General features: G+C 61.7%; 49 protein-coding genes, 1 tRNA gene and 1 pseudogene. 49 read left to right on the top strand and 2 right to left on the bottom strand.

All coding sequences use genetic code 11. From position 1 onward, the window contains the following. The 46 genes from tuf (DIE04_RS28715) to dsbD all read left to right on the top strand — a co-directional run. Nucleotides 1–1,182, top strand: a 1,182-nt coding sequence (tuf, locus tag DIE04_RS28715; RefSeq protein WP_034191706.1) for an elongation factor Tu, incomplete at its 5' end; no start/stop codon positions are given. Between the two features lie 59 nt (nt 1,183–1,241). Then, nucleotides 1,242–1,317 (top strand) — tRNA-Trp (locus DIE04_RS28710). A 42-nt stretch (nt 1,318–1,359) separates the two neighbouring features. After that, nucleotides 1,360–1,740 carry a preprotein translocase subunit SecE gene (secE, locus tag DIE04_RS28705; protein ID WP_006482892.1) on the top strand — a complete coding sequence of 127 codons (381 nt, stop codon included), beginning with the start codon at nt 1,360–1,362 and terminating at the stop codon, nt 1,738–1,740. Between the two features lies 1 nt (nt 1,741). Next, a complete protein-coding gene (gene nusG / locus DIE04_RS28700) occupies nt 1,742–2,299 on the top strand; it encodes a transcription termination/antitermination protein NusG (protein ID WP_006400672.1) in 558 nt (185 codons plus the stop codon). Nucleotides 2,300–2,439: 140 nt separating this feature from the next. Next, nucleotides 2,440–2,871 (top strand): 50S ribosomal protein L11, encoded by a 432-nt coding sequence (rplK, locus tag DIE04_RS28695; RefSeq protein ID WP_006400671.1) that lies wholly within the window; start codon nt 2,440–2,442, stop codon nt 2,869–2,871. Beyond that, on the top strand, nt 2,872–3,567 hold the full coding sequence (gene rplA / locus DIE04_RS28690; protein ID WP_044849038.1) for a 50S ribosomal protein L1: 696 nt from the start codon (nt 2,872–2,874) through the stop codon (nt 3,565–3,567). 308 nt (nt 3,568–3,875) lie between these two features. Then, nucleotides 3,876–4,373, top strand: coding sequence for a 50S ribosomal protein L10 (gene rplJ / locus DIE04_RS28685; RefSeq protein WP_021161756.1), 498 nt, complete (start codon nt 3,876–3,878; stop codon nt 4,371–4,373). 63 nt (nt 4,374–4,436) lie between these two features. Continuing rightward, the gene (gene rplL / locus DIE04_RS28680; protein WP_021161757.1) at nt 4,437–4,811 is read left to right on the top strand and encodes a 50S ribosomal protein L7/L12; all 375 of its coding nucleotides are present in this window, start codon (nt 4,437–4,439) and stop codon (nt 4,809–4,811) included. Between the two features lie 376 nt (nt 4,812–5,187). After that, nucleotides 5,188–9,294, top strand: a complete 4,107-nt coding sequence (rpoB, locus tag DIE04_RS28675; RefSeq protein ID WP_044849037.1) for a DNA-directed RNA polymerase subunit beta — start codon at nt 5,188–5,190, stop codon at nt 9,292–9,294. Nucleotides 9,295–9,315: 21 nt separating this feature from the next. Next, on the top strand, nt 9,316–13,557 hold the full coding sequence (gene rpoC / locus DIE04_RS28670; protein WP_044849036.1) for a DNA-directed RNA polymerase subunit beta': 4,242 nt from the start codon (nt 9,316–9,318) through the stop codon (nt 13,555–13,557). Between the two features lie 241 nt (nt 13,558–13,798). Next, complete coding sequence (recQ, locus tag DIE04_RS28665; RefSeq protein WP_044849035.1) at nt 13,799–15,646, top strand: DNA helicase RecQ; 1,848 nt, start codon at nt 13,799–13,801, stop codon at nt 15,644–15,646. Nucleotides 15,647–15,873: 227 nt separating this feature from the next. Next, on the top strand, nt 15,874–16,254 hold the full coding sequence (gene rpsL, locus DIE04_RS28655) for a 30S ribosomal protein S12 (RefSeq protein ID WP_006400662.1): 381 nt from the start codon (nt 15,874–15,876) through the stop codon (nt 16,252–16,254). 172 nt (nt 16,255–16,426) lie between these two features. Beyond that, on the top strand, nt 16,427–16,897 hold the full coding sequence (gene rpsG / locus DIE04_RS28650; protein WP_006477195.1) for a 30S ribosomal protein S7: 471 nt from the start codon (nt 16,427–16,429) through the stop codon (nt 16,895–16,897). A 123-nt stretch (nt 16,898–17,020) separates the two neighbouring features. Beyond that, complete coding sequence (gene fusA / locus DIE04_RS28645; RefSeq protein WP_044849034.1) at nt 17,021–19,123, top strand: elongation factor G; 2,103 nt, start codon at nt 17,021–17,023, stop codon at nt 19,121–19,123. Between the two features lie 41 nt (nt 19,124–19,164). Next, nucleotides 19,165–20,355 carry an elongation factor Tu gene (tuf, locus tag DIE04_RS28640; RefSeq protein WP_006482910.1) on the top strand — a complete coding sequence of 397 codons (1,191 nt, stop codon included), beginning with the start codon at nt 19,165–19,167 and terminating at the stop codon, nt 20,353–20,355. 285 nt (nt 20,356–20,640) lie between these two features. Beyond that, nucleotides 20,641–20,952, top strand: a complete 312-nt coding sequence (gene rpsJ, locus DIE04_RS28635) for a 30S ribosomal protein S10 (RefSeq protein ID WP_004199280.1) — start codon at nt 20,641–20,643, stop codon at nt 20,950–20,952. 178 nt (nt 20,953–21,130) lie between these two features. Further along, nucleotides 21,131–21,781, top strand: a complete 651-nt coding sequence (rplC, locus tag DIE04_RS28630; RefSeq protein ID WP_006752926.1) for a 50S ribosomal protein L3 — start codon at nt 21,131–21,133, stop codon at nt 21,779–21,781. Next, entirely contained in the window at nt 21,781–22,401 is a 621-nt protein-coding gene (rplD, locus tag DIE04_RS28625; RefSeq protein ID WP_006477192.1) for a 50S ribosomal protein L4, read from the top strand. Before rplC ends, rplD begins: the two co-directional genes overlap by 1 nt. After that, on the top strand, nt 22,398–22,712 hold the full coding sequence (rplW, locus tag DIE04_RS28620) for a 50S ribosomal protein L23 (protein WP_004199275.1): 315 nt from the start codon (nt 22,398–22,400) through the stop codon (nt 22,710–22,712). Before rplD ends, rplW begins: the two co-directional genes overlap by 4 nt. Before the next feature lie 2 nt (nt 22,713–22,714). Continuing rightward, a complete protein-coding gene (rplB, locus tag DIE04_RS28615) occupies nt 22,715–23,542 on the top strand; it encodes a 50S ribosomal protein L2 (RefSeq protein ID WP_006482900.1) in 828 nt (275 codons plus the stop codon). A gap of 10 nt (nt 23,543–23,552) precedes the next feature. Further along, a complete protein-coding gene (gene rpsS / locus DIE04_RS28610; RefSeq protein ID WP_004199273.1) occupies nt 23,553–23,828 on the top strand; it encodes a 30S ribosomal protein S19 in 276 nt (91 codons plus the stop codon). Between the two features lie 12 nt (nt 23,829–23,840). Next, nucleotides 23,841–24,170 carry a 50S ribosomal protein L22 gene (gene rplV / locus DIE04_RS28605; RefSeq protein ID WP_004199272.1) on the top strand — a complete coding sequence of 110 codons (330 nt, stop codon included), beginning with the start codon at nt 23,841–23,843 and terminating at the stop codon, nt 24,168–24,170. 11 nt (nt 24,171–24,181) lie between these two features. Continuing rightward, nucleotides 24,182–24,982, top strand: a complete 801-nt coding sequence (gene rpsC, locus DIE04_RS28600) for a 30S ribosomal protein S3 (RefSeq protein WP_006482899.1) — start codon at nt 24,182–24,184, stop codon at nt 24,980–24,982. A gap of 2 nt (nt 24,983–24,984) precedes the next feature. Then, nucleotides 24,985–25,401 (top strand): 50S ribosomal protein L16, encoded by a 417-nt coding sequence (rplP, locus tag DIE04_RS28595; protein ID WP_006482873.1) that lies wholly within the window; start codon nt 24,985–24,987, stop codon nt 25,399–25,401. Nucleotides 25,402–25,410: 9 nt separating this feature from the next. Continuing rightward, a complete protein-coding gene (rpmC, locus tag DIE04_RS28590; protein WP_006400652.1) occupies nt 25,411–25,605 on the top strand; it encodes a 50S ribosomal protein L29 in 195 nt (64 codons plus the stop codon). Beyond that, the gene (gene rpsQ, locus DIE04_RS28585) at nt 25,602–25,874 is read left to right on the top strand and encodes a 30S ribosomal protein S17 (protein WP_006752928.1); all 273 of its coding nucleotides are present in this window, start codon (nt 25,602–25,604) and stop codon (nt 25,872–25,874) included. The genes rpmC and rpsQ overlap by 4 nt, the downstream gene beginning before the upstream one ends. A 309-nt stretch (nt 25,875–26,183) precedes the next feature. Further along, nucleotides 26,184–26,552: a 50S ribosomal protein L14 gene (gene rplN, locus DIE04_RS28580; RefSeq protein ID WP_006752929.1), complete on the top strand. Its 369-nt coding sequence runs from the start codon at nt 26,184–26,186 to the stop codon at nt 26,550–26,552. A 9-nt stretch (nt 26,553–26,561) separates the two neighbouring features. Next, a complete protein-coding gene (gene rplX, locus DIE04_RS28575; protein WP_006477187.1) occupies nt 26,562–26,870 on the top strand; it encodes a 50S ribosomal protein L24 in 309 nt (102 codons plus the stop codon). Nucleotides 26,871–26,886: 16 nt separating this feature from the next. Beyond that, entirely contained in the window at nt 26,887–27,426 is a 540-nt protein-coding gene (rplE, locus tag DIE04_RS28570) for a 50S ribosomal protein L5 (RefSeq protein ID WP_006477186.1), read from the top strand. 7 nt (nt 27,427–27,433) lie between these two features. Next, nucleotides 27,434–27,739: a 30S ribosomal protein S14 gene (rpsN, locus tag DIE04_RS28565; protein ID WP_006482884.1), complete on the top strand. Its 306-nt coding sequence runs from the start codon at nt 27,434–27,436 to the stop codon at nt 27,737–27,739. Between the two features lie 14 nt (nt 27,740–27,753). Further along, entirely contained in the window at nt 27,754–28,149 is a 396-nt protein-coding gene (gene rpsH / locus DIE04_RS28560) for a 30S ribosomal protein S8 (protein WP_006477185.1), read from the top strand. An 18-nt stretch (nt 28,150–28,167) separates the two neighbouring features. After that, complete coding sequence (rplF, locus tag DIE04_RS28555; protein WP_006758786.1) at nt 28,168–28,698, top strand: 50S ribosomal protein L6; 531 nt, start codon at nt 28,168–28,170, stop codon at nt 28,696–28,698. Nucleotides 28,699–28,710: 12 nt separating this feature from the next. Further along, nucleotides 28,711–29,076: a 50S ribosomal protein L18 gene (rplR, locus tag DIE04_RS28550; RefSeq protein ID WP_006477183.1), complete on the top strand. Its 366-nt coding sequence runs from the start codon at nt 28,711–28,713 to the stop codon at nt 29,074–29,076. Nucleotides 29,077–29,090: 14 nt separating this feature from the next. Further along, nucleotides 29,091–29,609, top strand: coding sequence for a 30S ribosomal protein S5 (gene rpsE / locus DIE04_RS28545; RefSeq protein ID WP_006752931.1), 519 nt, complete (start codon nt 29,091–29,093; stop codon nt 29,607–29,609). A 15-nt stretch (nt 29,610–29,624) separates the two neighbouring features. After that, on the top strand, nt 29,625–29,807 hold the full coding sequence (gene rpmD / locus DIE04_RS28540; RefSeq protein WP_006400644.1) for a 50S ribosomal protein L30: 183 nt from the start codon (nt 29,625–29,627) through the stop codon (nt 29,805–29,807). Between the two features lie 26 nt (nt 29,808–29,833). After that, nucleotides 29,834–30,268 carry a 50S ribosomal protein L15 gene (gene rplO, locus DIE04_RS28535; protein ID WP_006482880.1) on the top strand — a complete coding sequence of 145 codons (435 nt, stop codon included), beginning with the start codon at nt 29,834–29,836 and terminating at the stop codon, nt 30,266–30,268. A 42-nt stretch (nt 30,269–30,310) separates the two neighbouring features. Continuing rightward, complete coding sequence (secY, locus tag DIE04_RS28530) at nt 30,311–31,660, top strand: preprotein translocase subunit SecY (RefSeq protein ID WP_006400642.1); 1,350 nt, start codon at nt 30,311–30,313, stop codon at nt 31,658–31,660. Between the two features lie 9 nt (nt 31,661–31,669). Further along, nucleotides 31,670–31,888 (top strand): translation initiation factor IF-1, encoded by a 219-nt coding sequence (gene infA / locus DIE04_RS28525; RefSeq protein WP_004521905.1) that lies wholly within the window; start codon nt 31,670–31,672, stop codon nt 31,886–31,888. 20 nt (nt 31,889–31,908) lie between these two features. After that, complete coding sequence (gene rpmJ / locus DIE04_RS28520; RefSeq protein ID WP_004199844.1) at nt 31,909–32,025, top strand: 50S ribosomal protein L36; 117 nt, start codon at nt 31,909–31,911, stop codon at nt 32,023–32,025. 38 nt (nt 32,026–32,063) lie between these two features. After that, nucleotides 32,064–32,429, top strand: coding sequence for a 30S ribosomal protein S13 (gene rpsM, locus DIE04_RS28515; protein WP_039323572.1), 366 nt, complete (start codon nt 32,064–32,066; stop codon nt 32,427–32,429). A gap of 28 nt (nt 32,430–32,457) precedes the next feature. Beyond that, nucleotides 32,458–32,859: a 30S ribosomal protein S11 gene (rpsK, locus tag DIE04_RS28510; RefSeq protein ID WP_004197937.1), complete on the top strand. Its 402-nt coding sequence runs from the start codon at nt 32,458–32,460 to the stop codon at nt 32,857–32,859. A 156-nt stretch (nt 32,860–33,015) separates the two neighbouring features. Beyond that, complete coding sequence (gene rpsD, locus DIE04_RS28505) at nt 33,016–33,639, top strand: 30S ribosomal protein S4 (protein ID WP_006477177.1); 624 nt, start codon at nt 33,016–33,018, stop codon at nt 33,637–33,639. A 124-nt stretch (nt 33,640–33,763) separates the two neighbouring features. Next, nucleotides 33,764–34,741 carry a DNA-directed RNA polymerase subunit alpha gene (locus DIE04_RS28500; protein WP_006477176.1) on the top strand — a complete coding sequence of 326 codons (978 nt, stop codon included), beginning with the start codon at nt 33,764–33,766 and terminating at the stop codon, nt 34,739–34,741. Between the two features lie 147 nt (nt 34,742–34,888). Continuing rightward, nucleotides 34,889–35,284: a 50S ribosomal protein L17 gene (gene rplQ / locus DIE04_RS28495; protein ID WP_006477175.1), complete on the top strand. Its 396-nt coding sequence runs from the start codon at nt 34,889–34,891 to the stop codon at nt 35,282–35,284. Between the two features lie 208 nt (nt 35,285–35,492). Further along, nucleotides 35,493–35,819 (top strand): divalent-cation tolerance protein CutA, encoded by a 327-nt coding sequence (gene cutA, locus DIE04_RS28490; protein ID WP_124489450.1) that lies wholly within the window; start codon nt 35,493–35,495, stop codon nt 35,817–35,819. After that, the gene (gene dsbD / locus DIE04_RS28485) at nt 35,812–37,659 is read left to right on the top strand and encodes a protein-disulfide reductase DsbD (RefSeq protein ID WP_124523861.1); all 1,848 of its coding nucleotides are present in this window, start codon (nt 35,812–35,814) and stop codon (nt 37,657–37,659) included. The genes cutA and dsbD overlap by 8 nt, the downstream gene beginning before the upstream one ends. 111 nt (nt 37,660–37,770) lie before the next feature. On the opposite strand, the gene hemB is transcribed toward dsbD, so the two are convergent. Both hemB and yihA read right to left on the bottom strand, forming a co-directional pair. Further along, nucleotides 37,771–38,769, bottom strand: a complete 999-nt coding sequence (gene hemB / locus DIE04_RS28480; RefSeq protein ID WP_121860787.1) for a porphobilinogen synthase — start codon at nt 38,767–38,769, stop codon at nt 37,771–37,773. 253 nt (nt 38,770–39,022) lie between these two features. Continuing rightward, entirely contained in the window at nt 39,023–39,682 is a 660-nt protein-coding gene (gene yihA, locus DIE04_RS28475; RefSeq protein ID WP_044848923.1) for a ribosome biogenesis GTP-binding protein YihA/YsxC, read from the bottom strand. A 218-nt stretch (nt 39,683–39,900) separates the two neighbouring features. Here yihA and DIE04_RS28470 point away from each other — a divergent pair, with 218 nt between their 5' ends. The 3 genes and pseudogenes from DIE04_RS28470 to DIE04_RS28460 form a co-directional block, all read left to right on the top strand. Beyond that, a complete protein-coding gene (locus DIE04_RS28470; protein ID WP_044848922.1) occupies nt 39,901–40,554 on the top strand; it encodes a cytochrome c in 654 nt (217 codons plus the stop codon). 201 nt (nt 40,555–40,755) lie between these two features. After that, complete coding sequence (locus DIE04_RS28465; protein WP_044848921.1) at nt 40,756–42,966, top strand: cytochrome c biogenesis protein ResB; 2,211 nt, start codon at nt 40,756–40,758, stop codon at nt 42,964–42,966. A gap of 4 nt (nt 42,967–42,970) precedes the next feature. Beyond that, nucleotides 42,971–43,225: pseudogene (locus tag DIE04_RS28460) on the top strand (c-type cytochrome biogenesis protein CcsB); the annotation flags it as partial.

Here is a 43,225-nt window from a genome sequence, read left to right as displayed (position 1 = left end):
GAAAAGTTTGAGCGGACCAAGCCGCACGTCAACGTTGGTACGATTGGTCACGTTGACCACGGCAAGACGACGCTGACGGCAGCGATCACGACGGTGCTGACGAAGAAGTTCGGCGGCGAAGCGAAGGCTTACGACCAGATCGACGCGGCACCGGAAGAAAAGGCGCGCGGTATCACGATCAACACGGCACACGTCGAGTACGAAACGGCTAACCGCCACTACGCACACGTCGACTGCCCGGGCCACGCTGACTATGTGAAGAACATGATCACGGGCGCGGCACAGATGGACGGCGCGATCCTGGTTTGCTCGGCAGCAGACGGCCCGATGCCGCAGACGCGTGAGCACATCCTGCTGGCACGTCAGGTTGGCGTTCCGTACATCATCGTGTTCCTGAACAAGTGCGACATGGTGGACGACGCTGAACTGCTCGAGCTGGTCGAGATGGAAGTTCGCGAACTCCTGTCGAAGTACGACTTCCCGGGCGACGACACGCCGATCGTGAAGGGTTCGGCCAAGCTGGCGCTGGAAGGCGACACGGGCGAGCTGGGCGAAGTGGCGATCATGAGCCTGGCCGACGCGCTGGACACGTACATCCCGACGCCGGAGCGTGCAGTTGACGGCGCGTTCCTGATGCCGGTGGAAGACGTGTTCTCGATCTCGGGCCGTGGTACGGTGGTGACGGGTCGTGTCGAGCGCGGCATCGTGAAGGTCGGCGAAGAAATCGAAATCGTCGGTATCAAGCCGACGGTGAAGACGACCTGCACGGGCGTTGAAATGTTCCGCAAGCTGCTGGACCAAGGTCAGGCAGGCGACAACGTCGGTATCCTGCTGCGCGGCACGAAGCGTGAAGACGTGGAGCGTGGCCAGGTTCTGGCGAAGCCGGGTTCGATCACGCCGCACACGCACTTCACGGCTGAAGTGTACGTGCTGAGCAAGGACGAAGGCGGCCGCCACACGCCGTTCTTCAACAACTACCGTCCGCAGTTCTACTTCCGTACGACGGACGTGACGGGCTCGATCGAGCTGCCGAAGGACAAGGAAATGGTGATGCCGGGCGACAACGTGTCGATCACGGTGAAGCTGATCGCTCCGATCGCGATGGAAGAAGGTCTGCGCTTCGCAATCCGCGAAGGCGGCCGTACCGTCGGCGCCGGCGTCGTCGCCAAGATCATCGAGTAAGCCAGTTATTCGTTGATCGACAGTTTTGGGGCTGGCAACAGCCAGCCCCAGCATGGTTTAGGGGTATAGCTCAACTGGCAGAGCGTCGGTCTCCAAAACCGAAGGTTGGGGGTTCGATTCCCTCTGCCCCTGCCAAAAATCGCCACGTGTCCCACGTGGCATTTGTTTTAAGGTGTTATGGCGAATCCATCCGTCGAAACTGTAAATACCTCCGGCGATAAGCTGATGCTGGCCCTGGGCGTATTGCTGGTCTTGGCCGGATTCGTGGGCTTCTTCTGGCTGGCCAACCAGCAGTGGTATGTCCGCGGTGCCGCATTGGCGGTAGGTATCATCGCCGGCGTGGCCGTCGGCCTGATGTCCGCACCTGGCAAGAGCCTCATCGCGTTTGCCAAGGATTCGTACAAGGAAGTCCGCAAGGTCGTTTGGCCCACCCGCAAGGAAGCAACGCAAACCACACTCGTCGTGTTCGGTTTCGTGCTCGTGATGGCGATTTTCCTCTGGTTGAGTGACAAATCGATCGAATGGGTGATTTTCTCGGCGATTCTGGGTTGGAAATGATATGAGCGATACTCCGGCATCCCCGAGCGGAAAGCGTTGGTACGTCGTGCACGCCTACTCCGGTATGGAGAAGAGCGTGCAGCGTGCGCTTCAAGAGCGCATCGAACGTGCTGGCATGCAGGATAAATTCGGTCAGATCCTGGTTCCGACCGAAGAAGTGGTCGAAGTCAAAGGTGGCCACAAGGCAGTAACCGAGCGTCGTTTCTTCCCCGGCTACGTGCTGGTGGAAATGGAAATGACGGACGAAACGTGGCACCTCGTGAAGAACACGGCGAAGGTCACGGGTTTCGTCGGCGGTGCGCGTAACCGCCCGACTCCGATTTCCCCGAAGGAAGTCGAAAAGATCATGTCGCAGATGCAGGAAGGCGTCGAGAAGCCGCGCCCGAAGACCCTGTTCGAAGTTGGCGAGATGGTGCGTGTCAAGGAAGGCCCGTTCACGGACTTCAACGGCACGGTCGAAGAAGTCAACTACGAAAAATCGCGCGTGCGTGTGTCGGTCACGATCTTTGGCCGATCCACTCCAGTCGAACTCGAGTTCGGCCAGGTCGAAAAAGTTTGATCCCGATTCGGTGGGCAGCCTCGGCTGCCCACCTTCGCGCTTACGGTCCGCGTTATGGCCGTTGAGGAGCGTCAGTAGCCAGCGGCGAACGCGCGTTATCACTCACCGAACGCCGTCTGGCGTTCTAACGAGGTTTACAAATGGCAAAGAAGATTGTCGGCTTTATCAAGCTGCAGATTCCTGCAGGTAAAGCCAACCCGTCGCCGCCGGTCGGTCCGGCACTGGGCCAGCGCGGCCTGAACATCATGGAGTTCTGCAAGGCGTTCAACGCGCAGACTCAAGGCATGGAGCCGGGTCTGCCGGTGCCGGTGGTCATCACGGCATACGCTGACAAGAGCTTCACGTTCGTGATGAAGACGCCGCCGGCAACCGTCCTGATCAAGAAGGCAGCGAAGGTGGACAAGGGCTCGAGCAAGCCGCACACCGACAAGGTCGGTTCGATCACGCGCGCTCAAGCCGAAGAAATCGCGAAGACCAAGATGCCGGACCTTACGGCAGCTGATCTGGACGCAGCCGTTCGCACCATCGCTGGTAGCGCACGCTCGATGGGCATCACTGTGGAGGGCGTGTAAATGGCTAAGATCTCCAAGCGCCGTCAGGCATTTGCCGCCAAGGTCGACCGTCAGAAGCTGTACGCGATCGAAGATGCACTGGCACTCGTGAAGGAATGCGCGAGCGCGAAGTTCAACGAATCGATCGACGTCGCAGTCCAGCTCGGCATCGATGCGAAGAAGTCGGACCAGGTCGTTCGTGGTTCGGTCGTTCTGCCGGCAGGTACGGGCAAGTCGGTTCGCGTTGCCGTGTTCGCGCAAGGCGAGAAGGCCGAGCAGGCTCGTGCAGCAGGCGCGGAAATCGTCGGTATGGAAGACCTGGCAGAGCAGATCAAGGCTGGCCAGATGGACTTCGACATCGTGATCGCTTCGCCGGACACGATGCGTATCGTCGGTACGCTCGGTCAGATCCTCGGCCCGCGCGGCCTGATGCCGAACCCGAAGGTTGGTACGGTCACGCCGGACGTCGCAACCGCCGTCAAGAACGCGAAGGCTGGTCAGGTGCAATTCCGTGTCGACAAGGCCGGTATCATCCACGCGACCATCGGCCGTGCATCGTTCGAATCGACTGCACTGCGTTCGAACCTGTCGGCGCTGATCGAAGCGCTGCAGAAGGCCAAGCCGGCAACGAGCAAGGGCGTCTACCTGCGCAAGATCGCACTGTCGAGCACGATGGGCGTCGGCGTGCGTGTCGACCAGGCTACGCTGGCAGCGTAAGAAAGTATTCGGGCCGCTTCGTTCGCGAAGCGGCCTACATGGGCTTTGGGCGGTTGTTCGTGCAGTTGGGCGGGCAACCGGTTATCAAAGACCGTTGGTGGGACGCAGCAGGCAGGCGATCCCTTAATTCAAGCCAACGCAGATGGCGAACCCGAAAAAGTTTTGCAGTGGTGAAGCCGCAGGTCGTGAAGCGATTCACGGCGTGAGGTGGAAATACTCCTAACGAGGTCGGACGCCGTTGTTGAACGAGGTACGTGAGGTTTCGGCCATGCCGGCCGCGCCGAACGTATCGTTTCTGGAGGCTAACCGTGCCGCTTAATAGAGAAGACAAGCAAGCCGTCGTCGCTGAGGTTTCCGCGCAAGTCGCGAAGGCCCAGACCGTTGTGCTGGCTGAGTATCGTGGAATTGCGGTTGGCGATCTGACCAAGCTGCGCGCGAAAGCGCGTGAGCAACAGGTTTACCTGCGCGTGTTGAAGAACACGCTGGCGCGTCGCGCTGTTGAAGGTACCCCTTTTGCTCCGCTGGCAGAGCAGATGACTGGTCCGCTGATCTACGGCATCTCGGAAGATGCAATTGCCGCTGCTAAGGTCGTCAACGACTTCAGCAAGAGCAATGACAAGTTGGTCATCAAGGCTGGTTCGTTCGATGGCAAGGTGATGGACAAGGCTGGCGTGCAAGCGCTGGCAAGCATCCCGAGCCGTGAAGAACTGCTCTCGAAGCTGCTGTTCGTTATGCAATCGCCTGTTTCGGGCTTCGCGCGTGCTCTGGCCGCGCTCGCCGAGAAGAAGCAAGCGGAAGCTGCGTAAGCGAACGTGCATCAGCGTTACTGATCGCTGGCTGTATCCGAATTCAATTTAGGAGTATTTCAAATGGCAATCGCAAAAGAAGACATCCTGGCAGCAGTCGAAGGGATGACCGTTCTGGAACTGAACGAACTGGTCAAGGCGTTCGAAGAGAAGTTTGGCGTGTCGGCAGCTGCAGTGGCAGTCGCTGGCCCGGCAGGCGGCGGCGCTGCTGCTGCTGCAGAAGAAAAGACCGAATTCACGGTCGTTCTGGCTGAAGCAGGCAGCAACAAGGTTGCAGTCATCAAGGCAGTTCGCGAACTGACGGGCCTGGGCCTGAAGGAAGCGAAGGACGTCGTTGACGGCGCACCGAAGGCTGTCAAGGAAGGCGTCGACAAGGCTGCTGCTGAAGAAGCCAAGAAGAAGCTGGAAGAAGCTGGCGCGAAGGTCGAAGTCAAGTAAGTTTCGACGCGCTGTGCGAAGGCTGGCGGTATTTTCACCGCCGGCCTTTTTGTGCTTTGTGGGGACGTTATTCTGGCACTCATTCGGGAGCCCGAATAATCGGCCCCAGAAGCCAAAGAAAACCGCCGAATCGTTGTCAATGCATCGATTGGCGTTTCTCTTTGTCTTCTGAAGCGACTGCAGAAGGCAAGTTTGGTCGGGTAGCGGGCAACACAGGCATCCGCTGCCGTCAGCCAGCGGTTGGTAGCGGCCAACCACCAAGCTTCTCGGCTCGTTCAAGCCATCGGGCGGCCATCGGGTCTCAGTCGGTGAACACTCGGGTTTGAAACGTCCAGGTATCCCGCCTCGACAGCACCCGCCGTGATTCGGAGATCGTATGCAATATTCCTTCACCGAGAAGAAGCGCATTCGCAAGAGTTTCGCGAAGCGCCCCATCGTTCACCAAGTTCCGTTCTTGCTGGCCACCCAGCTTGAATCATTCAGCACGTTTCTGCAAGCCGATGTGCCTGGCGCGCAACGCAAGCCTGAAGGTTTGCAGGCCGCCTTCACATCGGTATTTCCCATTGTTTCGCACAACGGCTTCGCGCGCCTCGAGTTCGTGAGCTATGCGTTGTCCGCGCCGGCATTCAACATCAAGGAATGCCAGCAGCGTGGCCTGACGTACTGCTCCGCGCTGCGCGCGAAGGTCCGCCTCGTCATCCTCGACAAGGAATCGCCGAACAAGCCGGTCGTCAAGGAAGTGAAGGAGCAGGAAGTGTACATGGGCGAAATTCCGCTCATGACGCCGACGGGCTCGTTCGTCATCAACGGCACCGAGCGTGTCATCGTCTCGCAGCTGCACCGTTCGCCGGGCGTGTTCTTCGAACACGACAAGGGCAAGACGCACAGCTCGGGCAAGCTGCTGTTCTCGGCACGGATCATTCCGTACCGCGGCTCGTGGCTCGACTTCGAATTCGATCCGAAGGACATCCTGTACTTCCGCGTCGACCGTCGCCGCAAGATGCCGGTCACGATCCTGCTGAAGGCCATCGGCCTGACGCCTGAACAGATCCTCGCGAACTTCTTCGTGTTCGACAACTTCACGCTGATGGGCGAAGGCGCGCAACTCGAGTTCGTGCCCGAGCGCCTGCGTGGTGAAGTCGCGCGCTTCGACATCACGGATCGTGATGGCAAGGTCATCGTCCAGAAGGACAAGCGGATCAACGCGAAGCACATTCGCGATCTCGAAGCCGCGAAGACCAAGTTCATCTCGGTGCCGGAAGACTATCTGCTCGGCCGCGTGCTGGCGAAGAACGTCGTCGACGGCGACACCGGCGAAGTGATCGCGAGCGCGAACGACGAAGTCACGGAAAGCGTGCTCGAGAAGCTGCGCGAAGCGGACATCAAGGACATCCAGACGCTCTACACGAACGATCTGGACCAGGGTCCGTACATCTCGTCGACGCTGCGTGTCGACGAAACGACCGACAAGACGGCCGCGCGCATCGCGATCTACCGCATGATGCGTCCGGGCGAGCCGCCGACCGAAGAAGCGGTCGAGGCGCTGTTCAACCGTCTGTTCTACAGCGAAGAAGCGTACGACCTGTCGAAGGTCGGCCGCATGAAGTTCAACCGCCGCGTCGGCCGTGACGAGATCGTCGGCCCGATGACGCTGCAGGACGACGACATCCTCGCGACGATCAAGATTCTCGTCGAGCTGCGCAACGGCAAGGGCGAAGTGGACGACATCGACCACCTCGGCAACCGTCGCGTGCGTTGCGTCGGCGAACTGGCGGAAAACCAGTTCCGCGCGGGTCTCGTGCGTGTCGAGCGCGCGGTCAAGGAACGCCTCGGCCAGGCCGAAAGCGAAAACCTGATGCCGCACGACCTGATCAACTCGAAGCCGATTTCGTCGGCGATCCGCGAGTTCTTCGGTTCGTCGCAGCTGTCGCAGTTCATGGACCAGACCAACCCGCTGTCGGAAATCACGCACAAGCGCCGTGTTTCCGCACTGGGCCCGGGCGGTCTGACGCGCGAACGCGCAGGCTTCGAAGTGCGTGACGTGCACCCGACCCACTATGGCCGCGTGTGCCCGATCGAAACGCCGGAAGGTCCGAACATCGGTCTGATCAACTCGCTCGCACTGTACGCGCACCTGAACGAGTACGGCTTCCTCGAGACGCCGTACCGCAAGGTCGTGGACAGCAAGGTGACCGACCAGATCGACTACCTGTCGGCGATCGAGGAAGGCCGCTACATGATCGCGCAGGCGAACGCCGCGATCGACGAAAACGGCACGCTGATCGACGAACTCGTGTCGTCGCGTGAAGCCGGCGAAACGATGATGGTCACGCCGGACCGTATCCAGTACATGGACGTCGCGCCGTCGCAGATCGTGTCGGTTGCAGCTTCGCTGATCCCGTTCCTCGAGCACGACGATGCGAACCGTGCACTGATGGGTTCGAACATGCAGCGTCAGGCCGTGCCGTGTCTGCGTCCGGAAAAGCCGGTCGTCGGTACGGGCATCGAGCGCACCTGCGCGGTCGACTCGGGCACGACGGTCCAGGCGTTCCGCGGCGGCGTGGTCGACTACGTCGACGCAGGCCGTATCGTGATTCGCGTGAACGACGACGAAGCGGTCGCGGGTGAAGTCGGTGTCGACATCTACAACCTGATCAAGTACACGCGTTCGAACCAGAACACGAACATCAACCAGCGTCCGATCGTGAAGATGGGCGACAAGGTCTCGCGCGGCGACGTGCTGGCCGACGGCGCCTCGACGGACCTGGGCGAGCTCGCGCTCGGCCAGAACATGCTGATCGCGTTCATGCCGTGGAACGGCTACAACTTCGAAGACTCGATCCTGATCTCGGAGAAGGTCGTTGCGGACGATCGCTACACGTCGATCCACATCGAAGAGCTGAACGTCGTTGCACGCGACACGAAGCTCGGGCCGGAAGAAATCACGCGCGACATCTCGAACCTGGCGGAAGTCCAGCTCGGCCGTCTCGACGAATCGGGCATCGTGTACATCGGTGCTGAAGTCGAAGCCGGCGACGTGCTGGTCGGCAAGGTCACGCCGAAGGGCGAGACCCAGCTGACGCCGGAAGAGAAGCTGCTGCGCGCGATCTTCGGCGAGAAGGCTTCGGACGTGAAGGACACGTCGCTGCGCGTGCCGTCGGGCATGAGCGGCACCGTGATCGACGTCCAGGTGTTCACGCGTGAAGGCATCCAGCGCGACAAGCGCGCCCAACAGATCATCGACGACGAACTGAAGCGCTACCGTCTCGACCTGAACGACCAGCTGCGCATCGTGGAAGGCGACGCGTTCCAGCGTCTCGCACGCATGCTGGTGGGCAAGGTCGCGAACGGCGGTCCGAAGAAGCTCGCGAAGGGCACGAAGATCGACCAGGCTTACCTGGAAGACCTCGACCACTACCACTGGTTCGACATCCGCCTCGCGGACGACGAAGCAGCGGCATCGCTCGAAGCGATCAAGAACTCGATCGAAGAGAAGCGTCACCAGTTCGACCTCGCGTTCGAAGAGAAGCGCAAGAAGCTCACGCAAGGCGACGAACTGCCGCCGGGCGTGCTGAAGATGGTCAAGGTGTACCTCGCGGTCAAGCGTCGCCTGCAGCCTGGCGACAAGATGGCGGGCCGTCACGGTAACAAGGGTGTCGTGTCGAAGATCGTCCCGATCGAAGACATGCCGTACATGGCCGACGGCCGTCCGGCAGACGTCGTGCTGAACCCGCTGGGCGTTCCGTCGCGGATGAACGTGGGTCAGGTTCTGGAAGTGCACCTCGGCTGGGCCGCGAAGGGCCTCGGCTGGCGTATCGGCGAAATGCTGCAGCGTCAGGCGAAGATCGAGGAACTGCGCGTGTTCCTGACGAAGATCTACAACGAGTCGGGCCGCCAGGAAGACCTGGAAAGCTTCACCGACGACGAGATCCTCGAACTCGCGAAGAACCTGCGCGAAGGCGTGCCGTTTGCAACGCCGGTGTTCGACGGTGCGACCGAGGAAGAAATGGGCAAGATGCTCGACCTCGCGTTCCCGGACGACATCGCGGAACAGCTCGGCATGAACCCGTCGAAGAACCAGGTCCGCCTGTACGACGGCCGCACGGGTGAAATGTTCGAACGTCGCGTGACGCTCGGCTACATGCACTACCTGAAGCTGCACCACTTGGTCGACGACAAGATGCACGCACGTTCGACCGGCCCGTACTCGCTCGTCACGCAGCAGCCGCTGGGTGGTAAGGCGCAGTTCGGTGGCCAGCGTTTCGGTGAAATGGAAGTGTGGGCACTCGAAGCGTACGGCGCGTCCTACGTGCTGCAGGAAATGCTGACGGTGAAGTCGGACGACGTGACCGGCCGGACGAAGGTTTACGAGAACCTCGTCAAGGGCGATCACGTGATCGATGCAGGCATGCCGGAATCCTTCAACGTGCTCGTGAAGGAAATCCGCTCGCTCGGTATCGACATCGATCTCGACCGCAATTAATCGGACTACGGAGAGAAGGCAATGAAAGCTCTGCTCGATCTATTCAAGCAAGTCCAACAGGAAGAAGTTTTCGACGCGATCAAGATCGGTCTGGCCTCGCCGGACAAGATCCGTTCGTGGTCGTTCGGCGAAGTGAAGAAGCCGGAGACCATCAACTACCGTACGTTCAAGCCGGAACGCGATGGTCTGTTCTGCGCGAAGATCTTCGGGCCGATCAAGGACTACGAGTGCCTGTGCGGCAAGTACAAGCGCCTGAAGCACCGCGGCGTGATCTGCGAGAAGTGCGGCGTCGAAGTGACGCTGGCGAAGGTGCGTCGCGAACGGATGGGCCACATCGAGCTGGCCTCGCCGGTCGCGCACATCTGGTTCCTGAAGTCGCTGCCGTCGCGTCTGGGCATGGTGCTCGACATGACGCTGCGCGACATCGAACGCGTGCTGTACTTCGAAGCATACGTGGTGATCGAACCGGGCATGACGCCGCTGAAGGCGCGGCAGATCATGACCGAAGAGGATTACTACAACAAGGTCGAGGAATACGGCGACGAATTCCGTGCCGAGATGGGCGCGGAAGGCGTGCGTGAACTGCTGCGTGCGATCAACATCGACGAGCAGGTCGAGACGCTGCGCACCGAGCTGAAGAACACCGGCTCGGAAGCGAAGATCAAGAAGTACGCGAAGCGCCTGAAGGTCCTCGAGGCATTCCAGCGCTCGGGCATCAAGCCCGAGTGGATGATCCTCGAAGTGCTGCCGGTGCTGCCGCCGGAACTGCGTCCGCTCGTGCCGCTGGACGGCGGCCGTTTCGCGACGTCGGACCTGAACGACCTGTATCGCCGCGTGATCAACCGTAACAACCGGTTGAAGCGTCTGCTCGAGCTGAAGGCACCTGAAATCATCGTCCGCAACGAAAAGCGGATGCTGCAGGAAGCCGTCGACTCGCTGCTCGACAACGGTCGTCGCGGCAAGGCGATGACGGGCGCGAACAAGCGTCCGCTGAAGTCGCTCGCCGACATGATCAAGGGCAAGGGCGGTCGTTTCCGTCAGAACCTGCTGGGCAAGCGCGTCGACTACTCGGGCCGTTCGGTCATCGTAGTCGGCCCGACGCTGAAGCTGCACCAGTGCGGTCTGCCGAAGCTGATGGCGCTCGAGCTGTTCAAGCCGTTCATCTTCAACAAGCTGGAAGTGATGGGCGTCGCGACGACCATCAAGGCTGCGAAGAAGGAAGTCGAGAACCAGACGCCGGTGGTGTGGGACATCCTCGAAGAGGTGATCCGCGAGCACCCGGTGATGCTGAACCGTGCGCCGACGCTGCACCGTCTCGGTATCCAGGCGTTCGAGCCGGTGCTGATCGAAGGCAAGGCGATTCAGCTGCACCCGCTCGTCTGCGCGGCGTTCAACGCCGACTTCGACGGTGACCAGATGGCCGTTCACGTGCCGCTGTCGCTCGAAGCGCAGATGGAAGCGCGTACGCTGATGCTGGCGTCGAACAACGTGCTGTTCCCGGCCAACGGCGATCCGTCGATCGTGCCGTCGCAGGATATCGTGCTGGGTCTGTACTACGCGACCCGCGAAGCGATCAACGGCAAGGGCGAAGGCCTGTCGTTCACCGGCGTGTCGGAAGTGATCCGCGCGTACGAGAACAAGGAAGTCGAGCTGGCCTCGCGCGTCAACGTGCGGATCACCGAAATGGTCCGCAACGAGGACACGTCGGAAGGCGCGCCGGAATTCGTGCCGAAGATCTCGCTGTACGCGACGACCGTCGGTCGCGCGATCCTGTCGGAGATCCTGCCGCACGGCCTGCCGTTCTCGGTGCTGAACAAGCCGCTGAAGAAGAAGGAAATCTCGCGCCTGATCAACACCGCATTCCGCAAGTGCGGTCTGCGTGCGACGGTCGTGTTCGCCGACCAGCTGATGCAGTCGGGTTTCCGCCTCGCGACGCGTGCCGGCATTTCGATCTGCGTGGACGACATGCTCGTGCCGCCGCAGAAGGAAACGATCGTCGGCGACGCTGCGAAGAAGGTGAAGGAGTACGACCGCCAGTACATGTCGGGTCTCGTCACCGCGCAGGAACGCTACAACAACGTGGTCGACATCTGGTCGGCAACGTCGGAAGCGGTCGGCAAGGCGATGATGGAGCAGCTGTCGACGGAGCCGGTGACGGACCGCGACGGCAACGAGACGCGCCAGGAGTCGTTCAACTCGATCTACATGATGGCCGACTCGGGCGCCCGGGGTTCGGCGGTGCAGATTCGTCAGCTGGCCGGTATGCGAGGCCTGATGGCGAAGCCGGACGGCTCGATTATCGAGACGCCGATTACCGCGAACTTCCGCGAAGGCCTGAACGTGTTGCAGTACTTCATCTCGACCCACGGCGCACGTAAGGGTCTGGCTGATACGGCACTGAAGACCGCGAACTCGGGTTACCTGACGCGTCGTCTCGTCGACGTCACGCAGGATCTGGTGGTGGTCGAGGACGATTGCGGCACGTCGAACGGCGTCGCGATGAAGGCGCTGGTCGAAGGCGGTGAAGTCGTCGAAGCGCTGCGCGACCGTATCCTCGGCCGCGTCGCGGTCGCGGACGTCGTGAACCCGGAAACGCAGGAAACGCTGTACGAATCGGGCACGCTGCTCGACGAAACGGCGGTCGAGGAAATCGAACGCCTCGGCATCGACGAAGTGCGCGTGCGCACGCCGCTGACCTGCGAAACGCGTTACGGTCTGTGCGCGGCCTGCTACGGCCGTGACCTCGGCCGCGGCTCGCTCGTGAACGTCGGCGAAGCAGTCGGCGTGATCGCGGCACAGTCGATCGGTGAGCCGGGCACGCAGCTGACGATGCGTACGTTCCACATCGGTGGTGCGGCATCGCGTGCGGCAGTGGCGTCGTCGGTCGAAGCGAAGAGCAACGGTATCGTGCGTTTCACGGCGACGATGCGTTACGTCACCAACGCGAAGGGCGAGCAGATCGTCATTTCGCGTTCGGGCGAGGCGCTGATCACCGACGATTTCGGTCGCGAGCGCGAGCGTCACAAAGTGCCGTACGGCGCGACGCTGCTGCAACTCGACGGCGCGACGATCAAGGCCGGCACGCAGCTGGCGACGTGGGACCCGATGACGCGTCCGATCATCACCGAGTACGGTGGTACGGTGAAGTTCGAGAACGTCGAGGAAGGCGTGACCGTCGCGAAGCAGATCGACGACGTGACCGGCCTGTCGACGCTGGTCGTGATCGACGTGAAGCGTCGTGGTTCGCAAGCTTCGAAGAGCGTGCGTCCGCAGGTGAAACTGCTCGACGCGAACGGCGACGAAGTGAAGATCCCGGGCACGGAGCACGCAGTGCAGATCGGCTTCCAGGTCGGCGCACTGATCACCGTGAAGGACGGCCAGCAAGTGCAGGTGGGTGAAGTGCTTGCACGTATCCCGACCGAAGCGCAGAAGACGCGTGACATTACCGGCGGTCTGCCGCGGGTGGCGGAACTGTTCGAAGCGCGTTCGCCGAAGGACGCCGGCATTCTCGCGGAAGTCACCGGTACGACGTCGTTCGGCAAGGACACGAAGGGCAAGCAGCGTCTCGTCATCACGGACCTCGAAGGCAATCAGCACGAGTTCCTGATCGCGAAGGAAAAGCAGGTCCTGGTCCACGATGCTCAGGTCGTCAACAAGGGCGAAATGATCGTGGACGGCCCGGCCGATCCGCACGACATCCTGCGTCTGCAGGGTATCGAGGCGCTGTCGCGCTACATCGTCGACGAAGTGCAGGACGTGTATCGTCTGCAGGGCGTGAAGATCAACGACAAGCACATCGAGGTGATCGTTCGCCAGATGCTGCGTCGTGTGCAGATCACCGACAACGGTGATACGCGCTTCATCCCGGGCGAACAGGTCGAGCGTTCCGACATGCTGGACGAGAACGATCGCATGATCGCCGAGGGCAAGCGCCCGGCTTCGTACGACAACGTGCTCCTCGGTATCACGAAGGCGTCGCTGTCGACCGACTCGTTCATCTCCGCGGCATCGTTCCAGGAAACGACCCGCGTGCTGACCGAAGCGGCGATCATGGGCAAGCGCGACGATCTGCGCGGCCTGAAGGAAAACGTGATCGTCGGCCGTCTGATCCCGGCCGGTACGGGTCTCGCGTTCCACAAGGCACGCAAGGCGAAGGAGATGTCCGACCGCGAGCGTTTCGACCAGATCGCAGCGGAAGAGGCATTCGACTTCGGTACGCCGAGCGCGCCGGCGGAAGAGCCGCAACACCCGGCAGCCGAATAAGCGCGGGCGGCGCGAGCCGCCTCACGCTGCCGTATTCGCTGTCATCGAAACCGCCCGGTCCGCCGGGCGGTTTTTTTTATCCGTCGTTCACGTGCATGACGGGCTTGCCGCACGGTCGCGCAGGCCCGTCATGCGCGCGCTCGAACCCTGTCCGATCGGCCAACGTTGCACGATTCGCCGCGCGCTGCGCGAGCGGGTTGTTAAAATTGCGGTCATCCTTCCGCCGTCCTCGTTCTCACTCATGTCCCGCGCCCTCGAAATCCTCGACGAAGTTTTTGGTTATTCCGCCTTTCGCGGCCAGCAGGGCGAGATCGTCGAACACGTCGCCGGCGGCGGTGATTGCCTCGTGCTGATGCCGACGGGCGGCGGCAAGTCGCTGTGCTACCAGATCCCGGCGCTGCTGCGCCGCGAGGCCGGGCAGGGCGCGGGCATCGTGGTGTCGCCGCTGATCGCGCTGATGCAGGACCAGGTCGCCGCGCTGAGCGAAGTCGGCGTGCGCGCGGCCTACCTGAACTCGACACTGTCGGGCGCCGAGGCCGCGGCGACCGAGCGCGCGCTGCGCGAGGGCGAGATCGACCTGCTGTACGTCGCGCCCGAGCGGCTGATGACGGGTCGCTTCCTCGACCTGCTCGAGCGCGCGAAGATCGGCCTGTTCGCGATCGACGAGGCGCACTGCGTGTCGCAGTGGGGGCATGACTTCCGTCCCGAATACATCCAGCTGTCGGTGCTGCACGAACGCTTCCCGTCGGTGCCGCGCATCGCGCTGACCGCCACTGCCGACGCGATCACGCGCGACGAGATCATCCATCGCCTCGCGCTCGACGACGCGCGTGTGTTCGTGTCGAGCTTCGATCGTCCGAACATCCGTTACCGTATCGTCGAGAAGGACAACGCGCGTTCGCAGCTGCTCGACTTCATCCGCGCGGAACACACGAACGCGGACGGCACGACCGACGCGGGCGTCGTCTACTGCCTGTCGCGCCGCAAGGTCGAGGAAACGGCCGAATGGCTGAAGGCTCAGGGTGTGCGCGCGCTGCCGTATCACGCGGGGATGGAGTTCGAGGTACGGCAGAAGCACCAGGAAATGTTCCAGCGCGAGGAAGGCATCGTGATGTGCGCGACGATCGCGTTCGGCATGGGCATCGACAAGCCGGATGTGCGCTTTGTCGCGCACCTCGATTTGCCGAAGAGCGTCGAGGGCTACTACCAGGAAACCGGCCGTGCGGGCCGCGACGGGATGCCGGCGAACGCGTGGATGGCGTACGGGCTCGGTGACGTCGTCCAGCAGCGCAAGATGATCGACGAGTCCGATGCGGACGACGCGCACAAGCGCGTGCAGACGTCGAAGCTCGACGCGTTGCTCGGGTTGTGCGAGACGATCTCGTGCCGGCGCGTGCGGCTCCTGAACTACTTCGGCGAGGCGAGCCAGCCGTGCGGCAACTGCGACACGTGCCTCGAACCGCCCGATTCATGGGACGCGACGCGCGAGGCGCAGATGGCGCTGTCATGCGTATTCCGCGCGCAGCGCGCGAGCGGCTTCAATTTCGGCTCGAGCCATCTGATCGAGATCCTGCGCGGCGGCCGCACGGAGAAAGTGTTGCAGCGCGGCCACGATCAGCTCAGCACGTTCGGGATCGGCGCATCGCTGTCCGAACCCGAGTGGCGCGCGATTTTCCGGCAACTCGTCGCGTACGGCTATCTCGCGGTCGACCATGGCGGCTTCGGCGCGCTGATGCTGACCGAGGCCGCGAAGCCGGTGCTGAAGAACGAGGAGAAGGTCACGCTGCGCCGCTACGTGAAGCCGCAGCGCACGCGCCAGTCGTCGAGCCGCAGCGGCACGCGCGTCGACCCGACGGCCGGCATGGGCACGCGCGAGCGCGCACGCTGGGACGCGCTGCGCGCGTGGCGCGCGGAAACCGCGAAGTCCGACGGCGTGCCGGCCTACGTGATCTTCCACGATGCGACGCTGGCCGAAATCGCGCGCAACGCGCCAGAGACGATCGACGACCTGCGCCATATCCCCGGCATGGGCGTGCGCAAGCTCGAGCGCTTCGGCGACGAGATCATCGACGTCGTCGAATCGGCGTGACACAGGTGTTCCGACCCTTCCGGTAAACCGCCCGCGCGGCTGGCAAATCACGCAAGCCGTTGACTTAGTTGGCATTTCCGGAATATCATGCTGGGTTCCGGTATTCGGTGGGCCGTGTCGCGTTCGAAAGCTCGCACCCGATTCGCCGGTTCGGAAGTCAACTGTGCGTCGATTCTCGCTTTGCCCGAAATCGATGTGCAGATTTTGTTCAATTTCAGGAATAAACAATGCCAACCATCAACCAACTGGTTCGCAAAGGCCGTCAGTCGGAAACGACGAAGAGCAAGAGCCCGGCCCTGCAGGACTGCCCCCAGCGTCGCGGCGTGTGCACCCGTGTGTACACGACGACGCCGAAGAAGCCGAACTCGGCACTCCGTAAGGTCGCCAAGGTTCGTCTGACGAACGGCTTCGAAGTGATTTCGTACATCGGCGGTGAAGGCCACAACCTGCAGGAACACTCGGTTGTGCTGATCCGCGGCGGCCGTGTGAAGGACTTGCCGGGTGTGCGTTACCACATGGTTCGCGGCTCGCTGGATACCCAGGGCGTCAAGGACCGTAAGCAAGCGCGCTCGAAGTACGGCGCGAAGCGTGCAAAGGCTGCCAAGTAAGCAGTTTTTGATCAGGGATCGCCGCAGGGCGGTCAAGGCGGGAGTGCCGGATTGCCGGTGCTGTCGAGTAAGTGGTCACCCGGCCAAGCTGGTTAGTCGTGAAGATGTGATCGGGTTTGTTGGTGGCCGCGGAGCTGGAACCAGCTCCAACTGAACAAGTAAAGGAAGAATCATGCCGCGTCGTCGCGAAGTCCCCAAGCGGGAAGTGTTGCCGGATCCGAAGTTCGGCAACGTTGATGTTGCCAAGTTCATGAACATGCTGATGCTGTCCGGCAAGAAGTCGGTTGCAGAGCGCATCGTTTATGGCGCATTCGAACAAATCCAGACCAAGGGTGGCAAGGACCCGCTGGAAGTGTTCACGGTTGCGCTCAACAACGTGAAGCCGGTGGTCGAAGTGAAGAGCCGCCGCGTTGGTGGTGCCAACTATCAAGTTCCGGTCGAAGTGCGCCCGTCGCGTCGTATGGCATTGGCGATGCGCTGGCTGCGTGAGGCTGCGAAGAAGCGCAGCGAGAAGTCGATGGCTCTGCGCCTGGCTGGTGAACTCTCCGAAGCGGCCGAAGGCCGTGGCGGCGCGATGAAGAAGCGCGATGAAGTTCACCGCATGGCAGAAGCCAACCGCGCGTTCTCGCATTTCCGTTTCTAAGCGCCTGGCTGGGCTGTTTGCGGAAATAAATTCCGGGCGGGTGCGCTTTTCAGGCGCCTCGCCCGTTTGTGTTGAAGCATGATGCAGCTGGGCTGCATCATGTCATCCCAGTAGAGGATCAAAGTGGCTCGCAAGACTCCTATCGAGCGCTACCGCAATATCGGTATTAGCGCTCACATCGACGCCGGCAAAACGACGACGACCGAGCGCATTCTGTTTTACACCGGTGTGAACCACAAGATCGGTGAAGTCCACGACGGCGCAGCAACGATGGACTGGATGGAGCAGGAACAAGAGCGTGGCATCACGATCACGTCCGCTGCTACCACGGCCTTCTGGAAGGGCATGGGCGGCAACTATCCGGAACACCGCATCAACATCATCGACACGCCGGGCCACGTCGACTTCACGATCGAAGTGGAGCGTTCGATGCGCGTGCTCGACGGCGCGTGCATGGTGTACTGCGCAGTGGGCGGCGTGCAGCCGCAGTCGGAAACGGTGTGGCGCCAGGCTAACAAGTACAAGGTGCCCCGTCTCGCGTTCGTCAACAAGATGGACCGTACCGGCGCGAACTTCTTCAAGGTCTACGACCAGCTCCGTCTGCGCCTGAAGGCGAACCCGGTTCCGGTCGTGGTGCCGATCGGCTCGGAAGAAAACTTCAAGGGCGTGGTCGACCTGATCAAGATGAAGGCGATCATTTGGGACGAAGCGTCGCAAGGCACGAAGTTCGACTACGTCGACATCCCGGCCGAGCTCGCCGAGACCTGCAAGGAATGGCGCGAAAAGATGGTCGAAGTGGCTGCTGAAGCCAGCGAAGACCTGATGAACAAGTACCTGGAAGAAGGCGATCTGCCGGAAGCCGACATCGTCAAGGCGCTGCGCGACCGTACGATCGCGTGCGAAATCCAGCCGATGCTGTGCGGTACCGCGTTCAAGAACAAGGGCGTGCAGCGTATGCTCGACGCCGTGATCGACTTCCTGCCGTCGCCGGTCGACATCCCGCCGGTCAAGGGCGAGCTCGAAAACGGTGAAGAAGCAGAGCGCAAGGCGTCGGACGAAGAGAAGTTCTCGTCGCTCGCGTTCAAGATCATGACCGACCCGTTCGTCGGCCAGCTGATCTTCTTCCGTGTGTACTCGGGCGTCGTCAATTCGGGCGACACGCTGCTGAACTCGACCAAGGGCAAGAAGGAACGCCTCGGCCGGATTCTGCAGATGCACGCGAACCAGCGTGAAGAAATCAAGGAAGTCCGTGCGGGCGACATCGCTGCTGCGGTCGGCCTGAAGGAAGCGACCACGGGCGACACGCTGTGCGACCCGGCGAACCCGATCGTTCTCGAACGCATGGTGTTCCCGGAGCCGGTGATTTCGCAGGCTGTCGAGCCGAAGACCAAGGCTGACCAGGAAAAGATGGGCCTCGCGCTGAACCGTCTGGCGCAGGAAGATCCGTCGTTCCGCGTGCAGACCGACGAAGAGTCGGGCCAGACCATCATTTCGGGCATGGGCGAGCTCCACCTCGAAATTCTGGTCGACCGGATGAAGCGTGAATTCGGCGTGGAAGCGACCGTCGGCAAGCCGCAGGTTGCATACCGCGAAACGATCCGTTCGACGGCGAAGGATGTCGACGGCAAGTTCGTCAAGCAGTCGGGTGGTCGCGGCCAGTACGGTCACGCGGTCATCACGCTCGAGCCGAACGAACAAGGCAAGGGCTACGAGTTCTTCGACGAGATCAAGGGTGGTGTGATTCCGCGTGAATACATCCCGGCGGTCGACAAGGGTATCCAGGACACGCTGAAGTCGGGCGTGCTGGCTGGCTTCCCGGTCGTCGACGTGAAGGTTCACCTGACGTTCGGTTCGTACCACGACGTTGACTCGAACGAAAACGCGTTCCGCATGGCCGGTTCGATGGCGTTCAAGGAAGCGATGCGCAAGGCGAACCCGGTCGTCCTCGAGCCGATGATGGCTGTCGAAGTCGAGACGCCGGAAGACTACATGGGCAACGTGATGGGCGACCTGTCGGGCCGTCGCGGCATCGTCCAGGGCATGGAAGACATGGTTGGCGGCGGCAAGATCGTTCGCGCCGAAGTGCCGCTGTCGGAAATGTTCGGTTACTCGACGTCGCTGCGTTCGCTGACGCAAGGTCGTGCAACGTACACGATGGAGTTCAAGCACTACGCTGAAGCTCCGCGCAACGTTGCTGAAGCGATCATCAGCGCGAAGTCGAAGTAAATCTGCAGCTACCAACCGATATTTTTTGAAAGAAGAGAATCATGGCAAAAGAAAAGTTTGAGCGGACCAAGCCGCACGTCAACGTTGGTACGATTGGTCACGTTGACCACGGCAAGACGACGCTGACGGCAGCGATCACGACGGTGCTGACGAAGAAGTTCGGCGGCGAAGCGAAGGCTTACGACCAGATCGACGCGGCACCGGAAGAAAAGGCGCGCGGTATCACGATCAACACGGCACACGTCGAGTACGAAACGGCTAACCGCCACTACGCACACGTCGACTGCCCGGGCCACGCTGACTATGTGAAGAACATGATCACGGGCGCGGCACAGATGGACGGCGCGATCCTGGTTTGCTCGGCAGCAGACGGCCCGATGCCGCAGACGCGTGAGCACATCCTGCTGGCACGTCAGGTTGGCGTTCCGTACATCATCGTGTTCCTGAACAAGTGCGACATGGTGGACGACGCTGAACTGCTCGAGCTGGTCGAGATGGAAGTTCGCGAACTCCTGTCGAAGTACGACTTCCCGGGCGACGACACGCCGATCGTGAAGGGTTCGGCCAAGCTGGCGCTGGAAGGCGACACGGGCGAGCTGGGCGAAGTGGCGATCATGAGCCTGGCCGACGCGCTGGACACGTACATCCCGACGCCGGAGCGTGCAGTTGACGGCGCGTTCCTGATGCCGGTGGAAGACGTGTTCTCGATCTCGGGCCGTGGTACGGTGGTGACGGGTCGTGTCGAGCGCGGCATCGTGAAGGTCGGCGAAGAAATCGAAATCGTCGGTATCAAGCCGACGGTGAAGACGACCTGCACGGGCGTTGAAATGTTCCGCAAGCTGCTGGACCAAGGTCAGGCAGGCGACAACGTCGGTATCCTGCTGCGCGGCACGAAGCGTGAAGACGTGGAGCGTGGCCAGGTTCTGGCGAAGCCGGGTTCGATCACGCCGCACACGCACTTCACGGCTGAAGTGTACGTGCTGAGCAAGGACGAAGGCGGCCGCCACACGCCGTTCTTCAACAACTACCGTCCGCAGTTCTACTTCCGTACGACGGACGTGACGGGCTCGATCGAGCTGCCGAAGGACAAGGAAATGGTGATGCCGGGCGACAACGTGTCGATCACGGTGAAGCTGATCGCTCCGATCGCGATGGAAGAAGGTCTGCGCTTCGCAATCCGCGAAGGCGGCCGTACCGTCGGCGCCGGCGTCGTCGCCAAGATCATCGAGTAATATCGACGATCCGCGGATCCCTCCGGGGTCCGCGATTCCACGGTAGGCAGTCGTACCGTCGAAACCGGGTGTCCAGTTCGATCTGGCACCCGGTTTTTCTTTGTGGCGTGCGCGTTGCCATATTGACAAACGCACACCACCGCTTCGATTTTTCGTGTAGAATCGCGGGCTTAGCAGTGGAAGTACCGTTCGGGACCGGGCGCCTCGCTCCCCGCAGGCAACAGGTTTCGCGTTCTTTTAGTGTCCGGCGATGCAACATCGCCTCGCTCTTTTCAAGGAATCGTCATGCAGCAACAGAAAATCCGCATTCGCCTGAAGGCTTTCGACTATCGTCTGATCGATCAATCGGCTGCCGAGATCGTCGATACCGCGAAGCGGACTGGCGCAATCGTCCGTGGCCCGGTGCCGCTGCCGACGCGCATTCAGCGTTTTGACATCCTGCGTTCGCCGCACGTCAACAAGACGTCGCGCGATCAGCTCGAAATCCGTACCCACCAGCGCCTGATGGACATCGTCGATCCGACCGACAAGACGGTTGACGCGCTGATGAAGCTCGACCTGCCGGCTGGCGTCGACGTGGAAATCAAGCTGCAGTAAGGCTTTCGGCGCCTCCCGGCGTGCCGGGCGGTGCTAAGTCTTTGTATTGCTTGCGGAAATCGAGAAGTCGGGCTATACTGCTTGGCTTTTCGCGTATTCGCGTAAAAAAGTTGGGCCTTGCGTGCCCGGCATTTTGTAAATCAGCCCCGACCAATCGCAGTCGGGAATGGAGAAAATGATGAGCCTTGGACTCGTAGGTCGCAAGGTTGGCATGACCCGTATCTTCACGGCTGAAGGGGATTCGATTCCCGTCACCGTGCTGGACGTGTCGGACAACCGCGTGACGCAGATCAAGACTGTTGAAACCGACGGCTACACGGCCGTGCAGGTTGCATTCGGCTCCCGCCGCGCATCGCGCGTGACGAAGCCGCTGGCAGGTCATCTCGCCAAAGCCGGTGTCGAAGCCGGTGAAATCCTCAAGGAATTCCGCATTGACGCGGCCAAGGCAGCTGAGCTGTCGAATGGCGCCGTGGTCGGTGCTGATCTTTTCGAAGTAGGCCAGAAGGTCGACGTGCAAGGCGTGTCGATCGGTAAGGGCTACGCCGGTACGATCAAGCGTTATAACTTCTCCTCCGGCCGTGCTACCCACGGTAACTCGCGCTCGCACAACGTGCCGGGCTCGATCGGTATGGCGCAGGATCCGGGTCGCGTTTTCCCGGGTAAGCGCATGACGGGTCACCTCGGTGACGTTACGGTGACGGTGCAGAACCTCGAAATCGCTCGTATCGACGCAGAGCGCAAGCTGCTGCTCGTCAAGGGCGCGATTCCGGGCGCGAAGGGCGGCAAGGTTTTCGTGACGCCGGCCGTCAAGACCAAGGGGGCGAAATAATGGAACTCAAGCTCCTGAACGAAAATGGTCAGGAAGGTGCAGTGGTCAACGCGTCGGACGTCGTGTTCGGTCGTGACTACAACGAAGCGCTGATCCACCAGGTCGTCGTCGCGTACCAGGCGAATGCTCGCCAGGGTAACCGCGCACAGAAGGACCGCGAGCAAGTCAAGCACACCACCAAGAAGCCGTGGCGTCAGAAGGGTACGGGCCGCGCTCGTGCCGGTATGTCGTCGAGCCCGTTGTGGCGTGGCGGTGGTCGCATCTTCCCGAACTCGCCGGAAGAAAACTTCTCGCACAAGGTCAACAAGAAGATGCATCGCGCAGGTCTCTGCTCGATCTTCTCGCAGCTGGCCCGCGAAGGCCGTCTGTCGGTCGTCGAGGACATCATCCTCGAAGCGCCGAAGACCAAGCTGCTGGCTGACAAATTCAAGACCATGGGTCTCGACTCCGTTCTGATCATCACGGACACGGTCGACGAGAACCTGTACCTGGCTTCGCGCAACCTGCCGCACGTGGCGATTGTCGAGCCGCGCTACGCTGACCCGCTGTCGCTGATCTACTTCAAGAAAGTGCTGGTCACGAAGGCTGCGGTCGCCCAGATCGAGGAGTTGCTGTCATGAGCGAGATTCGCAAGAACGATCATCGTTTGATGCAGGTCCTGCTCGCACCGGTGATCTCGGAAAAGGCGACGCTGGTTGCCGACAAGAACGAGCAAGTCGTGTTCGAAGTCGCACCGGATGCCACGAAGCAGGAAGTGAAGGCGGCTGTCGAGCTGCTGTTCAAGGTTGAAGTTGATTCGGTCAACGTGCTGGTTCAGAAGGGCAAGCAAAAGCGCTTCGGCCGTTCGATGGGCCGCCGCAAGGACGTGAAGAAGGCGTACGTTTGCCTGAAGCCCGGCCAGGAAATCAACTTTGAAGCGGAGGCCAAGTAATCATGGCAATCGTGAAAGTTAAGCCGACATCGCCGGGTCGCCGCGCGATGGTCAAGGTGGTCAACAAGAACCTGCACCAGGGCAAGCCGTTCGCGGCACTGCTCGACTCGCAGAGCTCGACCGCCGGCCGTAACAACAACGGCCGTATCACCACGCGTCACAAGGGTGGTGGTCACAAGCAGCACTATCGTATCGTCGACTTCCGTCGCACGAAGGATGGCATTCCGGCAAAGGTCGAGCGTCTCGAGTACGACCCGAACCGTAGCGCGAACATCGCGCTGGTGCTCTACGCAGACGGCGAGCGTCGCTACATCATCGCCCCGAAGGGCCTGACCGTCGGCCAACAGCTGATGTCGGGTTCGGAAGCGCCGATCCGTGCAGGCAACACGCTGCCGATCCGCAACATTCCGGTCGGTACGACGATCCACTGCATCGAGATGCTGCCGGGCAAGGGCGCGCAAATGGCGCGTTCGGCTGGCACGTCGGCCATGCTGCTGGCACGTGAAGGCGTCTACGCGCAGGTTCGTCTGCGTTCGGGCGAAATCCGCCGCGTGCACATCGAGTGCCGTGCAACGATCGGTGAAGTCGGTAACGAAGAGCATAGCCTGCGCCAGATCGGCAAGGCTGGCGCGAACCGCTGGCGCGGTATCCGCCCGACGGTGCGTGGCGTTGCGATGAACCCGGTTGATCACCCGCACGGTGGTGGTGAGGGCAAGACGGCTGCAGGTCGCGACCCGGTGAGCCCGTGGGGTACGCCGGCTAAGGGTTACCGCACCCGCAGCAACAAGCGCACGACGACGATGATCGTCCAGCGCCGTCACAAGCGTTAAGGAGTAGGCAATGGCACGTTCTGTAAAAAAAGGTCCGTTCTGCGACGCCCATTTGCTGAAGAAAGTTGAGGCGGCTGCAGCTTCGCGCGACAAAAAGCCGATCAAGACCTGGTCGCGTCGCTCGACGATTCTGCCGGATTTCATCGGCCTGACGATCGCTGTTCACAACGGCCGTCAACACGTTCCGGTGTACATCTCGGAAAACATGGTCGGCCACAAGCTTGGCGAGTTCGCACTGACCCGTACGTTCAAGGGTCACGCGGCCGACAAGAAGGCCAAGAAATAAGGGGCAATCAAGATGGAAGTGAAAGCAATTCATCGCGGTGCCCGCATCTCGGCGCAAAAAACGCGCCTTGTGGCTGACCAGATCCGCGGTTTGCCGGTCGACAAGGCGCTGAACGTTCTGACGTTCTCGCCGAAGAAGGCGGCTGGCATCGTGAAGAAGGTTGTGCTGTCGGCAATCGCGAATGCGGAGCACAACGAAGGCGCTGATATCGACGAGCTCAAGATCAAGAGCATCTACGTCGACAAGGCGGCATCGCTCAAGCGTTTCACCGCGCGCGCCAAGGGCCGCGGTAACCGCATCGAGAAGCAATCCTGTCACATCACTGTGACGGTCGGGAATTAAGGAGCCATACGATGGGACAGAAAATTCATCCGACTGGCTTCCGCCTGGCTGTCAGCCGCAATTGGGCTTCGCGTTGGTACGCGAACAACAACAATTTCGCGGCGATGCTGCAGGAAGACATCGGTGTTCGTGAATACCTGAAGAAGAAGCTGAAGAACGCTTCGGTCGGTCGGGTGGTCATCGAGCGTCCGGCGAAGAACGCGCGCATCACGATTTACAGCTCGCGTCCGGGCGTCGTCATCGGCAAGAAGGGCGAGGATATCGAACAGCTGAAGACGGAACTGCAACGCCGCATGGGCGTGCCGGTTCACGTCAACATCGAAGAAATCCGCAAGCCGGAAACCGATGCGCAACTGATCGCTGACTCGATCACGCAACAGCTCGAGCGCCGGATCATGTTCCGTCGCGCGATGAAGCGTGCGATGCAGAACGCGATGCGTCTGGGTGCCCAAGGCATCAAGATCATGAGCGCAGGCCGTCTGAACGGTATCGAAATCGCTCGTACGGAGTGGTATCGCGAAGGTCGCGTGCCCCTTCACACGCTGCGTGCCGACATCGACTACGCGACCTCGGAAGCGAAGACGACTTACGGGATCATCGGCGTCAAGGTGTGGGTATACAAGGGCGACACGCTCGGCCGCAATGACGCGCCGGTGGTCGAAGAAGTAGCCGAAGACAAGCGTCCGCGTCGCAATGCGCGTCCGGGCGACCGTCGTCCGCGCCGTGACGGCGAAGGCGGCGCTCCGGGTGCTCGTCGTGGCGCACCGCGCCGTGGCGCCGGCAAGCCCGAAGACGGCAAGACTGGAGAATAACGATGCTGCAACCGAAACGCAGAAAGTATCGTAAAGAGCAGAAGGGTCGTAACACCGGCAAGGCGACGCGCGGCAACGCAGTGTCGTTCGGTGAATTCGGTCTGAAGGCGATCGGTCGCGGTCGTTTGACCGCACGTCAGATTGAAGCGGCGCGTCGTGCAATGACGCGTCACATCAAGCGTGGCGGCCGCATCTGGATCCGGATCTTCCCGGACAAGCCGATTTCGCAAAAGCCGGCAGAAGTGCGTATGGGTAACGGTAAGGGTAACCCGGAGTACTACGTCGCCGAGATCCAGCCGGGCAAGATGCTCTATGAAATGGACGGCGTAACCGAAGAACTGGCACGCGAAGCGTTCCGTCTGGCTGCAGCCAAGCTGCCGCTGAAGACGGCATTCATCGTGCGCCAGCTCGGCGCCTAAGGAGAAAACATGAAGGCTTCCGAACTTCTCCAGAAAGACCAGGCCGCGCTCAACAAGGAGCTGGCGGACCTGCTGAAGGCGCAATTCGGCCTGCGCATGCAACTCGCGACCCAGCAGCTCACGAACACGAGCCAGCTGAAGAAGGTTCGTCGCGACATCGCACGTGTGCGGACCGTCATGACTCAGAAGGCGAACCAGAAATGAACGATAGCGTGAAAACCTCGCTGAAGCGGACGCTGGTCGGTCGGGTCGTCAGCAACAAGATGGACAAGACCGTCACCGTGCTGATCGAGCACCGCGTCAAGCACCCGATCTACGGCAAGTATGTCGTGCGCTCGAAGAAGTACCACGCGCATGATGAAGCGAACACCTGCAACGAAGGCGATCTCGTCGAAATCCAGGAAACTCGTCCTGTTTCGAAGACGAAGGCCTGGACGGTGTCGCGCCTCGTCGAAGCAGCTCGCGTCATCTAAGCGGGCAGAGCAGTAGGCAGTAACAAGCACTTCGCCACGAAGTGCTTGAAATCGCAAAGTTTTTGCTTGCGTGACCAGGGTTATTTGTTATAATCCTGGTCTTCCCTCTTTATGGGAGCCCCGTCGCGGGCGAAGTTGGTGGGGGAAGCGGACTGGCGCCAGCCTGTCCGAAAGATTCACCGAATTGCGATGGCGGGTTTCGTTTGCCGTCGCTGCTGTTCCAACCCAAGCAGCCGATTGGCTGACGGGACCAAGACTGACCGAATGCATCATGGTGGTGCAATCGGATTAAGTTGGGAAAGACAAACCATGATCCAGACCGAATCTCGGCTCGAAGTAGCCGACAACACGGGTGCACGTGAAGTCATGTGCATCAAGGTGCTCGGCGGCTCGAAGCGTCGTTATGCCGGCATTGGCGACATCATCAAGGTGACCGTCAAAGAAGCAACGCCGCGCGGGCGCGTGAAGAAAGGCGAAATCTACAACGCCGTGGTGGTCCGCACCGCCAAGGGTGTTCGCCGTCAAGACGGCTCGCTGATCAAGTTCGACGGCAACGCCGCTGTGCTTTTGAATAACAAGCTTGAGCCGATCGGCACCCGTATCTTCGGGCCGGTGACGCGTGAGCTGCGTAGCGAACGATTCATGAAGATCGTTTCGCTGGCGCCGGAAGTGCTGTAAGGAGTCGCGATGAACAAGATTCGCAAAGGTGACGAAGTCATCGTCGTCACTGGCAAAGACAAGGGCAAGCGCGGCGTCGTGCTGGCTGTCGGTGCAGAACATGTGACGGTTGAAGGTATCAACCTCGTCAAGAAGCATGTGAAGCCGAACCCGATGAAGGGTACGACGGGCGGCGTGGAAGCGAAGACGATGCCCCTGCATATTTCGAACGTCGCACTGGTCGACGCGAATGGCAAGGCGTCGCGTGTTGGCATCAAGGTCGAGGAAGGCAAGAAGGTTCGCTTCCTGAAGACGACCGGTGCCGTACTGAGCGCCTGACGCAGCGGAGTAAAAAATGGCTCGTTTTCAAGAGTTTTACAAAGAAAAGGTTGTGCCCGGCCTGATCGAGAAGTTCGGTTACAAGTCGGTCATGGAAGTGCCGCGCATCACCAAGATCACGCTGAACATGGGTCTTGGCGAAGCGATCGCTGACAAGAAGATCATCGAGAACGCCGTCGGCGACCTCACGAAGATCGCTGGTCAGAAGCCGGTCGTCACGAAGGCACGCAAGGCAATCGCAGGCTTCAAGATCCGCCAGGGTTACCCGATCGGCGCGATGGTGACGCTGCGTGGCCAAGCGATGTACGAATTCCTCGACCGTTTCGTGACCGTTGCCCTGCCCCGCGTGCGTGACTTCCGCGGTGTGTCGGGTCGTGCCTTCGATGGCCGCGGCAACTACAACATCGGTGTGAAAGAGCAGATCATTTTCCCCGAAATCGACTACGACAAGATCGACGCACTGCGTGGGCTGAACATCAGCATCACGACGACTGCGAAGACCGACGACGAAGCAAAGGCTCTGCTCGCCAGCTTCAAGTTCCCGTTCAGAAACTGAGGTTACCGTGGCTAAACTGGCACTGATCGAACGTGAAAAGAAGCGCGCCCGCCTGGTCGCGAAGTTCGCAGCAAAGCGCGAAGCGCTGAAGGCGATCGTCGAAGACCAAAGCAAGTCGGAAGAAGAGCGCTACGAAGCACGCCTTGAGCTGCAGCAACTGCCCCGCAACGCAAACCCGACCCGCCAGCGTAACCGCTGCGCGATCACGGGCCGTCCGCGTGGCACGTTCCGTAAATTCGGCCTCGCGCGTAACAAGATTCGTGAAATCGCATTCCGTGGCGAGATTCCTGGCCTGACCAAGGCGAGCTGGTAATAGGAGAAACGTAAATGAGCATGAGTGATCCTATCGCCGATATGCTGACTCGCATCCGCAACGCGCAGATGGTCGAGAAGGTATCGGTCGCGATGCCCTCGTCGAAGGTCAAGGTTGCAATCGCGCAAGTCCTGAAGGACGAAGGTTATATCGACGATTTCGCCGTCAAGGCGGAAGGTGCGAAGTCCGAACTGAATATCGCGCTGAAGTACTACGCAGGTCGCCCGGTCATCGAACGCCTCGAGCGCGTGTCGAAGCCTGGTCTGCGCGTGTACCGCGGCCGTAACGACATTCCGCAGGTCATGAACGGCCTGGGTGTGGCAATCGTGTCGACGCCGAAGGGCGTGATGACCGACCGCAAGGCGCGCGCTACCGGCGTCGGCGGCGAAGTCATCTGCTACGTTGCTTAAAGCCGAGGAGAGAGAAACATGTCTCGAGTAGGTAAGAGCCCGATCGCGCTGCAAGGCGCGGAAGTCAAGCTGGCCGACGGTGCGATCACCGTCAAGGGCCCGCTGGGCACCATCACGCAAGCGATCAATCCGCTCGTGAACGTGGCGAACAACGACGGCACGCTGAATCTGTCGCCGGTCGACGAAAGCCGCGAAGCAAACGCACTGTCGGGCACGATGCGCGCGATCATCGCGAATGCCGTGCACGGCGTGACCAAGGGTTTCGAGCGCAAGCTGACGCTGGTTGGCGTCGGTTATCGTGCGCAAGCGCAAGGCGACAAGCTGAACCTGTCGCTGGGTTTCTCGCACCCGGTGGTGCACCAGATGCCGGAAGGCGTCAAGGCTGAAACCCCGACGCAAACCGAAATCGTGATCAAGGGGATCAACAAGCAACAAGTCGGTCAAGTGGCTGCGGAAGTCCGCGGTTACCGTCCGCCGGAGCCGTACAAGGGCAAGGGCGTGCGCTATTCCGACGAGGTTGTGATCCTCAAAGAAACGAAGAAGAAGTAAGGGTGCGCAATCATGGATAAGACTCAATCTCGCCTGCGCCGCGCTCGCCAGACGCGTATCAAGATCGCTGAGCTGCAGGTCGCGCGTCTCGCCGTGCATCGCACGAACACGCACATCTACGCTCAAGTGTTCTCGCCCTGCGGCACCAAGGTGCTCGCCAGCGCGTCGACGCTCGAAGCAGAAGTGCGCGCTGAACTGGCCGACAAGTCGGGCAAGGGCGGCAACGTTAATGCCGCGACGCTGATCGGCAAGCGTATTGCCGAGAAGGCAAAGGCTGCCGGCATCGAATCCGTCGCCTTCGACCGCTCGGGCTTCCGCTACCATGGCCGCGTCAAGGCGCTGGCTGAGGCAGCTCGCGAAGCTGGGCTCAAGTTCTAAGGAAGGAATTCGTCATGGCAAAGATGCAAGCGAAAGTTCAGGCTGACGAGCGCGACGACGGCCTTCGCGAAAAGATGATTTCGGTCAATCGCGTGACCAAGGTCGTGAAGGGTGGCCGTATTCTCGGCTTCGCCGCACTGACCGTGGTTGGCGACGGTGATGGCCGCATCGGTATGGGCAAGGGCAAGGCGAAGGAAGTGCCGGTCGCTGTCCAGAAGGCAATGGAACAAGCTCGCCGCAACATGTTCAAGGTGCCGCTCAAGAACGGCACGCTGCAGCACGAAGTGCACGGCAAGCATGGCGCATCCGCTGTCCTCCTCGCTCCGGCGAAGGCAGGTACGGGCGTGATCGCCGGCGGCCCGATGCGCGCAGTGTTCGACGTGATGGGCGTTCAGAACGTCGTGGCGAAGAGCCACGGTTCGACGAACCCGTACAACCTCGTTCGCGCCACGCTGGACGGTCTGCGGAAGCAGTCGACCCCGGCAGACATCGCGGCGAAGCGCGGCAAGTCCGTCGAAGATATTTTGGGCTAAGCCCGGGTGGTCACCATGTCTGAAAAAACTGTCAAGGTTCAGCTCGTCAAGAGCCTGATCGGGACCCGCGAATCGCACCGTGCGACCGTGCGTGGCCTGGGCCTGCGCCGACTCAACTCGGTTAGCGAGCTGCAGGATACGCCGGCGGTCCGCGGCATGATCAACAAGGTCTCGTACCTCGTTAAGGTCATCGCGTAAGCGGCCCTACGGATCAAGGAGTTGATATGGAATTGAATAACCTGAAGCCGGCCGCTGGTGCAAAGCACGCCAAGCGTCGTGTCGGCCGCGGCATCGGTTCGGGCCTCGGCAAGACGGCTGGCCGTGGTCACAAGGGTCAGAAATCGCGTTCGGGCGGCTTCCACAAAGTCGGTTTCGAAGGCGGTCAGATGCCGCTGCAACGTCGTCTGCCGAAGCGCGGCTTCACGTCGCTGACGAAGGAATTCGTCGGTGAAGTGCGCCTGGGCGACCTCGAGAAGCTGCCGGTCGATGAAATCGATCTGCTCGCACTGAAGCAAGCCGGCCTGGTCGGCGAGCTGACGAAGAGCGCAAAGATCATCGCGACGGGCGAACTGAAGCGCAAGATCGTCGTGAAGGGTCTCGGCGCCACCAAGGGTGCGCGCGCTGCGATCGAAGCGGCTGGCGGTTCGTTCGCCGAGTGACACGCGTAGCGCGTCGTTACTTGCATTCATCGGAGAAGGTACTTGGCTAACAGCCCGAGTCTTGCAAAACCCGGTCGAAGCACGGCGAAATTCGGCGATCTGCGTCGGCGAGCGATGTTCCTGCTCCTGGCGCTGATCGTCTATCGCATCGGCGCGCACATCCCCGTGCCGGGCATCGATCCGGATCAACTGGCGAAGCTGTTCCAGAGCCAGGCGGGCGGCATCCTTGGCATGTTCAACATGTTCTCGGGTGGCGCGCTTTCCCGCTTCACGATCTTTGCGCTGGGGATCATGCCGTACATCTCGGCGTCGATCATCATGCAGTTGCTGGCGATCGTCTCGCCGCAACTCGAGGCGCTGAAGAAGGAAGGGCAGGCAGGGCAACGGAAGATCACGCAGTACACGCGGTATTTCACCGTGGTGCTCGCGACCTTCCAGGCGTTCGGTATCGCGGCTGCGCTGGAAAACCAGCCGGGCCTCGTGATCGACCCCGGCATGCTGTTCCGGCTGACGACGGTCGTGACGCTGGTTACCGGCACGATGTTCCTGATGTGGCTGGGTGAGCAGATCACCGAGCGTGGTCTGGGCAACGGCATCTCGATCATCATCTTCGGCGGGATCGCAGCAGGGTTCCCGAATGCCGTCGGTGGGCTGTTCGAGCTGGTGCGTACGGGTTCGATGAGCATCATTTCGGCGATCATCATCGTCGTTCTGATCGCCGCGGTGACTTACCTGGTCGTGTTCATCGAACGCGGTCAGCGCAAGATCCTCGTGAACTACGCGAAGCGCCAGGTCGGCAACAAGATCTACGGTGGCCAGTCGTCGCACTTGCCGCTGAAGCTGAACATGTCGGGCGTGATTCCGCCGATCTTCGCATCGTCGATCATCCTGTTCCCGGCCACGATTCTCGGCTGGTTTAGCACGGGTCAGCCGTCGGGAAGCTGGATCTCCAACACGTTGCATAACGTCGCGGAGGCGCTGAAGCCGGGCCAGCCGGTCTATGTGCTGCTGTACACGCTGGCGATCGTGTTTTTCTGCTTCTTCTACACCGCACTGGTGTTCAACAGCAGGGAAACCGCGGACAACCTGAAGAAGAGCGGCGCGTTTGTTCCGGGCATTCGTCCGGGCGACCAGACCGCACGATATATCGACCGCATCCTCACGCGTCTGACGCTGGCCGGTGCGATCTACATCGTCTTCGTGTGTCTGCTGCCGGAATTCCTGGTGCTGCGCTGGAACGTGCCGTTTTATTTTGGTGGAACGTCGCTGCTGATCATTGTCGTCGTCACGATGGACTTCATGGCGCAGGTGCAGTCGTACGTTATGTCGCAACAGTATGAGTCGCTGCTCAAGAAGGCAAACTTCAAGGGCGGCAACATCCCAATGCGTTAATCAAGGACTATGGCCAAAGACGATGTAATCCAGATGCAAGGTGAGGTGATCGAAAACCTCCCGAATGCGACCTTCCGCGTGAAGCTGGAAAACGGCCATGTCGTGTTGGGGCATATCTCCGGGAAGATGCGGATGCACTACATCCGCATCCTGCCGGGCGACAAGGTGACGGTTGAATTGACGCCTTACGATCTGTCTCGTGCGCGGATCGTGTTCCGGGCGAAGTGATTTGAAAAAAGGGTATTATCATGAAAGTGATGGCATCGGTTAAGCGCATTTGCCGCAATTGCAAGATCATCAAGCGCAAAGGCGTCGTTCGCGTGATCTGCAGCTCGGATCCGCGCCACAAGCAGCGCCAAGGCTGACCGCGCGTTTGTTTGCGCTTTTTGTTTGAGGAAAAACAATGGCTCGTATCGCAGGGGTTAACATCCCGAATCACCAGCATACCGAGATCGGCCTGACGGCAATCTTCGGTATCGGCCGCACGCGCTCGCGCAGCATCTGCACGGCAGCTGGCGTGGAATTCTCGAAGAAGGTCAAGGACCTGACCGACGCAGACCTCGAAAAGCTGCGTGAAGAAGTGGGCAAGTTCATCGTCGAAGGCGATCTGCGCCGTGAAGTGACGATGAACATCAAGCGCCTGATGGACCTCGGTTGCTACCGTGGCGTTCGTCATCGCAAGGGCCTGCCGATGCGCGGTCAGCGTACGCGTACGAACGCACGTACCCGCAAGGGTCCGCGTCGTGCAGCGCAAGCGCTGAAGAAGTAAGCGGAACTGACAGTTACAGGAAAACGTAATGGCTAAGGCTTCGAACACCGCGGCGCAACGCGTTCGCAAGAAGGTTAAGAAGAACGTCGCTGAAGGCGTGGTTCACGTTCACGCGTCGTTCAACAACACGATCATCACGATCACCGATCGCCAGGGCAATGCACTGGCATGGGCGACGTCGGGCGGCCAGGGCTTCAAGGGCTCGCGCAAGTCGACGCCGTTCGCTGCTCAGGTTGCTGCTGAGTCGGCCGGTCGCGTGGCGATGGAATATGGCGTGAAGAATCTGGAAGTGCGGATCAAGGGCCCGGGCCCGGGTCGTGAGTCGGCAGTGCGTGCACTGCATGGCCTCGGCATCAAGATCACCGCGATTTCGGACGTCACCCCGATTCCGCACAACGGCTGCCGTCCGCCGAAGCGCCGTCGTATCTAAGAATGCTGCTGGCACGTTCGTGCTGGCGCATTTGCCTGTCGCCGCGTAGCGTCGACGGGCGTTGCTTTTTTGATTGACTAAGCCCACCGTTCGCCCCAAAGGGCGCGAACTAGCGCGGATTCCGGTCCGCGTGACTGATTGATAAAGGAATGCAAAGTGGCACGTTATATCGGCCCTAAGGCCAAGCTGTCCCGCCGTGAAGGCACCGACCTGTTCCTGAAGAGCGCGCGCCGCTCGCTCGCCGACAAGTGCAAGCTCGACAGCAAGCCGGGTCAGCACGGCCGTACCTCGGGCGCACGTACGTCCGACTATGGTACGCAGCTGCGCGAAAAGCAGAAGGTCAAGCGTATTTACGGCGTCCTGGAGCGTCAGTTCCGCCGCTACTTCGCTGAAGCCGACCGCCGCAAGGGCAACACGGGTGAAAACCTGCTGCAACTGCTCGAGTCGCGTCTCGACAACGTCGTGTATCGCATGGGCTTCGGCTCGACCCGCGCTGAAGCGCGTCAGCTGGTGAGCCACAAGTCGATCACGGTGAACGGCGTCGTCGCGAACGTGCCGTCGCAGCAAGTGAAGGCGGGTGACGTCGTCGCGATCCGCGAAAAGGCGAAGAAGCAGGCGCGTATCGTCGAAGCGCTGTCGCTGGCCGAGCAAGGCGGCATGCCGAGCTGGGTTGCAGTCGATGCGAAGAAGTTCGAAGGCACGTTCAAGCAAATGCCGGAACGCGCTGAAATCGCAGGCGACATCAACGAAAGCCTGATCGTCGAATTGTATTCGCGTTAATCCGATTGACGGCCGAGGTACCCCGATTGCGTTATGCAAGGAGGGGCCTCGGCTGTTTATTTTCTGGTTGTTACCGGTCAGCCTTATCGGTGTAACGAGCCGAGGGTATTGAAAAGGAAAGCCCATGCAAACCAGTTTGCTGAAACCCAAGATCATCGCCGTGGAATCGCTGGGCGAGAACCACGCGAGGGTGGTCATGGAACCGTTCGAACGCGGTTACGGCCACACCTTGGGCAATGCGCTTCGCCGCGTGCTGCTGTCGTCGATGGTTGGCTACGCGCCGACCGAAGTCACGATCGCTGGCGTGGTGCACGAGTATTCGACGCTTGACGGCGTGCAAGAGGACGTCGTCAACCTGCTGCTGAACCTGAAGGGTGTGGTGTTCAAGCTGCACAACCGTGACGAAGTGACGGTGACCCTGCGCAAGGAAGGCGAAGGCGTCGTCACGGCCGGCGATATCGAGCTGGCGCACGATTGCGAAGTCATCAACCCGAATCACGTGATCGCACACCTGTCGAAGGGCGGCAAGCTCGACGTTCAGATCAAGATCGAAAAGGGTCGCGGCTATGTGCCCGGCAACGTCCGTCGCTACGGCGAAGACACGGCCAAGATCATCGGCCGCATCGTCCTCGACGCATCGTTCTCGCCGGTTCGCCGCGTGAGCTACGCCGTTGAAAGCGCACGTGTCGAGCAGCGTACCGACCTCGACAAGCTCGTGATGAACATCGAGACGAGCGGCGTGATCACCCCGGAAGAGGCGATCCGTCAATCGGCCCGCATCCTGGTCGACCAGCTGTCCGTGTTCGCGGCACTGGAAGGCACGGAAACGGCTGCCGAAGCACCGTCGCGCGCACCGCAGATCGATCCGATCCTGCTGCGTCCGGTGGACGATCTCGAGCTGACGGTTCGTTCGGCGAACTGCCTGAAGGCCGAGAACATCTACTACATCGGCGACCTGATCCAGCGCACGGAAAACGAGCTGCTGAAGACGCCGAACCTCGGTCGCAAGTCGCTCAACGAGATCAAGGAAGTGCTCGCTTCGCGCGGTCTCACGCTGGGCATGAAGCTCGAAAACTGGCCGCCGGCTGGTCTCGACAAGTAAGCCCGGTTGTAGCCCGGCTGTAGCAGTAGTTGGCAAAGATGCGGATTTTCCTTTAAAATCCGCATCTTGCTTTTTTCTCTACCGGCCCGTGCACCCCAGAGGTGCGATAGAAGAGCTGGATCAAAACTTTGAATCAAGGAAACTGAAATGCGCCATCGTCATGGTCTGCGGAAACTGAACCGCACGAGCAGCCACCGTCTGGCTATGCTCCGTAACATGTCCAACTCGCTGATCGAGCACGAAGTCATCAAGACGACGCTGCCGAAGGCGAAGGAACTCCGTAAAGTCGTCGAGCCGCTGATCACGCTCGGCAAGAAGCCGTCGCTGGCAAACCGTCGCCTGGCGTTCAACCGCCTGCGCGATCGTGACTCGGTGGCGAAGCTGTTCGACGTGCTCGGTCCGCGTTTCGCGAACCGTCCGGGCGGCTACCTGCGCGTGCTGAAGTTCGGCTTCCGCGTCGGCGACAACGCACCGATGGCACTGGTCGAGCTGCTCGATCGTCCGGAAGTCGACGAAACGGAAAACGTGCAAGAAGCCGAGTAAGCTTCCGGTACGCAGCAGGATCCGAAAGGGCCGAGCAATTGCTTGGCCCTTTTTGTTTTTGGCGGCGCCTCGGCTGCGATCGATTGTCGCAGGCCGGTGCCGGCAGTGCCGCGCGGGCTGCGCTACGATATGCAGTTATTGGCGCGGGCCCCTCGATGGGGCGATTCGTGGCGGCGGAAGCCGGTAAAGGCCAGTCAGGAGGGCGCGTATGGTGGTGGTATTGATGCTGACGACGGTGCCGGATGCGGTGACGGCCGCGGCGCTCGCTGACGGCGCGCTCGACGCGCGGCTTGCCGCGTGCGTGTCGGAGCTCGGTGCGATCAAGTCGCGCTATCACTGGCAGGGCAAGGTCGAGACGGCCGACGAGATCCAGTTGCTGTTCAAGACGAGCCCCGTCCGCTCGCTCGAACTGGAGCGATTTATTCTCGCGCATCATCCGTACGAGACGCCGGAAATCGTCTCGTGGCAGGGGACGGCCACGGCCGCGTACGGCCAGTGGGTGACCAGCGAAACTCAACGTCTATTTCATGTTTAACGGTATGGCGCTTTCCGTGCGCGTGCGCGCGCTGCGGTTCCTCGCAGTCCTGATGTCGTTCATGTTCGTGCTGGGCGGCCTGTCGGTCGCGCGCGCGGCCGACGATTTTCTCGATCCGTCGGTCGCATTCAAGTTCAGCGCGAGCGAATCGCCGGGGCAGGTGGACGTCCGTTTCAAGGTTGCCAGCGGCTATTACCTGTACCGCGAGCGGTTCGCGTTCGCGGTGAAGGGCGGGCAGGCGACGCTCGGCGATCCGCAATTCCCGGCCGGCCATGTGAAGTTCGACCAGACGTTCCAGAAGGAAGTCGAGACCTATCGCGACGAGGTCGTGATTCATGTTCCGGTCAAGCAGGCGGCGGGGCCGTTCGAGCTCGCTGTGACGTCGCAAGGATGCGCCGACGAAGGAATCTGCTATCCGCCTGCGGAGCACGTCGTGAAGGTCGACGGCGCTGCGCTGGGCGCGGCCGCGCCGGTCGATCGCACGGCGGCTTCGGGCAGCTGGTTCGACAAGGTCACGAGCGCGGATTTCGCGCAGTCGCTGCTCGAGGGGCACGGTTTCTTCACCATCGTCGCACTGTATTTCGTCGCCGGCGTCGTGCTGAGTCTCCTGCCCTGCTCGTATCCGATGATTCCGATCGTGTCCGCGATCATCATCGGCCAGGGCACGCGCGCGACGCACGCACGCGGTTTCGCGCTGTCGCTGACGTACGTGGTCGGCATGGCGCTCGTCTATACGGTGCTGGGCATCGCGGCGGCGCTGGTCGGCCAGAGCCTGGGCGCATGGCTGCAGAACCCGTGGGTGCTCGGTGCATTCGGCGTGCTGCTCACCGCATTCGCCGTATCGCTGATTTCCGGCAAGGACATCGCGCTGCCCGAGCGCTGGCAGAACGGCGCGGCGGAAGCCTCGAGCGCGCGCCGGGGCGGCCACTTCGTCGCGGTCGCCGCGATGGGGGCGTTGTCGGCGCTGGTCGTCGGCGCATGCATGACGGCGCCGCTGTTTGCGGTGCTCGCGTTCATCGCGCACACCGGCAATGCGCTGCTCGGCGGCGCTGCGCTGTTCGCTATGGGGTTGGGGCTCGGCGTGCCGCTGCTCGTCGTCGGCATCGGTGCAGGTACGGTGCTGCCGCGCGCGGGCGCATGGATGGACGGCGTGAAGGTGTTCTTCGGCATCGTGCTGCTTGCCGCCGCGCTGTGGATCGTGTGGCCGGTGCTCGCGGGTGCTCTGAAGATGGTGCTCGCCGCATTGTGGCTGCTCGTCGCGGCTGCGGCGCTTGGCCTGTTTACGCCGCATGCCGGCGCCGCATCGATCTGGCGCCGTCTCGGTCGCGGCCTCGGTGCTGCGCTTGCGATCTGGGCTGCAACGCTGCTCGTCGGTCTTGCGGCGGGCTCCAACGACCCCGTGAAGCCGCTGGCCGTGCTCGCGGCGCGCACGGTTGCGTCGGGCGATGCGTCGGCAGCCGGTGCGGCGACCGGAGGGCAGGGGCCCGCGTTCGCGTCGGTGCGCTCCAGTCGCGAGCTCGATGCGCTGCTGAAGACGTCGGGTCAGCCCGTGATGCTCGACTTCTACGCCGACTGGTGCGTGAGCTGCAAGGAGATGGAGCATCTGACGTTCACCGATTCGCGCGTGCAGGCGCGGCTCGCGCAGCTTCACCTGGTGCGTGCCGACGTCACCGCGAACAATCCGGACGACCAGGCGCTGCTCAAGCGCTTCAACCTGTTCGGGCCGCCGGGCATCATCTTCTTCGATCGCAACGGCAACGAAATCGGCCGTGTGGTTGGTTATCAGGCGGCCGAGACGTTCCTGCGCAGCCTCGATCGCGCGGCGGTACCGACGGTGTGACGCGCGCTCGTCGGCGCACGGGCGGCCCGCTGCGCCGACCGGACGGTGCAAAAAAAACGGCGGGACACCGAAGTGTCCCGCCGTTTTTCCTTGTGCCGGCCGGCGCGCGGCTCAGCGCTGCGCTTTCAGCAGACGCGCGGCATCGAGCGCGAAGTACGTGAGCACGCCGTCGGCGCCTGCGCGCTTGAACGCGAGCAGCGATTCGAGCACTACCTTGTCGTGATCGAGCCAGCCGTTCATCGCGGCGGCCTTCAGCATCGCGTATTCGCCGCTCACCTGGTACACGTAGGTCGGGAAGCGGAACTCGTCCTTCACGCGGCGCACGATGTCGAGATACGGCATGCCGGGCTTGACCATCACCATGTCGGCGCCTTCGTCGATGTCGAGGCGCACTTCGCGCAGCGCTTCGTCGCTGTTCGCCGGATCCATCTGGTAGGTCATCTTGTTGCCCTTGCCCAGATTGGACGCCGAGCCGACCGCATCGCGGAACGGGCCGTAGAACGCCGACGCGAACTTGGCCGAATAGGCCATGATGCGCGTATGGATGTGACCGTCGCTTTCCAGCATTTCACGGACCGCGCCGATGCGGCCGTCCATCATGTCCGACGGCGCGACGATGTCGACGCCGGCTTCGGCCTGCGCACGCGCCTGGTCGACCAGGATCTCGATCGTGTCGTCGTTGATCACGTAGCCGTTCTCGTCGAGCACGCCGTCCTGGCCGTGGCTCGTGTACGGGTCGAGCGCGACGTCGGTCAGCACGCCGAGTTCGGGGAAGCGCTTCTTCAGTTCGCGCACCGCGCGCGGGATCAGGCCTTCCGGATTTGCCGCTTCGCGGCCGTCAGGCGTCTTCAGCGACGGCTCGATGGCCGGGAACAGCGACAGCACGGGCACGCCGAGTTCGACGCACTGCTCGGCGACATGCATCAGCAGATCGACCGACACGCGCTCGACGCCGGGCATCGACGGGACGCTCTGGCGTTCGTTGGTGCCGTCCACGACGAACACCGGATAGATCAGGTCGTCGGTGGTCAGGCGGTTTTCGCGCATCAGGCGCCGGGAGAAGTCGTCGCGGCGCATCCGGCGCGGACGGTGAAGCGGATGGAAGCTCATGGCGATTGGGCAGAAATCAGGGTAGTAAGAACCTTACGGAACCCTTAGGTCATTTTCGAGAGCGTTGGTATATGATAGCGATCGAGCGGCACGCGTCGCGTGCCGCTCCCCGCTTCTCCTCCCTGAGCGGGTGCCTGTCGTTATTCGATTAGGCTGTTTGACCCGCCGTTCAACGGCGGGTTTTTTTATGAGCCGGCCGAATCCGCAGGTGCCGTCAGGTGCGCACGGCCGGTCCCGGCCGCGCGTTGCCCGCTCATTGTGCTACAGGCTCGCTTTTTTCGTCGGCGACGGACGGCCGCACCCAGCTCTCGATCAGTTCATGGGCCTCGTCGAGCCCCGTGCGCTTCAGCGCCGAGAACAGCTGGACCGTCAGCTTGCCCTTCACGCCCTGGTCACGGTACGCGTCGAGTCCCTTCTGCGTGTTGCGCAGCGCGTTGATGCTTTCTTGCCGCGTCAATTTGTCGCACTTCGTCAGCAGCGTGTGGATCGGCTTGCCGGTCGGCGCGAACCACTCGATCATCCGGCGATCGAGGTCGGTCAACGGGCGGCGCGAATCCATCATCAGGATCAGGCCGCACAGCTGCGAACGCGTCGCGAGGTAGGACGACAGCAGCATTTCCCAGTGGGCCTTCGCGGCCCCCGGCACTTCCGCGTAGCCGTAGCCGGGCAGGTCGACGAGGTTCGCGACGGGCTCGGCGGCCGGGCCGACGGAGAAGTAGTTGATGTGCTGGGTGCGGCCGGGCGTCTTCGACGCGAAGGCAAGCCGCTTCTGGTTGCACAGCACGTTGATCGCCGTCGATTTGCCGGCATTCGAGCGGCCCGCGAACGCGATTTCCGGTTGTACCGTCGGCGGCAGGTCGCGCAGATGGTTGACGGTCGTGTAGAAGCGGGCTTGGTGGAGCAAAAAGGCCATGGGGGAAACCGGTGGGACGGGGCGGCGCGAGCCGCTTGGTGGAGGCGGGGTAGCCCCGATAGGCGCGGGAGCTTTCAGCGCGATATTGTACAATACGGCGGTTTTGCCGAAGGGCTGCGGGCGCCTGCCTCGCGCTTTTATGCAGCTTCTGCGGTAGACTGGTCGACGTCGTTTTTTGCAGAACCTCAAATTCCCACAAGACGAAACAGGGTGTGCGAATGAATCGACTGTGCAAGTCTCTGATGGTGCTTCAGGTTGCAGCAGGGTTCGTAGGTTTCGTAGCGGAGGCAAATGCGGCGGATGCGGCAAAGCCGGATCTGGACCGCGGCAAGGCGATTGCCGGGCAAGTTTGCGCGTCGTGTCACGGCGCGGACGGCAACAGCGCGTCGGGCAGTTTCCCGAAGCTGGCCGGCCAGCATCCCGACTATCTGGTCAAGCAGTTGAACGACTTCAAGGCCCAGCCGGGCGCGAAGGGGCCGGCGCGGACCAATCCGGTGATGGTCGGGTTCGCGAGCGCGTTGAGCGCGGACGACATGCGCAACGTCGCTGCGTATTACGGATCGCAGACGACGAAGCTCGGCACCGCACGCGACGCGGCGACCGTGCCGATCGGCCAGAAGATCTATCGCGGCGGCATCGCGGAAAAGGGTGTACCCGCCTGCGCGAGCTGCCACGGGCCGACGGGGCAGGGCATTCCGGTCCAGTACCCGCGTCTGTCGGGGCAATGGGCCGATTACACGGTTGCCCAGTTGACCGCGTTCCAGCAGGGTGTCGGCGCGCGCAACAACAACGAGGCGATGCATCAGATCGCAGCGCGTCTGTCGGACAACGAGATCAAGGCCGTCGCGGATTACATCGCGGGCCTGCGTTGACCGGACGGTCGCGAATGGAATGACCGGGCGCCCGAAGGGCGGCCGGCGTCAGAACAAGAAAAAGGGTGGGGCGCCGCGTGATTGCGGTTGCCTCGCCCTTTTTTGTCGGCACTCGCCGGGTCGTCCCCAGCGTGCTGACCGCCCCCTTGGGGCAGCGAACATAGTGAGCGTAGGGGCTGTTTCCCCTTAGTCGGAGTTTGAATGAGCGTTACCACGTCGGGGTTGCAGTCGAAGTCGGGTCAAAGTGCGTCCAGGCGCGCGATCGAGCTGCTGAGCTCGATGCGCTTCGCGATCGCGCTGCTGGTAGTGCTGTCGATCGCGAGCATCGTCGGCACGGTCCTGACGCAGGACGATCCGTATCCGAACTACGTGAACCAGTTCGGGCCGTTCTGGGCGGACATCTTCCGCTCGCTGGGCCTGTACAACGTGTACAGCGCCTGGTGGTTCATGCTGATCCTGATCTTCCTCGTCGTGTCGATCTCGCTGTGCGTGATCCGCAATGCGCCGAAGATGCTTGCCGATGCGAAGAGCTGGAAGGACAAGGTCCGCGAAGGCAGCCTGCGCGCGTTCCACCACAAGGCCGAATACTCGGCGTCCGGCACGCGCGCGACCGTCGCGGCCACGCTCGCCACGTTCGTCACCAAGGCCGGCTACAAGCACGTCGTGCGTGAAACCGACGGCGCGACGCTGATTTCCGCGAAGCGCGGCGCGCTGACGAAGTGGGGCTACATCTCCGCGCACCTTGCGATCGTCGTGATCTGTATCGGCGGCCTGCTGGACAGCAACCTGCCGATCAAATTCCAGATGTGGATGTTCGGCAAGAGCCCGGTCAACACGAGCGCGACGATCAGCGAAATCTCGCCCGACCACCGGCTGTCCGTGTCGAACCCGACGTTCCGCGGCTACGCGTGGGTGCCGGAAGGCCAGTTCGTGTCGACCGCGATCCTGAACCAGCCGAGCGGCTCGCTGATCCAGGACCTGCCGTTCTCGATCCAGCTCAACAAGTTCATCGTCGACTACTACACGACCGGGATGCCGAAGCTGTTCGCGAGCGACATCGTCGTGATCGATCGCGAGACGGGCCAGAAGATCCCGGCGCGCGTCGAGGTCAACAAGCCGTTCACGTACAAGGGCGTGTCGATCTACCAGTCGAGCTTCCAGGACGGCGGCTCGCAGATGGAGATGACGGCCTACCCGATGACGGGCGGCAACGCGAAGACCTTCGCGGTGAAGGGCACGATCGGCAGCACGGCGCCGCTGCAGATGCCGGGCAGCGACGGCGACACGATCGAGTTCTCCGACTTCCGCGCGATCAACGTCGAGAACATGGCCGACGCGAACGGCAAGCCGGACGTGCGCGGCGTCGCGAAGACGGCGTCGCTGAAGGAAGCGTTCGACGAGCGGCTCGGTTCGGGCGCGAAGACGTCGAAGCCGGTGCAGCTCCACAACATCGGCCCGTCGGTGCAATACAAGATTCGCGGCAAGGACGGCCAGGCGCGCGAATTCAATAACTACATGCTGCCCGTCGACATGGGCGGCACGCGCGTGTTCCTCGCCGGCGTGCGCGCGAGCCCGAACGATCCGTTCCGCTACATGCGGATTCCGGCCGACAGCCAGGATTCGATCGGCGAATGGATGCGCCTGCGCGCCGCGCTCGAGGATCCAGCCGTGCGTGCCGACGCCGCCGCGCGCTTCGCGCAGCGTTCGCTGCCGACGACCGAAGCGTCGCTGCGTGGCCGCCTGCAGGACAGCGCGTTCAAAGTGCTGACCCTTTTTGCGGCGAGCGACGACAGCATCGGCCGCGGCGCCGACGGCCAGCCGGTCGGCGGCTTCCAGGCGGTGGCGACCTTCATCGATCGTTCGGTGCCGAAGGCCGAGCAGGAGAAGGCGGCGAGCCTGCTGCTGCGCATGCTCGAGGGTTCGATGTGGGAGGTCTGGCAGATCGCGCGCGAGCGCGCCGGCGAGCCGGCTGCCCAACAGGGCGCCGACACGATCCGCTTCGTGCAGAACGCGATCAATGCGCTATCGGACAGCTTCTTGTATGGATCGCCGGTCTATTTGCAGCTTGACTCCTTCAAGCAGGTGCAAGCTTCGGTATTTCAGTTGACGCGCGCACCCGGCAAGAATCTGGTGTATCTTGGCAGCCTGCTGCTGGTCGCCGGCATCTTCTCGATGTTCTACGTGCGCGAGCGGCGCCTCTGGTTCTGGCTCAAGGATGCCGGTTCGGGCGTCGATGTGGTGATGGCGATGTCCACGGCCCGCAAGACCTTCGATTTCGAAAAAGAATTCGTGCAGACGCGCGACGCGGCCGGCGCCGCCTTGCGCGCCGCACCGCGCGACGCCGCGCCCGCCGGTGCGGCAGCGACTGCCCGTCCGCCTGCCGGCGGCGATTCCGAGAATTCCACCCGGTAACATCATGGATCTCACGCAAGTTTCCTCTTCCCGTTCGGGGCCGGTTCAGGCCCCGAATCCGGCGCCGTTGTTCGACGACCGTCCGTTCCTCGCGCGCCTGTCGGTCATCGACTGGCTGTTCGCACTGGCACTCGTGGTCGGCGCGGGCTATGCGTTCGTGCATTACAACGAACACATGAATTACTACGACAAGGCGGTGATGATCGGCACCGTGCCGGCGCTCGTCGTGCTCGGCTGGCGCTGGAAGCCCGCGCGGCTG

The organism is Burkholderia sp. Bp8994, from assembly GCF_003853805.1.
In the GTDB taxonomy this organism is placed as follows: domain Bacteria; phylum Pseudomonadota; class Gammaproteobacteria; order Burkholderiales; family Burkholderiaceae; genus Burkholderia.
Note: the sequence above shows the minus strand (reverse complement) of the source record. Positions and strands in the feature narration are given on the sequence as shown.

Bases quoted from the DNA above. Each gene is read 5' to 3' on its own strand.
- DIE04_RS28470 (WP_044848922.1), top strand. From the start codon at position 39,901: ATGAATCGACTGTGCAAGTCTCTGATGGTGCTTCAGGTTGCAGCAGGG.
- rplB (WP_006482900.1), top strand. From the start codon at position 22,715: ATGGCAATCGTGAAAGTTAAGCCGACATCGCCGGGTCGCCGCGCGATG.
- rplN (WP_006752929.1), top strand. From the start codon at position 26,184: ATGATCCAGACCGAATCTCGGCTCGAAGTAGCCGACAACACGGGTGCA.
- infA (WP_004521905.1), top strand. From the start codon at position 31,670: ATGGCCAAAGACGATGTAATCCAGATGCAAGGTGAGGTGATCGAAAAC.
- rpsG (WP_006477195.1), top strand. From the start codon at position 16,427: ATGCCGCGTCGTCGCGAAGTCCCCAAGCGGGAAGTGTTGCCGGATCCG.
- rplK (WP_006400671.1), top strand. From the start codon at position 2,440: ATGGCAAAGAAGATTGTCGGCTTTATCAAGCTGCAGATTCCTGCAGGT.
- rpsK (WP_004197937.1), top strand. From the start codon at position 32,458: ATGGCTAAGGCTTCGAACACCGCGGCGCAACGCGTTCGCAAGAAGGTT.
- rplA (WP_044849038.1), top strand. From the start codon at position 2,872: ATGGCTAAGATCTCCAAGCGCCGTCAGGCATTTGCCGCCAAGGTCGAC.
- rplX (WP_006477187.1), top strand. From the start codon at position 26,562: ATGAACAAGATTCGCAAAGGTGACGAAGTCATCGTCGTCACTGGCAAA.
- rplO (WP_006482880.1), top strand. From the start codon at position 29,834: ATGGAATTGAATAACCTGAAGCCGGCCGCTGGTGCAAAGCACGCCAAG.
- rpoB (WP_044849037.1), top strand. From the start codon at position 5,188: ATGCAATATTCCTTCACCGAGAAGAAGCGCATTCGCAAGAGTTTCGCG.
- rplQ (WP_006477175.1), top strand. From the start codon at position 34,889: ATGCGCCATCGTCATGGTCTGCGGAAACTGAACCGCACGAGCAGCCAC.
- DIE04_RS28500 (WP_006477176.1), top strand. From the start codon at position 33,764: ATGCAAACCAGTTTGCTGAAACCCAAGATCATCGCCGTGGAATCGCTG.
- rpsM (WP_039323572.1), top strand. From the start codon at position 32,064: ATGGCTCGTATCGCAGGGGTTAACATCCCGAATCACCAGCATACCGAG.
- rpsE (WP_006752931.1), top strand. From the start codon at position 29,091: ATGGCAAAGATGCAAGCGAAAGTTCAGGCTGACGAGCGCGACGACGGC.
- DIE04_RS28465 (WP_044848921.1), top strand. From the start codon at position 40,756: ATGAGCGTTACCACGTCGGGGTTGCAGTCGAAGTCGGGTCAAAGTGCG.
- rplR (WP_006477183.1), top strand. From the start codon at position 28,711: ATGGATAAGACTCAATCTCGCCTGCGCCGCGCTCGCCAGACGCGTATC.
- rplC (WP_006752926.1), top strand. From the start codon at position 21,131: ATGAGCCTTGGACTCGTAGGTCGCAAGGTTGGCATGACCCGTATCTTC.
- rpmJ (WP_004199844.1), top strand. From the start codon at position 31,909: ATGAAAGTGATGGCATCGGTTAAGCGCATTTGCCGCAATTGCAAGATC.
- rplF (WP_006758786.1), top strand. From the start codon at position 28,168: ATGTCTCGAGTAGGTAAGAGCCCGATCGCGCTGCAAGGCGCGGAAGTC.
- rpmC (WP_006400652.1), top strand. From the start codon at position 25,411: ATGAAGGCTTCCGAACTTCTCCAGAAAGACCAGGCCGCGCTCAACAAG.
- yihA (WP_044848923.1), bottom strand. From the start codon at position 39,682: ATGGCCTTTTTGCTCCACCAAGCCCGCTTCTACACGACCGTCAACCAT.
- rpmD (WP_006400644.1), top strand. From the start codon at position 29,625: ATGTCTGAAAAAACTGTCAAGGTTCAGCTCGTCAAGAGCCTGATCGGG.
- tuf (WP_006482910.1), top strand. From the start codon at position 19,165: ATGGCAAAAGAAAAGTTTGAGCGGACCAAGCCGCACGTCAACGTTGGT.
- rpsL (WP_006400662.1), top strand. From the start codon at position 15,874: ATGCCAACCATCAACCAACTGGTTCGCAAAGGCCGTCAGTCGGAAACG.
- rpsJ (WP_004199280.1), top strand. From the start codon at position 20,641: ATGCAGCAACAGAAAATCCGCATTCGCCTGAAGGCTTTCGACTATCGT.
- rplL (WP_021161757.1), top strand. From the start codon at position 4,437: ATGGCAATCGCAAAAGAAGACATCCTGGCAGCAGTCGAAGGGATGACC.
- cutA (WP_124489450.1), top strand. From the start codon at position 35,493: ATGGTGGTGGTATTGATGCTGACGACGGTGCCGGATGCGGTGACGGCC.
- rplW (WP_004199275.1), top strand. From the start codon at position 22,398: ATGAGCGAGATTCGCAAGAACGATCATCGTTTGATGCAGGTCCTGCTC.
- rplV (WP_004199272.1), top strand. From the start codon at position 23,841: ATGGAAGTGAAAGCAATTCATCGCGGTGCCCGCATCTCGGCGCAAAAA.
- rpoC (WP_044849036.1), top strand. From the start codon at position 9,316: ATGAAAGCTCTGCTCGATCTATTCAAGCAAGTCCAACAGGAAGAAGTT.
- dsbD (WP_124523861.1), top strand. From the start codon at position 35,812: ATGTTTAACGGTATGGCGCTTTCCGTGCGCGTGCGCGCGCTGCGGTTC.
- rpsQ (WP_006752928.1), top strand. From the start codon at position 25,602: ATGAACGATAGCGTGAAAACCTCGCTGAAGCGGACGCTGGTCGGTCGG.
- recQ (WP_044849035.1), top strand. From the start codon at position 13,799: ATGTCCCGCGCCCTCGAAATCCTCGACGAAGTTTTTGGTTATTCCGCC.
- rpsS (WP_004199273.1), top strand. From the start codon at position 23,553: ATGGCACGTTCTGTAAAAAAAGGTCCGTTCTGCGACGCCCATTTGCTG.
- rplP (WP_006482873.1), top strand. From the start codon at position 24,985: ATGCTGCAACCGAAACGCAGAAAGTATCGTAAAGAGCAGAAGGGTCGT.
- rpsH (WP_006477185.1), top strand. From the start codon at position 27,754: ATGAGCATGAGTGATCCTATCGCCGATATGCTGACTCGCATCCGCAAC.
- rplD (WP_006477192.1), top strand. From the start codon at position 21,781: ATGGAACTCAAGCTCCTGAACGAAAATGGTCAGGAAGGTGCAGTGGTC.
- rplE (WP_006477186.1), top strand. From the start codon at position 26,887: ATGGCTCGTTTTCAAGAGTTTTACAAAGAAAAGGTTGTGCCCGGCCTG.
- rpsC (WP_006482899.1), top strand. From the start codon at position 24,182: ATGGGACAGAAAATTCATCCGACTGGCTTCCGCCTGGCTGTCAGCCGC.
- secE (WP_006482892.1), top strand. From the start codon at position 1,360: ATGGCGAATCCATCCGTCGAAACTGTAAATACCTCCGGCGATAAGCTG.
- nusG (WP_006400672.1), top strand. From the start codon at position 1,742: ATGAGCGATACTCCGGCATCCCCGAGCGGAAAGCGTTGGTACGTCGTG.
- hemB (WP_121860787.1), bottom strand. From the start codon at position 38,769: ATGAGCTTCCATCCGCTTCACCGTCCGCGCCGGATGCGCCGCGACGAC.